Origin of the sequence: Halomarina oriensis (assembly GCF_009791395.1) — an archaeon.
Classification (GTDB): domain Archaea; phylum Halobacteriota; class Halobacteria; order Halobacteriales; family Haloarculaceae; genus Halomarina; species Halomarina oriensis.
Genome location: NZ_WSZK01000034.1, coordinates 115,344 through 167,050 on the forward strand (window position 1 = coordinate 115,344; position 51,707 = coordinate 167,050).

54 protein-coding genes and 1 pseudogene (1 of these 55 only partly in view) are annotated in these 51,707 nt (G+C 68.0%); 33 read left to right on the forward strand and 22 right to left on the reverse strand.

Annotated elements, in window-relative coordinates; translation table 11 throughout:
- Positions 1 to 353 carry the beginning of an MFS transporter gene (locus GQS65_RS17945; RefSeq protein WP_368280315.1) on the reverse strand. 931 nt of this gene lie to the left of the window's left edge, so 353 of the gene's 1,284 nt are visible here — the first part of the coding sequence; it begins with the start codon at positions 351 to 353; the stop codon falls past the left edge of the window.
- Between the two features lie 280 nt (positions 354 to 633).
- Between GQS65_RS17945 and GQS65_RS17950 the strand changes: the two genes are divergently transcribed.
- The 3 genes from GQS65_RS17950 (at position 634) to GQS65_RS17960 (ending at position 2,939) form a co-directional block, all read left to right on the forward strand.
- Positions 634 to 2,109, forward strand: coding sequence for an ABC transporter substrate-binding protein (locus GQS65_RS17950; protein WP_199268500.1), 1,476 nt, complete (start codon positions 634 to 636; stop codon positions 2,107 to 2,109).
- 4 nt (positions 2,110 to 2,113) lie between these two features.
- Complete coding sequence (locus tag GQS65_RS17955; protein ID WP_158206002.1) at positions 2,114 to 2,656, forward strand: RDD family protein; 543 nt, start codon at positions 2,114 to 2,116, stop codon at positions 2,654 to 2,656.
- Between the two features lie 142 nt (positions 2,657 to 2,798).
- Positions 2,799 to 2,939 (forward strand): hypothetical protein, encoded by a 141-nt coding sequence (locus GQS65_RS17960; protein ID WP_158206003.1) that lies wholly within the window; start codon positions 2,799 to 2,801, stop codon positions 2,937 to 2,939.
- 107 nt (positions 2,940 to 3,046) lie between these two features.
- On the opposite strand, the gene GQS65_RS17965 is transcribed toward GQS65_RS17960, so the two are convergent.
- Genes GQS65_RS17965 through GQS65_RS17975 form a run of 3 tightly spaced genes read right to left on the reverse strand, consistent with a single transcriptional unit; the run spans position 3,047 to position 5,912 of the window.
- On the reverse strand, positions 3,047 to 4,123 hold the full coding sequence (locus GQS65_RS17965) for an ABC transporter ATP-binding protein (RefSeq protein WP_158206004.1): 1,077 nt from the start codon (positions 4,121 to 4,123) through the stop codon (positions 3,047 to 3,049).
- 2 nt (positions 4,124 to 4,125) lie between these two features.
- The gene (locus tag GQS65_RS17970; RefSeq protein ID WP_199268501.1) at positions 4,126 to 5,040 is read right to left on the reverse strand and encodes a carbohydrate ABC transporter permease; all 915 of its coding nucleotides are present in this window, start codon (positions 5,038 to 5,040) and stop codon (positions 4,126 to 4,128) included.
- Positions 5,037 to 5,912 (reverse strand): carbohydrate ABC transporter permease, encoded by an 876-nt coding sequence (locus GQS65_RS17975; protein WP_158206005.1) that lies wholly within the window; start codon positions 5,910 to 5,912, stop codon positions 5,037 to 5,039. Before GQS65_RS17975 ends, GQS65_RS17970 begins: the two co-directional genes overlap by 4 nt.
- A gap of 246 nt (positions 5,913 to 6,158) precedes the next feature.
- Here GQS65_RS17975 and GQS65_RS17980 point away from each other — a divergent pair, with 246 nt between their 5' ends.
- The 4 genes from GQS65_RS17980 (at position 6,159) to GQS65_RS17995 (ending at position 9,985) form a co-directional block, all read left to right on the forward strand.
- Entirely contained in the window at positions 6,159 to 7,367 is a 1,209-nt protein-coding gene (locus tag GQS65_RS17980) for an acyl-CoA dehydrogenase family protein (protein WP_158206006.1), read from the forward strand.
- Positions 7,368 to 7,475: 108 nt separating this feature from the next.
- A complete protein-coding gene (locus GQS65_RS17985) occupies positions 7,476 to 8,252 on the forward strand; it encodes a nucleoside phosphorylase (protein ID WP_158206007.1) in 777 nt (258 codons plus the stop codon).
- Between the two features lie 61 nt (positions 8,253 to 8,313).
- Positions 8,314 to 8,925 (forward strand): cupin domain-containing protein, encoded by a 612-nt coding sequence (locus GQS65_RS17990; protein WP_158206008.1) that lies wholly within the window; start codon positions 8,314 to 8,316, stop codon positions 8,923 to 8,925.
- 52 nt (positions 8,926 to 8,977) lie between these two features.
- Positions 8,978 to 9,985 carry an MBL fold metallo-hydrolase gene (locus GQS65_RS17995; protein ID WP_158206009.1) on the forward strand — a complete coding sequence of 336 codons (1,008 nt, stop codon included), beginning with the start codon at positions 8,978 to 8,980 and terminating at the stop codon, positions 9,983 to 9,985.
- Positions 9,986 to 10,012: 27 nt separating this feature from the next.
- Here GQS65_RS17995 and GQS65_RS18000 read toward each other — a convergent pair whose 3' ends face one another.
- Positions 10,013 to 11,641: a class I adenylate-forming enzyme family protein gene (locus tag GQS65_RS18000; protein WP_158206010.1), complete on the reverse strand. Its 1,629-nt coding sequence runs from the start codon at positions 11,639 to 11,641 to the stop codon at positions 10,013 to 10,015.
- Here GQS65_RS18000 and GQS65_RS18005 point away from each other — a divergent pair.
- Together GQS65_RS18005 and GQS65_RS18010 are read left to right on the forward strand one after the other, a co-directional pair.
- Positions 11,636 to 12,835: an FAS1-like dehydratase domain-containing protein gene (locus GQS65_RS18005; protein WP_158206011.1), complete on the forward strand. Its 1,200-nt coding sequence runs from the start codon at positions 11,636 to 11,638 to the stop codon at positions 12,833 to 12,835. The two genes, GQS65_RS18000 and GQS65_RS18005, sit on opposite strands and share 6 nt — an antisense overlap.
- Positions 12,836 to 12,883: 48 nt before the next feature.
- Positions 12,884 to 13,858 (forward strand): ribonucleoside-diphosphate reductase, encoded by a 975-nt coding sequence (locus GQS65_RS18010; RefSeq protein ID WP_158206012.1) that lies wholly within the window; start codon positions 12,884 to 12,886, stop codon positions 13,856 to 13,858.
- Between the two features lie 184 nt (positions 13,859 to 14,042).
- On the opposite strand, the gene GQS65_RS18015 is transcribed toward GQS65_RS18010, so the two are convergent.
- A complete protein-coding gene (locus tag GQS65_RS18015; RefSeq protein ID WP_158206013.1) occupies positions 14,043 to 15,029 on the reverse strand; it encodes an NAD-dependent epimerase/dehydratase family protein in 987 nt (328 codons plus the stop codon).
- Between the two features lie 353 nt (positions 15,030 to 15,382).
- Here GQS65_RS18015 and GQS65_RS18020 point away from each other — a divergent pair, with 353 nt between their 5' ends.
- Positions 15,383 to 15,535 (forward strand): hypothetical protein, encoded by a 153-nt coding sequence (locus GQS65_RS18020; protein WP_158206014.1) that lies wholly within the window; start codon positions 15,383 to 15,385, stop codon positions 15,533 to 15,535.
- 14 nt (positions 15,536 to 15,549) lie between these two features.
- On the opposite strand, the gene GQS65_RS18025 is transcribed toward GQS65_RS18020, so the two are convergent.
- From GQS65_RS18025 to GQS65_RS18040, 4 genes are all read right to left on the reverse strand, one after another.
- Complete coding sequence (locus tag GQS65_RS18025) at positions 15,550 to 15,858, reverse strand: hypothetical protein (RefSeq protein WP_368280312.1); 309 nt, start codon at positions 15,856 to 15,858, stop codon at positions 15,550 to 15,552.
- 190 nt (positions 15,859 to 16,048) lie between these two features.
- Complete coding sequence (locus GQS65_RS18030) at positions 16,049 to 16,720, reverse strand: bifunctional 4-hydroxy-2-oxoglutarate aldolase/2-dehydro-3-deoxy-phosphogluconate aldolase (RefSeq protein ID WP_158206015.1); 672 nt, start codon at positions 16,718 to 16,720, stop codon at positions 16,049 to 16,051.
- A 91-nt stretch (positions 16,721 to 16,811) separates the two neighbouring features.
- Complete coding sequence (gene kdgK1 / locus GQS65_RS18035; RefSeq protein ID WP_158206016.1) at positions 16,812 to 17,780, reverse strand: bifunctional 2-dehydro-3-deoxygluconokinase/2-dehydro-3-deoxygalactonokinase; 969 nt, start codon at positions 17,778 to 17,780, stop codon at positions 16,812 to 16,814.
- A gap of 72 nt (positions 17,781 to 17,852) precedes the next feature.
- The gene (locus tag GQS65_RS18040) at positions 17,853 to 18,932 is read right to left on the reverse strand and encodes a M24 family metallopeptidase (RefSeq protein WP_158206017.1); all 1,080 of its coding nucleotides are present in this window, start codon (positions 18,930 to 18,932) and stop codon (positions 17,853 to 17,855) included.
- Positions 18,933 to 19,056: 124 nt separating this feature from the next.
- Between GQS65_RS18040 and GQS65_RS18045 the strand changes: the two genes are divergently transcribed.
- The 8 genes and pseudogenes from GQS65_RS18045 (at position 19,057) to GQS65_RS18075 (ending at position 27,146) form a co-directional block, all read left to right on the forward strand.
- Positions 19,057 to 19,563: an LUD domain-containing protein gene (locus GQS65_RS18045; RefSeq protein ID WP_158206018.1), complete on the forward strand. Its 507-nt coding sequence runs from the start codon at positions 19,057 to 19,059 to the stop codon at positions 19,561 to 19,563.
- Positions 19,563 to 21,827, forward strand: coding sequence for an LUD domain-containing protein (locus tag GQS65_RS18050; protein WP_158206019.1), 2,265 nt, complete (start codon positions 19,563 to 19,565; stop codon positions 21,825 to 21,827). The genes GQS65_RS18045 and GQS65_RS18050 overlap by 1 nt, the downstream gene beginning before the upstream one ends.
- A 540-nt stretch (positions 21,828 to 22,367) precedes the next feature.
- Positions 22,368 to 23,261, forward strand: coding sequence for a ParA family protein (locus tag GQS65_RS18055; protein ID WP_158206020.1), 894 nt, complete (start codon positions 22,368 to 22,370; stop codon positions 23,259 to 23,261).
- Complete coding sequence (locus tag GQS65_RS18060; RefSeq protein ID WP_158206021.1) at positions 23,254 to 23,796, forward strand: hypothetical protein; 543 nt, start codon at positions 23,254 to 23,256, stop codon at positions 23,794 to 23,796. Before GQS65_RS18055 ends, GQS65_RS18060 begins: the two co-directional genes overlap by 8 nt.
- Positions 23,797 to 24,452: 656 nt before the next feature.
- Entirely contained in the window at positions 24,453 to 25,424 is a 972-nt protein-coding gene (locus tag GQS65_RS18065; protein WP_199268502.1) for an orotate phosphoribosyltransferase, read from the forward strand.
- Positions 25,425 to 25,647: 223 nt separating this feature from the next.
- Complete coding sequence (locus GQS65_RS18070) at positions 25,648 to 25,926, forward strand: twin-arginine translocase TatA/TatE family subunit (protein ID WP_158206023.1); 279 nt, start codon at positions 25,648 to 25,650, stop codon at positions 25,924 to 25,926.
- Between the two features lie 290 nt (positions 25,927 to 26,216).
- A pseudogene (locus GQS65_RS22185) lies at positions 26,217 to 26,312 on the forward strand (hypothetical protein); the annotation flags it as partial.
- A gap of 57 nt (positions 26,313 to 26,369) precedes the next feature.
- Positions 26,370 to 27,146 (forward strand): SMP-30/gluconolactonase/LRE family protein, encoded by a 777-nt coding sequence (locus GQS65_RS18075; RefSeq protein WP_368280316.1) that lies wholly within the window; start codon positions 26,370 to 26,372, stop codon positions 27,144 to 27,146.
- 18 nt (positions 27,147 to 27,164) lie between these two features.
- Here GQS65_RS18075 and GQS65_RS18080 read toward each other — a convergent pair whose 3' ends face one another.
- The gene (locus GQS65_RS18080; protein ID WP_158206025.1) at positions 27,165 to 27,623 is read right to left on the reverse strand and encodes a hypothetical protein; all 459 of its coding nucleotides are present in this window, start codon (positions 27,621 to 27,623) and stop codon (positions 27,165 to 27,167) included.
- 202 nt (positions 27,624 to 27,825) lie between these two features.
- Here GQS65_RS18080 and GQS65_RS18085 point away from each other — a divergent pair, with 202 nt between their 5' ends.
- The gene (locus GQS65_RS18085) at positions 27,826 to 29,016 is read left to right on the forward strand and encodes an MBL fold metallo-hydrolase (protein WP_158206026.1); all 1,191 of its coding nucleotides are present in this window, start codon (positions 27,826 to 27,828) and stop codon (positions 29,014 to 29,016) included.
- A gap of 38 nt (positions 29,017 to 29,054) precedes the next feature.
- On the opposite strand, the gene GQS65_RS18090 is transcribed toward GQS65_RS18085, so the two are convergent.
- Positions 29,055 to 29,624 (reverse strand): DsrE/DsrF/DrsH-like family protein, encoded by a 570-nt coding sequence (locus GQS65_RS18090; protein WP_158206027.1) that lies wholly within the window; start codon positions 29,622 to 29,624, stop codon positions 29,055 to 29,057.
- An 8-nt stretch (positions 29,625 to 29,632) separates the two neighbouring features.
- Positions 29,633 to 29,878 (reverse strand): sulfurtransferase TusA family protein, encoded by a 246-nt coding sequence (locus GQS65_RS18095; RefSeq protein WP_158206028.1) that lies wholly within the window; start codon positions 29,876 to 29,878, stop codon positions 29,633 to 29,635.
- 302 nt (positions 29,879 to 30,180) lie between these two features.
- Between GQS65_RS18095 and GQS65_RS18100 the strand changes: the two genes are divergently transcribed.
- From GQS65_RS18100 to GQS65_RS18115, 4 genes are all read left to right on the forward strand, one after another.
- Complete coding sequence (locus tag GQS65_RS18100) at positions 30,181 to 30,660, forward strand: YeeE/YedE family protein (protein ID WP_158206050.1); 480 nt, start codon at positions 30,181 to 30,183, stop codon at positions 30,658 to 30,660.
- Positions 30,657 to 31,121 (forward strand): DUF6691 family protein, encoded by a 465-nt coding sequence (locus GQS65_RS18105; protein WP_368280313.1) that lies wholly within the window; start codon positions 30,657 to 30,659, stop codon positions 31,119 to 31,121. Before GQS65_RS18100 ends, GQS65_RS18105 begins: the two co-directional genes overlap by 4 nt.
- A 75-nt stretch (positions 31,122 to 31,196) precedes the next feature.
- Positions 31,197 to 31,904 (forward strand): DUF2270 domain-containing protein, encoded by a 708-nt coding sequence (locus tag GQS65_RS18110; RefSeq protein ID WP_158206029.1) that lies wholly within the window; start codon positions 31,197 to 31,199, stop codon positions 31,902 to 31,904.
- A 65-nt stretch (positions 31,905 to 31,969) separates the two neighbouring features.
- Positions 31,970 to 32,374 carry a helix-turn-helix domain-containing protein gene (locus tag GQS65_RS18115; protein ID WP_158206030.1) on the forward strand — a complete coding sequence of 135 codons (405 nt, stop codon included), beginning with the start codon at positions 31,970 to 31,972 and terminating at the stop codon, positions 32,372 to 32,374.
- Positions 32,375 to 32,434: 60 nt separating this feature from the next.
- Here the strand turns inward: GQS65_RS18115 and arcD are convergent, their stop codons facing one another.
- On the reverse strand, positions 32,435 to 33,889 hold the full coding sequence (arcD, locus tag GQS65_RS18120) for an arginine/ornithine antiporter ArcD (protein ID WP_158206031.1): 1,455 nt from the start codon (positions 33,887 to 33,889) through the stop codon (positions 32,435 to 32,437).
- A 133-nt stretch (positions 33,890 to 34,022) separates the two neighbouring features.
- On the opposite strand from arcD, the gene GQS65_RS18125 reads away from it, so the two are divergent.
- From GQS65_RS18125 to GQS65_RS18155, 7 genes are all read left to right on the forward strand, one after another.
- Positions 34,023 to 34,271, forward strand: coding sequence for a TOBE domain-containing protein (locus tag GQS65_RS18125; RefSeq protein ID WP_158206032.1), 249 nt, complete (start codon positions 34,023 to 34,025; stop codon positions 34,269 to 34,271).
- A 150-nt stretch (positions 34,272 to 34,421) separates the two neighbouring features.
- Positions 34,422 to 35,573, forward strand: coding sequence for a BMP family lipoprotein (locus GQS65_RS18130; RefSeq protein ID WP_158206033.1), 1,152 nt, complete (start codon positions 34,422 to 34,424; stop codon positions 35,571 to 35,573).
- A 39-nt stretch (positions 35,574 to 35,612) separates the two neighbouring features.
- Positions 35,613 to 37,199 (forward strand): ABC transporter ATP-binding protein, encoded by a 1,587-nt coding sequence (locus GQS65_RS18135; RefSeq protein ID WP_158206034.1) that lies wholly within the window; start codon positions 35,613 to 35,615, stop codon positions 37,197 to 37,199.
- Positions 37,196 to 38,329: an ABC transporter permease gene (locus GQS65_RS18140; RefSeq protein ID WP_394351461.1), complete on the forward strand. Its 1,134-nt coding sequence runs from the start codon at positions 37,196 to 37,198 to the stop codon at positions 38,327 to 38,329. The genes GQS65_RS18135 and GQS65_RS18140 overlap by 4 nt, the downstream gene beginning before the upstream one ends.
- On the forward strand, positions 38,326 to 39,381 hold the full coding sequence (locus GQS65_RS18145; protein WP_158206035.1) for an ABC transporter permease: 1,056 nt from the start codon (positions 38,326 to 38,328) through the stop codon (positions 39,379 to 39,381). The genes GQS65_RS18140 and GQS65_RS18145 overlap by 4 nt, the downstream gene beginning before the upstream one ends.
- A gap of 297 nt (positions 39,382 to 39,678) precedes the next feature.
- Positions 39,679 to 43,413, forward strand: coding sequence for a PAS domain S-box protein (locus GQS65_RS18150; RefSeq protein ID WP_158206036.1), 3,735 nt, complete (start codon positions 39,679 to 39,681; stop codon positions 43,411 to 43,413).
- 295 nt (positions 43,414 to 43,708) lie between these two features.
- On the forward strand, positions 43,709 to 43,873 hold the full coding sequence (locus GQS65_RS18155) for a hypothetical protein (protein ID WP_158206037.1): 165 nt from the start codon (positions 43,709 to 43,711) through the stop codon (positions 43,871 to 43,873).
- Between the two features lie 285 nt (positions 43,874 to 44,158).
- Here the strand turns inward: GQS65_RS18155 and GQS65_RS18160 are convergent, their stop codons facing one another.
- The 4 genes from GQS65_RS18160 to GQS65_RS21985 all read right to left on the reverse strand — a co-directional run bounded on the left by GQS65_RS18160 (position 44,159) and on the right by GQS65_RS21985 (position 45,550).
- Positions 44,159 to 44,428 carry a hypothetical protein gene (locus GQS65_RS18160; RefSeq protein ID WP_158206038.1) on the reverse strand — a complete coding sequence of 90 codons (270 nt, stop codon included), beginning with the start codon at positions 44,426 to 44,428 and terminating at the stop codon, positions 44,159 to 44,161.
- Between the two features lie 98 nt (positions 44,429 to 44,526).
- Positions 44,527 to 44,694 carry a hypothetical protein gene (locus GQS65_RS21470; RefSeq protein WP_199268503.1) on the reverse strand — a complete coding sequence of 56 codons (168 nt, stop codon included), beginning with the start codon at positions 44,692 to 44,694 and terminating at the stop codon, positions 44,527 to 44,529.
- Positions 44,695 to 44,806: 112 nt separating this feature from the next.
- Positions 44,807 to 45,091: a HalOD1 output domain-containing protein gene (locus GQS65_RS18165; RefSeq protein WP_158206039.1), complete on the reverse strand. Its 285-nt coding sequence runs from the start codon at positions 45,089 to 45,091 to the stop codon at positions 44,807 to 44,809.
- Between the two features lie 333 nt (positions 45,092 to 45,424).
- Positions 45,425 to 45,550, reverse strand: coding sequence for a hypothetical protein (locus GQS65_RS21985; RefSeq protein WP_267902939.1), 126 nt, complete (start codon positions 45,548 to 45,550; stop codon positions 45,425 to 45,427).
- Positions 45,551 to 46,073: 523 nt separating this feature from the next.
- Between GQS65_RS21985 and psmB the strand changes: the two genes are divergently transcribed.
- From psmB to GQS65_RS18180, 3 genes are all read left to right on the forward strand, one after another.
- Positions 46,074 to 46,799 carry an archaeal proteasome endopeptidase complex subunit beta gene (gene psmB, locus GQS65_RS18170; protein WP_158206040.1) on the forward strand — a complete coding sequence of 242 codons (726 nt, stop codon included), beginning with the start codon at positions 46,074 to 46,076 and terminating at the stop codon, positions 46,797 to 46,799.
- Positions 46,800 to 46,973: 174 nt separating this feature from the next.
- The gene (locus tag GQS65_RS18175) at positions 46,974 to 47,519 is read left to right on the forward strand and encodes a Rieske (2Fe-2S) protein (protein WP_158206041.1); all 546 of its coding nucleotides are present in this window, start codon (positions 46,974 to 46,976) and stop codon (positions 47,517 to 47,519) included.
- 60 nt (positions 47,520 to 47,579) lie between these two features.
- Positions 47,580 to 48,383 carry an aldo/keto reductase gene (locus tag GQS65_RS18180; RefSeq protein WP_158206042.1) on the forward strand — a complete coding sequence of 268 codons (804 nt, stop codon included), beginning with the start codon at positions 47,580 to 47,582 and terminating at the stop codon, positions 48,381 to 48,383.
- 14 nt (positions 48,384 to 48,397) lie between these two features.
- Here the strand turns inward: GQS65_RS18180 and GQS65_RS18185 are convergent, their stop codons facing one another.
- The 4 genes from GQS65_RS18185 to GQS65_RS18200 all read right to left on the reverse strand — a co-directional run.
- Positions 48,398 to 49,810, reverse strand: a complete 1,413-nt coding sequence (locus tag GQS65_RS18185; protein WP_158206043.1) for a glycosyltransferase family 2 protein — start codon at positions 49,808 to 49,810, stop codon at positions 48,398 to 48,400.
- Positions 49,807 to 50,925 carry a HEAT repeat domain-containing protein gene (locus tag GQS65_RS18190; protein ID WP_158206044.1) on the reverse strand — a complete coding sequence of 373 codons (1,119 nt, stop codon included), beginning with the start codon at positions 50,923 to 50,925 and terminating at the stop codon, positions 49,807 to 49,809. The genes GQS65_RS18185 and GQS65_RS18190 overlap by 4 nt, the downstream gene beginning before the upstream one ends.
- A complete protein-coding gene (locus GQS65_RS18195; RefSeq protein ID WP_368280314.1) occupies positions 50,922 to 51,308 on the reverse strand; it encodes a response regulator in 387 nt (128 codons plus the stop codon). Before GQS65_RS18195 ends, GQS65_RS18190 begins: the two co-directional genes overlap by 4 nt.
- The coding region (locus GQS65_RS18200) for a sensor histidine kinase (RefSeq protein ID WP_199268504.1) at positions 51,305 to 51,707 on the reverse strand (403 nt) is incomplete at its 5' end. The genes GQS65_RS18200 and GQS65_RS18195, both read right to left, overlap by 4 nt.

The following is a 51,707-nucleotide window of genomic DNA, read 5'->3' on the forward strand; positions in this document are numbered from 1 at the left end:
ACCGCCGCCGCGTTCGAGACGGGCCCGACACCCGGCAACGTGGCGAGCGTCCCCGCCGGAACCGAGAGCCCCGCGACGTAGCCGAACGGAGCGAGCCCCTGGACGAACAGGCCCGCTATCATCGGTCGGCGTGCACCGACGCTGTCGACGACCGTCCCGGCCGGCGCGTTCATGAACAGGCGGGCGATGCGGTTCGCCGAGAGGATGACACCGAGCACGACCGCGCTGATGCCGAGCAGGTCGTCGAGCAACGGGAGCGTCGGGTAGGCGACGCCCGTCGCAACGCCGCCGAAGAACACGCCCGCGACGACCGCGAGCGCGATGGTCCGGATCTCGCGTGGCTCAAACTGCACGTCGGCGTCCGACCGCCGAGTGCCGTCGCCGTCGTCCTCCCGGACGCCGCTGGTCTCCGACCCGTCCGGTGTCACGGCCGCTCTCCCTCCACGACTCGACTCTTGGGGTGAGACGACGCCGTCACTGCACGGAGATACCGGTCGCGTCGGTTAACAGTTACTCGGGCCGAAGCGAGCGCTCTCGATAACACCGATGGTCGGACGAGGCTGCAGTATAGCAACCATCGTTGTCTCAGTCACCGGAATACTTGTATGTTGTTAACACGATACGACGTAGGAGATGGATTGGAAGCGAGTCAACCGACGGCGGGTGTTACAGGGAGTCGGGGCCGGCATCGTCGCGGCCACCGCGGGGTGTGCGGGCGACGGTGGCGGTGAGGGAACCGACGGGGAGACGACCGACGGAGGCGGCGGGGGCGGAGGTGGTGGCTCCAGTGGGACCGACAGCGACGGTGGGTCCTCCGGCGACGGACCGACCTCGAACGAGGTGCTCATGCTCACCGACTACGCCAGCGAGGCGTGGCAGGCGAAGTGGCAGGACGATATCATCCCCGGCTTCGAGGAGGAGGTGAGCCCCGACTACACCGTCACGGCGGAGTACGTCGGGTTGCAGGGGACCGGCGAGCAGCGGTTGACGACGCTGTTGCAGTCGGGGACGCCGCCGGAGATGTACTTCGGGACCATCACGCAGGTCGCGGACCTCGTCGCACAGGACCAGACCGCGCCGCTCGGCGACCTCGTGAGTCGCATCGAGGAGGCCAACGGCGAGATGTACTTCAAGAGTACCGTCACCGTGGCCGACAGCGTCCAGATGGTGCCCCACGGACTGTACCTCGGCGGGACGCTCAACTACCGTCAAGACATCTACGACATGCTCGGCCTGTCGGTCCCCGAGACGTGGGACCAGCTGCTGGAGAACGCACGGGCTATCTCGGAGTCCGACGAGACGCAGGCGCTCGGGTTCGCCACGGCGGCCCAACCCGCCGGCAAGGCTGGCTCGGACTTCGCCAACTTCCTCGCCAACTCCGGCGGCGGCGTCTTCCAGGCCACGGAGGACGGTGGCGCGGAGATTTGGTTCGACGAACAGCACGTCACGGAGTCGCTGACGGTGATGCAGGACCTCGCGGAGTTCTCGCCGGACCCCTCCAGCCTCAACTGGGGGTCGACCATCGAGAACTGGGTCGCGGGTCGCATCGGGCAGTGTATCATGAACAACGCGTGGCTTGCCGGGCCGGCGTACGCCGCCGGCGCGACCGACGTCGCGCTCAACACGAACATCGCACCCGTCCCGATGCAGAGCGACGCCGACCCCATCGACCGTGGGTGGGCGCTCATCGACGGGACGCCCGTTCTCAGCGGGTCGGACAACGTCGGTGGCGCGGAGGCGTTCCTGGAGTACATGTACGGCTCGCCGGAGGCACAGGCCGACAAGAACCTCGTCGAACCGATGCGGTTCCTGCCGCCGTACCAGGACATCCTGGAGACCGACGCCTACCAGAGCGCCGAGATATTCCAGGCCGAGGACGGCTACTTCCTCGACCTCAACCGGCGCTGTTTCGAGGAGATCGCCCCGAACCTCCAGAGCGACGAGCGTCCCTCGACGGTCGCCACGACCTACGAGAGCCGGTTCCAGTACGACTCGGAGATGGTCAACGCCGTCCTCGTACAGGGCAACTCCCCTCAGCAGGCCTACGAGGACGGCCTGGGACGCCTGGAGACCATCTTCCAGGAGGGACAGGAACTGGCGTCGAACTGAACCGGTGTTCGACTGGTTTCCGAGCAGTCGACCGCCGGAACCGGCGGTCGACTCGGCGTCGCCACGCCTGCTGGGTCGCCGGGCGGTCGCCGTCCTCGTCGACCTGCTGGTCTGTTACGTCGTCGTCGAGGGGGTCCCACTGGGAGTTCTCGTCTGGCTCCTCCCGAGCATCGCCGAGGCCAACACCACCCTGCTGTTCGCCGGCAGCCTCGTCGCACTCGCACCCGTCTCGGTCGTCTACGGCTTCTACTTCGAGTTGCGCTACGCCCGCACGCCGGGCAAGGTGCTGACGGGCCTCGTCGTGACCACCGCGACCGGGCACCCGCCGGGGCTGGTGGCCGCCGGCGTCCGGAACCTGCTCCGGTACGTCGACTTCCTGCCCGCCGGCTACCTGCTCGGCGCGGTCGTTGCGGGCGTGTCCGGCGACGGCCGGCGGGTCGGTGACCGCCTCGGTGGGACGCTCGTCGTGCGGCCCCGCGCGTCGGTTCGTAGTGAGCAGGTCGGGTCGTCGGCCGACGAAGAGTCGGTCGAGCGTACGCACACCTGAGCCCTCGACCGGTCGCCGTACGGAGTCTTCCCGACTGACGGGCCAGCGATGCAGAGCGTGGTCCGCTCGAGTTCGGATCGTCGTTCGGCGACGACAGTACGACGTCCCTGCCGGAGGGATGCGGTGGCGTCCGAGAGGACGGATGCACGCCTTCTGGAACGCGACCGACGAGCCGGTGTGTCTCCTAGATCTCTCGTTCGATCAGAACTTCGACGAGTACCTCGAAGCGCTGTTCGCCCTGCGCGAGGCGACGGGTCGAGACGGCCCGGCGTTCGACGCGTGAAAGACCGAACTCGACCACGAGTTCGGCATCACGTGGCACCCCAACCGACGGGAGCCGATTCTCGACCGATACGGGGTCGTGGAATGGTATCGGGTCCGCCGAGGGGTTCAGCGAATCCGGAGCCCGCTGTCGGGGTCGAACAGTCTGAGTTCCGACGAGGACGGTCGCAGGCCGTAGGCGCGGCCCTCGCCGCGGAAGCCCTTCGGCGTGACGACGGTCACCCGACCCTCCGGTGTGTCGAAGAAGCTGTTCGTCCGGTCGCCGAGCGGTTCGTCGAGGACGTGCTCGCCGGCCAGTCCGCCACTGGTGTCCTCGGTGACGCTGATGTCCTGTGGACGGACGCCGACGCGAATCGGCCGGTCGGTGTACTCCGCGAGACCGTTGCGCGTCGAGACGGGCCAGCGGTGCTCGCCGACCTCGACCGCGAGGCCGTCGCGCTCCTCGACGACGCGTCCCTGGAACGTCTGCATCGTCGGCTGACCGATGAACGTCCCGACGAACTCGCTGTCGGGGTCGTCGTACAGTTCCTCTGGGCCGCCGACCTGGGCGATGCGACCGTCGTCCATCACGACGATGCGGTCGGACATCGTCATCGCCTCCTCCTGGTCGTGGGTGACGTAGAGCGTCGGACAGCCGATTTCCTTCGTGACCTCCTCGAACAGCGGCCGGAGGTCGCGTTTCAGCTTCGCGTCGAGGTCGCTCATCGGTTCGTCGAACAGGAACAGCGCCGGGTCCCGGACCATCGACCGGCCGAGCGCGACGCGCTGCTGTTGCCCGCCCGAGAGGTCCGCCGGGCGGTTGTCGAGCAGGTCCGTTATCTGGAGGAGGTCGGCCGTCTCCTCGACGCGCTCGTAGCGGTCTGGTTTCGCGTAGCCCGCTATCTTCAGCCCGTAGGCCATGTTGTCCCGGACGCTCATGTGCGGGTAGAGCGCGATGTCCTGGAACAGCAGGGCGACGTCGCGTTCCTGGGGCGGGAGGTCGGTGACGTCCCGGTCGCCGAACAGCAGTCTCCCGGCCGTCGCCGTCTCCAGCCCCGCGAACATGCGGAGCGTCGTCGTCTTCCCACACCCCGAGGGGCCGACGAGCGTGACGAACTCGCCCTCGTCGATGGTGAGGTCGAACTCCTCTACGGCGACCAGCGAACCGAACTCCTTGCGGAGGCCTTGTGCGTGAACTTGAACCATGGTTAGAGTGCCCTGATTTCGAAGCCTTTCAGCAGGTACGACTGGAGGAAGAACGCGAACAGCAGCGGGGGGATGGTCATCAGCAGGCCGACGGCCATGAAGTCGCCGTAGCCCGTCTCGAACGAGGCGTTGACGAGTCGGAGGATGCCCGGCGGGAACGTCGTCGCGTCGTTCGACGGGAGCAGAATCTGGGCGAACGTGAAGTCGTTCCACGCGAGGCCGAACGCGAACAGCGCGTTGGCGATGATGGCCGGCGTCGTCTGGGGGAGGACGACGTCGACGAACCCCCGCCAGCGCGGTGCGCCAGCGATCCACGCCGACTCCTCCATCGCCTGAGGGATGGTCTGGATGTACTTCCACATCAGCCAGACCGCAAAGGGCATCGACACCGCCGAGAGCGCGAGGATGAGGCCGATGTGGGTGTTCAACAGGCCGGTCCAGTCCCAGATGAGATACAGTGGGAGCGCCAGCACGATGGGGCTGAACAGGTAGCCCAACAGCAGGAACCGGGCGAACGCGACCTTCCCGCGGAAGTCGTAGCGTGCCAGCCCGTACCCGGCGACGAGCGACACGGCGACCACCAGGAGGACGGTTCCGATGGTGACGATGATGCTGTTGGTGATGTAGGTGAGGACCGCGCCGTTGTTGACGATGCCGAAGCGTTCGAGCGTGAACGCGTCACCCGTCGGGAGCCACGAGACGCCCGCGTTGATGGCGAGACGCGTCTTGAACGCGTTCTGTGCCATCCAGTAGAGCGGGAACGCCATGAGGAAGCCGAGGAGGAGCGCGCTCCCGACCGTGCCCAGTCTGAGAACCGACCGCCGGACGGGGTACGACAGGCGACGGGTGAGACCGGGGCCGCGACGACGCTCCGTCGCCGTCCCGGTTCCCGACTCGTCGTCGTCGAGGGTGCTCACGTGTCCACCTCCTGACTCGGGTTGAACGCCACGAAGTACGCGACGGCCCCGACGGCGAGGAAGCAGAACATCACGACGGCGATGGCGTTCCCGAGGCCGTAGGCGCTCCCCTCGAACGTCTCGCGGTACGCGAGGATGGGCATCGTCGTCGTCTCGTAGCCCGGTCCGCCCTGGGTCAACTGCCAGATGATGTCGTACTTGTTGAACATGAACACCGAGCGCAGCAGGACGGCGACGAGAATCGCGCCCTTCAGCCGCGGCAGCGTGATGTCACGGAACATCTCCCAGGAGGTCGCGCCACAGATCTTGGCGGCCTCGTAGAACCGGTTGGGGATGGAGCGCAACTGCGCGAGCGCGAAGATGGTGATGAACACCGAGAACTTCCACGACCCGATGAGGACGACGGCGGGGAGCGCGAGACTCACCTCGCCGATACCCGGCAGGTTCCACGTCGCCGCACCGAGCACGTACCCCTCCCACAGTCCCAGCGACGCGCCGAACTGGTGGAGGACGCCGACGAACGGGTCGAGCATGAACAGCGCGATGAGCGTCACGATGATCGTCGGGATGAGATACGAGGTAAACACCAGCGTGCTCAGGAGGCGCTGACCGCGCTCCATCCGGTTGATGACCAGCGCCATCCAGAGACCGACGGCCAGTTGGACCAGCGTCGACCCGACCATGAACAGCGTCCCGCGCCACATCGACCCCCAGAACCGGTCGAGTTCGAACACCTGCGCGTAGTTCTCCAGACCGACGAACGTCCACTGGGGCTGGGTCAGGGGGATACGGTGCAGCGACGCCCAGAGGGCGAACCCGACGGGTAGGATGGCGATGAGCGTGTAGAGGAACAGCACCGGGAGTATCGTCAAGCCCCCCCCAGAACCCGTCCTCGGAGATGCTGAGTCGCCCGACGGTCACTCCGCCACGGGCCAACCCGCCCTCTTCGCCGACGCGTTCGTCGACGCCCATCTACACCCCCCACCGCCCGCGTCCCGCGTGAACGTTTATCATTGTAAGCGGTATCGCCGGTTTCGACTGACAGCTATTAACTCTTGGCCGCGAATCGCTACCGTCGGTACGCTTATACGAACTCCTGTCAGGTGGTAGTACACGACATGGACTTCAGCGAACCGGAAGAGGCCGTCCAGATCACGAAGGCGCTGGACGACTTCATCGAACAGGAGGTCACGCCACTGGAGAACGAACACCCCGAGTTCCTCGGTGAGGACTACGAACGGCACATCGTCGACGAGGACCACTACCAGGTCCCGGAGTACCGCGAGATTCGAGAGACCATCCGGAAGCGGTCCGTCGAGGCCGGGTTCTACGGGATGGGGATGCCCGAGGAGGTGGGCGGCGGTGGCGTCGACGTCCTCACACGGGGTATCGTCACCGAACACCTCGCCAACCGACCGCCGGGCTTCCACAGCGCCATCATGGGCGGTGCGGGCGGGCCGACGCCCGTCCTGCTCGCCGCCGACGAGGACCAGCGCGAGGAGTACCTCGCCCCGCTGATGGCCGGGGAGATAACGACCTGCTTCGCGCTGACCGAACCCGCACACGGCAGCGACCCCCACTACATGGACGCCCGTGCCGAGCGGGTCGGCGGACCCGCGGGCGACGAGTGGGTCATCGACGCCAACAAGTACTGGATCACCAACGGCCCGTACGCCGACTTCGCCATGGTGTTCGCCCGGACGAGCGGCGAGGCCGGCGACTACGGCGGCATCACCTGCTTCCTCGTCGACGCCGACGCGGAGGGGTACAGCGTCGAGAAGGTCCACCGGACGATGGGCCTGACGCCCGGCGGCCAGTGTGAACTTCGGTTCGACGGCGTCCGCGTCGGTGAGGACGCCGTGCTCGGCGAGGTCGACCAGGGGTTCCAGACGGCGATGAACTGGATCGGCGGCGGGCGCATCGCCATCGCGGCGAACGCCGTCGGCAGTTCGCAGTACCTCCTCGACCTCGCGGTCGACTACGCCCGCGACCGGGAGACGTTCGGGAAGCCCATCGGCCACCGACAGGGCATCTCGTTCCAGCTGGCCGAACTCGCCACCGACATCGAGCAGACCCGACAGCTCTACCGCTACGCCGCCTGGAAGCTCGACAACGACGAGCGCGCCCGCAAGGAGGAGTCGATGGCGAAGCTCCGGGGGGCACAGCTCAACAACCGCGCCGCGGACGTGGCGATGCAGGTCCACGGCGGGTCGGGGTTCATGAAGGACCTCCCCATCGAACGCCAGTACCGGAGCGCACGCGTCCTGCGAATCTTCGAGGGGACCGACGAGATTCAGAAACGGACCATCGCCCGCGAACTCGTCTGAGTCCCGTGCCCCGGCCCCGCGTCGACCCCGTCGACCGACGCGAGTGCCGCGGTAACACGTCCCGGGTCCCCGTCAGACTCTTCGACTCGGGGCTGGTCCGTGAGACGGATGCCGTTCCCGAACCACCCGGACAAACATCGTGGCGAGGCCATCGCCACGCCCGAACACGCCAGCGCGGACCGTCAGGAACGATACGACGGCAACCCCGCCGACCTGCCGTCGGCCGTCGTCGTCTGCTACAGTCGCAGTCTGATGACGTCGCTGATGGAGCGCCACGCCGGCGAGACGGTCGGTCACTACTACGGCGACCTCTACGCCTTCGACGAGACGGACGGCCGTGTCGGCGTCCTCGGGAACTTCGGTATCGGTGCCCCGACGACGGCGATGCTGATCGACGAACTCGTCGCCGACGGCGTCGGGACGTTCCTCTCGGTCGGTATCGCGGGCGGTCTCGACCACGACGTCGAGATGGCCGAGTTCGTCGTCTGTGACCGGGCCATCCGCGACGAGGGTACCTCCCACCACTACGTCGCGCCCGGCCGGTGGGCGACGCCCGACGAGACGCTCACGACCCACCTGACCGAGTTCCTCGACGAACGGGACGACCCGTACCACGTCGGCCCCTCGTGGACCACCGACGCCATCTACCGGGAGACGGTGGCCGAGGTCGAACGCTACGCCGCCGAGGGCGTGCTCACCGTCGAGATGGAGGCGTCGGCCGTCTTCGCCGTCGCCGAGGCCCGCGGCGTCGACGCCGCCTCGATGTTCGTCGTCAGCGACTACCTCGGCACCGAAGAGTGGGACCGACGATTCCACCTGACCGACGACCACCTGCGTCGACTCGGCGACACCGCGAAGGACGTGCTCGCCGCCACGCTCGACTGAGTCGAGGGACGCGCCCCCACGACGGCGCAACTGACTGGACCCTGCGGCCGGAACTGACCGCATGGAACGTGTCGCTCTCGACGACGTCGCGCCGGCCACCCCCGCGCCCGGCGTCGTCCGTCGACGGCTGTCGGCCGTGCTCGGCACGGCCGGTGTCGCACTCGTCCACTACCGCGTCGCTCCCGGCGACGAACTCCCGGCGGGCCTCCACGCGCACGCCGACCAGGAGGAGGTGTTCGTCGTCCTCGACGGGACGGCGAGGTTCGAGACGCTCGTGCCGACCGACGACTCGGCCGCTCCGGCGCTGTCACCGGGAGGGGTCACCGTCGAGGCGGGCGAGGCCGTCGGGTTCGCGTCCGGCGAGTTCCAGTCGGGTCACAACGCCGGCGACACCGACCTCCTCGTCCTGGCGGTCGGTGCGCCGCTCGATAGCGGCGACCTGCGTGTCCCCGTGTCGTGTCCCGACTGCGACCGCTACGCGATGGGTCTGACGACCGACGGCGGCCCCCGGTTCGCCTGTCCGGACTGCGGGTGTGCTCGCCGCCCGACATCCTGTCCCGAGTGCGCTGGCGACGACCTGCGGGTCCGCCTCGGCGAGACACGCCCCACCGTCGTCGAGTGCGTCGACTGCGGGGAACGGTACCCGACGCCGCCCGTCGACGGGGCGTGGTGACGAGTACCGTGAGTACTGGTAGCGTTAAGTGAGCCGCCCCGTTCGGTGGGGTATGGACCGGTCGTGTGAACACGAAGGGGCGGACGGACGAGCAGACGGGCGCGGGAGCGTCGCGGTCCACCGCATCGAGTTCAGTATCGAGTGGCCGCCGTGGACCGCCGCGGCGTACCTCGTCGCCGGGGCGGAACCGACGCTCGTCGACGCGGGCGTCCCCGGCGAGAGCGGTCGGGAGGAACTCGCCGACGGCCTCGCCGCCCACGGCTACGCACTCGGCGACGTCGAGCACGTCCTGCTCACCCACCCCCACAGCGACCACCTCGGGCAGGTCCCGGCGCTCCGCGACGCGGACGCGACCGTCTACGCCGCCGACCGCACGCTCGACCGACTCCGCCGGTCGGAAGCCGACCTCGAAGCCGGCGTCCGCGAGACGGCCCACGCCGTCGGCCTCGACGAGGAGCGGGTCGACAGCGAGGTCGACCGTGCGCTCGACTCGCTCCGCCGCAACCGACGGCTACTCCCGCCCGAGGAGGTAGACGTGGGGTTCGCCTTCGGCGAGCAGTTCGCGGCGGGTGGCCGCTCGGTCACGCCGCTCCACACGCCGGGTCACCAGGCCGACCACGCGGCGTTCGCACTCGACCTGGGCGACGACCGCGTGCTGTTCTCCGGGGACGTGCTGGTCGAACCGTTCCGCGCCGCCGCCCTCAACGTCGGCCTCGACCGAGGGGCCGAGGACGCGGTCGACGACTTCTACCGAGCGTACGACCGCCTCGCCGACCACGCGTTCGACCGCGTCCACCCCGGCCACGGACCGGTGTTCGAGACCTACGACGCCGTCCTCGCCGCCTCCCTGGAGCGCCTCGGCGAGATGGTCGACGACGTGTTCGACGCCGTCCCGACCGACGATGCCGCCTCGCCAGTCGCCGTGACCGAAGCCCGCGGCAAGCGACTCGACCCGCCGGCGGCGATGCTCGACACCGTCGGCGCGCTGGGGTCTCTGGACGGGCAGGGTCGAATCACCCGCGAGACGGTGGACGGACTTCGCCGCTATCGGCGTGACTGAGTCGCGTGTCCCGAGGTGGCCCCGTACTCAGTCCTCGGCGTACTCACCGTCGGCGAGTCTGAACTTCTGTATCTTCCCGCTGGCCGTCCGCGGGAGGTCGTCGATGAACTCGACCGCCCGGGGGTGTTTGTACTCCGCGACGCGCTCCAGACAGTACCGCGTCAGTTCCTCGCTCGTCACGTCGACACCCGCCTCGACGCCCGACTTGACGACGACGAACGCCTTCGGCACCTCGTTGCGTCGCTCGTCGGGGACGCCGACGACGGCCGCCTCCGCGACGGCGTCGTGTTCGTGGAGCAGTTCCTCGACCTCGCTCGGGTAGACGTTGTAGCCCGCCGTGACGATCACGTGCTTCTTCCGGTCGACGATCTCGAAGTAGTTGTCCGGGTCACGACGGGCGACGTCGCCGGTCCGGAAGAACCCCGCCTCGGTGAACGCCGCGTCGGTCGCCTCGGGCATCCCGTGGTAGCCCGCCATCACCTGCGGGCCCCGGACCAGCAGTTCGCCGGACTCGCCGATGGACACCTCCTCGCCGCCCTCGTCGACGATGCGACAGTCGACCATTCGGAGTGGCTGACCGATGGTGCCGTGACGAGGGCCGAACGTCGAACGCTGCTGGGAGTGGGTCGCGCCGTTCGTCTCGGTCAGTCCGTAGCCCTCGGTCATCTCGATGCCGGCGGTCGCCTCGAACTCGCGCTGGACGGCGACCGACATCTTCGCGCCGCCCTCGGCGGCCTGGACGAGCGAGGAGAGGTCGTGGTCGCCGAACGACTCGGCGTCGACCATGTCGACGTACATCGCGGTCACGCCGACGAAGTGGGTGATACCCGCCTCCTCGACGGTCGCCATCGCCTCGTCGGCGTCCCAGTCGGTCGGGTTCCGGAGGTAGAGTGCGCCGCCGCCGACGAGCGGCTGCATCGCGGTGTGGGTGAACCCGGTGATGTGGTACAGCGGGAGGTAGAGCAGGCTCCTGACCTCCTCACCGGGTATCTCGCCGTGGTTGGCGAGCGTCGTGAGCAGTTGAGCGCGGAAGTTCCGGTGGGTCAGTCGGACGCCCTTCGGCTTCCCCGTCGTCCCCGAAGTGTAGGGCAACAGCGCCACGTCGTCGTCCTCGCGGTCGACGGTCACCGGGTCGCCCCGGACCGCCTCGAACGCCACCTCGTCGCTCGGTAGCGCGTTCGCTCCGTCCGTCTCGGTCGCCTCCTCGTCGCCGCTCCGGTCGCCGTCGCCTGCTCCGACCGTGATGACCACCGGGTCCGCGTCCGCCTGCTCGATACCGCCGACGAGGTGTTCGCGGAGGGCCGCGTGGGTGACGACGGCGTCGACGTTCGCGTCGTCCAACTGGTAGGAGAGTTCCCGCGCCTTGTACTGCGGGTTGGCCGGCGAGACGACGACGCCCGCACGGAACGCGCCGAGCGCCGCGACGAGGTACTGCGGGCAGTTCGGGAGGTACAGCAGCAGCGTGTCGTCGGGTGCCAGCCCCAGGTCGTGGAGGCCCCCCGCGAACGCCCCCGTCGCGCCCCGCAACTCCGCGTGGCTCGTCCGGTCGCCGCCGGCTTCGATGGCGAGGGACTCGCCGTGACAGCGTGCCGTCTCGTCGAACAGGTTCGCGGCGTTGCCCGACCGCCCCGCCTCGGTCGTGTCAGCGATATGCATGACAATCGTTACCCGCAACCGGTAATTAATCTGTTTCCCGACTCGTCGTTCGGCTACTGTGCTGTCACACTTACCACTGGAAACGAGACGCTCGATGACGGGGTCGTCGTGACCGACCGGTCCGTCACCGACCTCGACGCCCTCGTCGGCACGACGAAGCGGACCGTCGAGGGGTTCCGCGTCGAGGCGGGGAAGGTCGACGAGTTCGCCCGTGCGGTCGGCGACGACGACCCCGCCCACCGGTCGGCCGCGGCCGCCGAACGGCGTGGGTTCCCGGCGGTTCCCGCCCCGCTCACGTTCCCGCGAGTGAGTTCGTTCGCCCGTTATCGGGTCGACGCGTTCGACCTCGGCTTCGACCCGCAGTTCGTCCTCCACGGCGAGCACCGCTACGCGTACGACCGCCCCCTGTACGCCGGCGACGACCTCCACGGCGACACGACGCTCACCGACGGCTACCGCCGCGAGGGCCGCCGCGGCGGGACGATGACGTTCGCCGAGTTCACCACCGAGTACCGGACGGCCGACGGCGAACGTGTCCTGACGGAGGCCGCGACGACCATCGAGACGGAGGGTGCGGCGGCCGACGACGAGTCGGACGACGACCGGACAGAACACACCGACGCGACGGCGGCCGACGAACCGTCCGGGGCGGAGTCGGCCACTCGGCCCGGTTCGGGGGCCCCGCCGACCGACGAGACGGCCGCCGACCTGGTGGGACTGCCGGTCCGGTCGGGTGTCGACGACGGAACGACCGCTCCGGCACCGACTCCCCCCGGCACGCTCGCCGTCGGTGACGAGGGTCCCGCGGTGTCGGTCGGTCCGCTCGCACGACAGGACTTCGTCCGGTACGCCGGCGCGAGCGGCGACTTCAACCCGATACACTACGACGAACCGTACGCGACAAACGCCGGTCACCCGAGCGTGTTCGGACAGGGGATGCTCACGGCGGGCGTGGCGGCCCACGCGGTCACCGAGTTCGTCGGCCTCCGAGCGGTGCGGTCGTTCGGCGTCCGGTTCCGGTCGCGGGTCTGGCCCGGCGACGTGCTCACCGCCACCACCCGCGTCGTGGCTCCCGACGACCACGACGGGCCGGTTCCGACCGACGGCGTCGGCCTCGCCGTCACCGTCGACCGCGAGACCGGCGGGACCGTCCTGACCGGGACGGCGACCGCAGGTCCCCCGGACACTCGCTGAACACCGCGTCGTGGCGGCACACCGGTGCCACCCCCCGACGACAGACCTATGTGTCGATATTCCTCACGAACGAACGTGACCCGCTACACCGACGCGACCCGGACCCACCGACTCGACCCCGACTCCTTCGCCGGTGGCTACTTCCGGAACGCCGTCTACCGTCACTGGGACCCCTACGAGGACATCTCGCAGTCGTTGCTGGAGCAAGACCGGGAGCGACTGATCGCCCGTGACCAGACCGAAGCGGAGTTCGACGGCCTTCGCCGGACACTCGCGCTGTTCGGAGCGGGCGAGGAGGCGGTGACACAGGACCTCGCCCCGATGGCGTACGTCCTCGACGACGTCGACGAGCAGATGTTCCTCACGACACAGCTCTACGAGGAGGCCAAACACACCGCCTTCTTCGACCGGTACTGGCGCGAGGTGGTCGACCCCGTCGCCGAGGCCTGCGGCTTCGAGGTGACCGCACCGACCGACGAGCGCTACTTCGACGAGGAGTACGTCGAACTGTTCGACCGGACGGAGGCGGCGATGGAACGACTCCTCACCGACGAGCGCCCCGAAGCGCTCGCGCGGGCGTTCTGTCACTACCACCTCGTCGTCGAGAGCGTGCTCGCACAGACCGGTTACTACGGCATCCAGTCGGCGTGGAGTCCGAGCGGTCCGGACGTCGCAGTCGAGGGCGAACCGGTCCACCTCGAAGGCCTCATCGAGGGTATCACGCGCGTTCGCTCGGACGAGGGACGGCACGTCGGCTTCGGGATGCGAGCGGTCCAGCGACTCATCGCCGAGGAGGGCGTCGACCCCGACGTCGTCCAGGAGACGCTTCAGGACCTGCTCCCGCTGGTGACCGGGACGGTCCAGAACCCGGACTCCGACGTCGACTCGGCGGACCTCGTGGCCTACGCGAGCGAGAAACTGGCGAGGCGCGTCGAGATAATCACCGACAGCGAGGCCGAACTCCCGCCGGTCGAGGAACTGGTCCACGTCGAGGGGGGCCGGGACGTCTCCGCCGACGACTGAGCGCCACTCTCGGCGGTGTCGTCGGTGGCCTCGTCGGTTTCGTCGCCGTCGAGTGGTTCGTTCCGGACGTCGCGTACCACCTCCTGCCGCTCGCTGCGGGTCTCCTCGTCGGTGCCGTGTTAGCCTGGCGCGACTGGACGCGGTCGAGAGAAGAGCGTGTGAATCCCCGGACGGTGTCTCCGTCTCAGCCGGACGCGACCAGGGGTTCGTACCACTCGCGGTTCCGCCTGTACCACTCGATGAACCGTTCGACGCCGTCCTCGATGGTCGTCGACGGTTCGTAGCCGATGAGGTCGCGGGCCTTCGAGACGTCGGCGTGGGTGTGGTCGGCGTCGCCCTTCTGGGCGTCGACGAACTCCACCGACTGGTCGGGCGCGAGCTGGTCGCGGACGAGTTCGGCGAGTCGCCGAATCTCGATGGTGTCCGTACTGCCGACGTTGAGCACCTCGCCGTCTGCGACGTCGGTGGTCAGGAGGGTCCGGTTGGCGTCGACCACGTCGTCGACGAACGTGAAGTCCCGCGTCTGTCGACCGTCGCCGTAGACGACCGGTGGCTGGCCGTTGTAACACCGCGAGACGAAGTTCGAGATGGCCATGTTCGGGCGCATCCGTGGGCCGTACACCGTGAAGTACCGCAGGGAGACCACCGGCAGGCCGTGGAGTTCGTGGTAGACTCGGGCGTAGTGCTCCCCGGCGAGTTTCGAGACGCCGTAGGGGCTGATGGGCGCTTTCGGGTGGTCCTCGTGGTACGGGAGCGCGACGGGTTTGCCGTAGACCGACGAGGAACTGGCGAGCACGAGGCGCTCTACGTCGCCGTCGAGCGCGGACTGGAGGACGTTGACCGTCCCGTTGACGTTGATGGCCGTCACCGTCCGTGGCCGCTCGACGCTCGTCCGAACCCCGGCCTGTGCGGCCTGGTGGAAGACGACGTCGGCGTCGGCGACGAGTCCGGTGACCGTCTCGGCGTCACGGACGTCGCCCTCGACCACCGAGAGCGTCGCCCCGTTCGAGCGTGCGACCGTTCGACACTGGTCGACGGTCCGGTGTTTGATGCCGATGCCGTAGAACGGGTCGAAGTTGTCCAGTACGACGACGTCGTGACCGTCTCGGAGGAACGCCTCGGTGAGATGCCCACCGATGAAGCCCGCACCCCCCGTGACAAGGATGTTCATCTCGTGATATGTACGAGTATGGAGAGAAAAGCTCTTAGTCAGGTTACTTGAACGACACGTTTGCCGGTCGTTCAATCCTTCGGTTCGGTTCTCGGCGGGGAGAAGTCGGAACCGGGCAGCACCGCTACGTGGGGTGACGTCGTCGAGGGAGCGGGTTCGATAACTCACCTCAGCTGACTCAGCTGACTCAGCTGAGGTACTCACGGTCGCCGAGGGCGGGCGGTTCGGTGTCGTCGGTGAGCACGGGCGTCGGCGGGTACTCGCCGGGTGGACCGGCCGGTCGGCCGCCGGGAGCGGTCGACGCTCCCCGTGCGTCGGAACGGTTTATCCGTCCGCGGCCGAAGCACTACCGTATGCCCACGAACGGCTGGCGGTTGTCGTGTACGGACTGCTCGTTCGAGAGCGCCACGTCCGGCCGCGACCTCGCGGAGTCGATGGCGTCGACACACAGGTCGTCGACCGGTCACGACGTCGAGATCAGCGAACAGACTCCGGACACCGACTGACCGCGACGGCCACGTCAGGGTCGTCCGTCGCCGTCGGTGCGGTTGAGGTCGTCTTCGAGCGCGTCCAGTCTGGCCTCCAGCGTGTCGAGTCGTTTCTCCTGTTCGAGATCGACGGCCGCGAACAGCGGGACGACCGGCGACCGGTGGGTGAGTCGCTCGATGGCGGCGGCGTGTCCCTCGCCGTACTCGAACAGTCGGTCGAACACGTACTGGTCGTCACGACGCAGCGCACGTCGATACGGCGTCCAGCGGTCCTCGACTGCTCGCACCGCGTCGGTACCGTCACTCGTTCGTTCCGTGGGGTCGTCGTTCTCCGGTGTCACACCACCGCTTGGAGCGAGCGACTCATAGGCCGTGCCGGGTCGGTTCCGATAGTTCCGATACCGACGAACCGGCCCCGTCAGTCGCCACGCGGGCCCGAACCGACGGTTCCGTGCGTTCCGATTCTCGCTTCCGATACTCGGTCGTGCCGACCACACGGTCACGTCGTCTACCGTCGCTATCGGGTCGCGGTCACTGCTCGTCCGCTCGCGCCTCGTCGATCGCGGTCCGGAACGCGCGGGCGTTCTCGGTCAGCACCTCGTACTGGCCGGCCGCGACGGCCTCGCTGTCGACGAGCGACCCGCCGACACCGACGCCGAGCGCACCCGCGTCGATGAAGTCGGCCACGTTCTCCAGCGAGACGCCGCCGGTCGGGACGATGGGGACGTGTCCGAGCGGCCCTTTGATGGCCTTCAGGTGGCCGGGGCCGCCCGTCGACGCGGGGAACAGTTTGAGTAGGTCGGCGCCGGCCTCGTAGGCGCGGACGGCCTCCGTCGGTGTGTAGACCCCCGGTGCGACGGGGGTGCCGTAGCGGTTTGCGACCGTCACGACCTCCGGGTCGAAACTCGGCGTCACGACGAACTCCGCACCCGCGAGGAGCGCCTGCCGGGCGGTCGGAGCGTCGAGGACGGTCCCGACCCCGAGCGAGACGTCCTCGGAGAGCGTCGAGGAGACATCACGGAGCATCCCCATCGCGTCCTCCGAGTCGGCGGTGAGTTCGACGGCCCGGACACCCCCCTCGACGAGGGCGTCGACGACGTTCACGACCCGGTCGGCGTCCGCGCCGCGGACGACGGCCACCAGTCCGGTGTCGACGAGGCGTTCGAGAGCGGCGGGTCGCGTCGAGTCGGCGGCGTGTGTCATGGGCGAGAACTCACCCGACGACGAGTAAACTCTTGTGTCGCGTGGTGGCGGGCGTCGGGTCCATCGGGTCGGTCCCGTCCGCTGTGTCGACTCAGCGTTCGATAGCCGACGTGTCGCTGTCGAGGACGCGTTCGACCTCGTCGGGGGTGACCGTCGCCACGTCGCCGCCGATGGTTCGCTTGAGCGCCGCCGTCGCCGCGCCGTACGCCATCGAGTCGCGGACGCTCTCGCCGTCCAGCCACCGCGCGAGGTAGCCGCCGACGAACGCGTCGCCGGTTCCGATGGGGTCGAACGTGTCCGCGTCGAACGCTCCCTGTTCGACCGTCTCGCCGTCGTGGACCGCCAGTGCACCCTCCGCGCCGCGGGTGACCAGCACCGTCTCGCAGTCGTGGTCGGCCGCGAGTTCGGCACCGATATCGGCGGCCGACCCCTCGCGGCTCAGGACCGTTCGGGCGTCGCGTTCGGCGACGACGAGCGTATCGACGGCGTCGAACAGCGGTTCGCAGGTCGCCCGGCACTCCTCGTGTGACCAGAGTTTCGCGCGGTAGTTGAGGTCGAAGACGGTGTGGGTGTCCGCGGCCGCCGCCCGGTCGAGGAGCGTGCGCGTCGTGTCCGCGAGCGTCGTCGAGAGCGCGGGGGTGATGCCGCTGGTGTAGAACGCCTCCGCACGCTCGACGTGTTCGGTCGCCAGTTCCTCGGGCGTCGCGGTCCGGACCGCCGCGCTCTCGCGGTCGTAGACGACGTTCGTCCCGCGTGGTGCGCCGGCCGGTTCGAGGTAGTAGACGCCGACGCGGCCCTCCTCGCTCGGCGCGACGAGCGGGGTGACGCCGTGGGTACGCAGCGACGCCTCGACGTGGCGGGCGAGCGGCGAGTCGGGGAGCTTCGACAGCCACGCCGTCTCCCCGCCGAGTCGACCGACCGTGACGGCGACGTTGCTCTCGGCTCCTGCCGCCCGCATCTCCGTCCCGTGGGCCGTCTCCAGTCGTTCGCCGGGCGCGACGGAGTGGCGAATCATCGTCTCCCCGAAGGTGACTACGTCGAACGTGTCGCCGGTCGTCATTGGTGGTCACTCACGCAGTGGCGTGTTAGGCCCTTCGCCATCGGACCGACCCTCGCTGCGCCCTCGCCACCGCTACTGCTGGAGGACCGCCGGTCGGTCCAGCGTCAGGCCGTCGTCGACGCTCGTCGTCTCACGGGTCGGCCAGTCGCCGGTCGCAGTCAACCTCTCGACACCCTCGTCGGTCACGAGGTGCGTGTCCTCGCTCTTGGTCCCCTGGACGGTCGGATTCCAGGCGTAGGCCATCGGTAGCGTCACGTTGGCCGTCGAGTCCGGTGTCGCTATCCACTCCCGGCCGGCGAACCCGGCGGCCCCACCCTGGTGGTGCTCTCGCCACTCGCCTTCGAACCCCACCGTCGTGTAGGCGGCCCGAATCGCGTCGAAGACGTCCCCGGCGACACCGTCGTCGCGGGCGACTCGACGCGTCGCGGCGAGCGCCGAGGTCTCGACGCGCCGGGCGGCGGCGTGGCGGTCGGTGAGCCAGTCGGGTGGGTCGAACGCCACCGTCCGCGTCAGACTCGCGTACAGACCGCCGCGTTCGGTCGTCGCCGAGACGAGCGCGTACGCCCCCAACCGGCGGTCGGTCGGCGTGAGGTGGCGGTACCGCTGGGCACGCTTCGCGCCACCGACGAGCGCGACCGGTGTCTCGCAGTCGCGTTCCCCGAGCGCCTCGCGGAGCGCGACGGCGGCCTCGCGTTCGGTCGTCCGCGGTGTCAACCCCCGACAGACCGCTTCGAACGCCTCGGCGGCGTCCCGTCCCAGGTCGCGGTAAGTGTCGACGTCGGCGGTGGACAGTGGCTGTCGGAGCGCTGACGCGTCCACCCGCACCGCGCCCGGCACGTCGAAGTCGGCGGCGAACGCGCCGGCGGTCCGTTCGGCGACGGCGTCTGCCAGCGACCCGTCGTACCAGTCGAACGCTTCGACCGCCACCCCCTCGGCCAGTTCCTCGTCGCGCAGGCGCGGCGCTTCGATGGAGTCGGTGACGACGACCACGCGCCGGCCGTCGTAGCCGGCGGCGGCGACGCCGACGTCCCCGGTCCGGTCGACGACGTTGTCGCCACCGGTGAGCCAGGCGAAACTGTTCGGGCGAGCGAACCAGACCGCGTCGAGGTCGTTCGCGTCGAGATACGCGTCCAGTCGGGCGCGCCGGTGCATACTCGCAGGCCGACGGGGTCGTGCTTGTAGCTTCTGGCGGTCGGCCCCGCCGGCGTCCCGGCCGCCCCGACGAGTGTGGTGGGTCGTGCCAAACGCTATGCGTCCCGCGGCGCACTGTTCGCTCATGTCTTCCGTGGGTTCGTTCACCGCCTCGCTCTCCGAACTCGACGTCCCGTGGACGCGGTCGACGGTCGACGCCCTCGATGGCGTCCTCGACGACGTGCTCGCCCCACCGACCGTCGCCGCGCCGCTCGGTCTCGACGGCTACTCGCTGACCGACCGCTCGGACGTGACCCTCGACCCGACGCCCGGTGACCTCGACGGTGCGACGACGGGCCTCACCGCCGCCGGCCCGGCCATCGCCGACTACGGCAGCGTCGTCGTCCGGGCCGACGCGGCCGGGAGCGAACCGGTCAGCCTCTACTGTGAGCGCCACGTCGCCGTCGTCGCCGAATCCGCCGTGCTCCCGTCGATGCGTGCGGCCATCGGCGAACTGGGTGACGCGATTCGGGACGGCCTGACGGGCGCGGTGGTCGCCACCGGCCCCTCCGCCACCGCCGACATGGGGGAACTGGTCTACGGCGCACACGGTCCGACCGAGGTCCACGTCGTCGTCGTGGAGGGTCGCTGATGGCGAGCGACCCCGCTCACGAGCGTCAGGGCCACGACGCCCCCCACGACGACTCACACGAGGACCGCGCCGCTCGCATCCGCCGCCTGCTGGCGACGGAGGGACCGGCCGTCCACGAGAACACCGTCGGGTTCAACGAGGGACGGTACGAGTCGGTCGCTCGCCTCGACGACTACGAGGCGCTGAAAGAGGAGGCACGGACCATCAAGGAGGACGCCATCGAGCGACTCCCGGCACTCGTCGAAGCGGTCACCGAGGCCGTCGAAGCCCGTGGTGGCCACGTCCACCTCGCTGCGGACGCCGCGGACGCGAACCGCTACATCGCCGAGGTGTGTACCGACGCGGACGCCGACCACGTCGTCAAGTCGAAGTCGATGACGAGCGAGGAGATAGCGGTCAACGACGCGCTGGCCGACGCGGGCCTGCGCGTGACCGAGACGGACCTCGGCGAGTGGGTCCTGCAGTTGGCCGACGACGCGCCCAGCCACCTCGTCGCCCCGGCCATCCACAAGTCCCGCGAGGAGATCGCCCGTCTGTTCGAACACACGTTCGACCTCGAGGACCCTCCCGAGACGGCCACGGAACTCACTCGCTTCGCCCGCGAGCGACTAGGCGAGCACCTGGCCGACGCCGACGTCGGTCTCACGGGGGCGAACTTCGTCACCGCCGACACCGGGACGATCACGCTGGTCACCAGCGAGGGCAACGCCCGCAAGACCGTCGCGGCGACGGACACCCACGTCGCCGTCGCGGGCGTCGAGAAACTGGTTCCCACCGTCGAGGACCTCGCACCGTTCGTCGAACTCATCGGCCGTTCGGGGACCGGACAGGACATCACTAGCTACGTCTCGCTGTTGACGCCACCGGTCGACACGCCGACGCTCGACTTCGACGCCGACGAGACAGGCGACCCCGAAACCCGCGAGTTCCACCTCGTGTTGCTCGACAACGGGCGTCTCGACATGCGCGAGGACGACGACCTGCGCGAGACGCTCTACTGTATCCGCTGTTCGGCGTGTGCGAACACCTGCGCGAACTTCCAGCAGGTCGGCGGCCACGCCTTCGGCGGCGAGACCTACACCGGTGGTATCGCCACGGGCTGGGAGGCCGGCGTCCACGGGCTCGACGCGGCCGCCGCGTTCAACGACCTCTGTACGGGGTGTTCGCGCTGTGTCGAGGCGTGTCCGGTCGGCATCGACATCCCGTGGATAAACACCGTCGTCAGGGACCGCCTCAACCGGTCGGGCGAGACCGACCGGTTCGACTTCCTCGTCGACGGCCTGACACCGGACGCCGAGAGCGGCGGGCCACCGCTGCAGAAACGCTTCTTCGGGAACTTCGAGCGGGTCGCTCGGCTGGCGAGTGCGACCGCGCCGCTCTCGAATCGCCTCGCGGCTACCGACGTGGTACGGGCGGCGATGGAGCGAACGCTCGGGGTCGACCGCCGCCGTGCGCTCCCCCAGTTCCGCCGGGAGACGCTCGTCGAGTGGTTCGCCGGCCGGCCCGACCCGCTCGTGACCGACGCCTTCGACGACGTCACCCGCGAGGTGGTGCTCTACCCCGACCTCTACACGAACCACGTCCACGTCGAACGGGGGAAGGCGGCGGTTCGTGTCCTCGAAGCGCTCGGGGTGCGGGTCGTGGTGCCTCCGGTCGGGTCGAGCGGTCGTGCCCCGTTCTCACAGGGGATGGTCTCGACCGCCCGTGCCCACGCCGAGGCCGTCACCGACACGCTCCTCACCCACGTCGAGGTGGGGCGGGACGTCGTCACCGTCGAACCGAGCGACCTCGCCATGTTCCGGTCGGACTATCACCACCTCCTCGACGACGACCGGTTCGAGCGACTCGCCGCGGCGAGTTTCGGCTGTCTGGAGTACTGTTACGGACTGTTCGAACACGACGAGCGTCGAACCGAGCAGTTCGACGTTCCGCCCGCCGACCGCCGGGTCGCGTTCCACGGTCACTGCCAGCAGCGGACACTCGGCCTCGACGGCTACACGGAGGGCGTGCTGGAACGCCTCGGCTGTGACGTCGCCACCTCGACGGTAGAGTGCTGTGGGATGGCCGGGAGCTTCGGCTACAAGGACGACTACTACGAGTTGAGCGTGGCCGTCGGCGAGGACCTGCGCGACCAGTTCACCGTCGAGGGCTGTGCCGACCGGACCGTCGTCGCCGGTGGAACCTCGTGTGTCGAACAGCTCGACGCGCTCCTCGACCGCCCGGCGACCCACCCCGTCGAACTCCTCGCTCGGGCACTGGTGTGAGCGCCGGGGACGCTCCGTCCCTCAGCCCACCTTCGACTGTGAGAAGGTTGAGACCGGTGACCGGCCCACCTGCGTAGGGGGGTGGGACTCCCGCAACTGCGGACCCACCTACTCTCTTTGGCAGGTTCGACCGACCGGCACGAGCAGTCGGACCGCCTGGTCCACACCGTACCTCAGGTGACTACGTCAGCTACGCCGCCTGTGGCGGCTTGCCTGCCGCCGCCCGTCGCCCGTTCCGGTAGTCCACCGTGTCGTCACCTGCCCGACGCCGGCCCGTCTCGCCGAACTGCGTCACCTCAGCCGACTGCGTCGGCTACGTTAGCTACGCGTGCGCCAGCGGTGAGAACGGGGACGCCCGAGTCCGGCAACTCACCGTAGCGAGTCGGCGTAGCGGCCGTCGGCGAACCAGCCGCCTCGCCTCACGTCGTCACACTACCTGAGTTAGCTAAGGTGACTGACTCAGCTGCGTTACCGAAGCTACCGACGGTGGCTCACTCACCGAACGTTTAAAGTATCCCTTCCCGATGGATGGACCAGAGTATGTCAGCTGTGGCCCCCAGCATCGAACCTCGGGCGGTGACCTCGGCCGTCCTGAAAGGCGGTGTCGGAAAGTCGATGCTCACCACGAACACGGCGCGTGCGCTCGCCGACCGCGGGCACCGCGTCCTCGAGATCGACATGGACCCGAACGGGCACGCGACCACCGGTCTGGGATTCGAGAACGAGTACCAGACGGCCGACCAGCACATCGGCGACGTGATGCTCGGTGACCGCGCGGCCGACCCCGAGGACGTCATCGTCGACACGGGCTACGGCTTCGACCTGCTGCCCGCCCACCGCACGCTGGAGAACCTCAATGTCGAGTTGGCGAACGCCGACTTCGGGACGGTCAGACTGCGACGGTTCGTCGTCGAACCGCTGCTTGAAACCACATACGACTATATCGTTATCGACGCGGCCAACGAGCGCAACAAGATTTCGGACAACGCCCTCACGGCGTCGCTCAACATGCTGATTCCGCTCACGCCCGGTAGCGGACTGCGTGGCTTCCGGCGGACGATGGAGCGACAGATCAAACCCCTCCGCGAGTTCCGTGACCTGGAGATCCTGGCGCTCGTCCCGAACCGCATCAAGCGACGCATCGACCACCGGACCACCGACCGGGAACTCATCGAGGGACTGTGTACGACCGAGAACCTCTCGAAGAAGGTCCCGAACTTCGGGTACGTCTCGCCGGAGACGTTCGAGCGAATCGACGCCGGCGAGTGGGACGGCCCGTTTCCGAAACCCGGCCTCCGAGAGGACACCGACATCGAACGCGCGAACAAGGACGCCGAAGTCCCACTGGCCGAGTACAACCCGGAGAACGACCAGTTGGGTTCGTTCGACGAACTCGCCGCCATCGTCGAGCACGGGGGTGTCGTCCGTGAGTGACAACCCCTTCGCGGACCTCGACGACGAGTTCGGCGACACGGCGGACGGCGACGGCACGGACGACGTCGACGAGTCCGCCGAGAGCGGTCGGCCCGCGACCCCCGCGGCGACCCCCGCCGCCGAGGAGGCCGGGGACGACTCGGGGCCGACCGGGGACTCGACCGACCCGCTACCGACCGACCGATCGGAGGCCGTCGATCCCACCGGACCGGCCGAGTCGAGGCCACCGGAGTCGACGGCGTCTCCCCCCGCCTCCGAGTCCAACCGGACGGTCGACCCGACGACGACCGCGGCGTTCGAGTACTCACCGGCGATGCAGCAGGCGGTCTACCCGCGCCCCGAGACGTGGCAGGCCTTCGAGGACGCCATGGAACTCGACATGGAACGGGTGTTCCGCGCCCACGACGTCCGGAACATGTCGAAACGCGAGATTCACGACGCGCTGTTCTCGTTCGTCGTCGACAACGCCGACGAGATCGCGCGGCGAGCGCTCTCGGCACGCGGGATCGACACCGACGACGAGACGGACCACTGAGCCGCGACCGGAGGTCGTCTCCGAGGACGACGGTCGGCGGCGACCGGTCGGTGGTCACCGAGCGCCGCCACGGGACTGGTCGACCGTCGGGTCGGTTCCTCACGCCACCGGTACCACCACGAGCAATTATCAATTAACCGTGATGTATTCGCCCGGACGACTCGTCCGTGGCGAGCACTCGATGGGCGACCCGTCCGCGTGGCCGGCCACGGTGGTCGAGCGCCGACCCGGTCAATTCCGTCGCCCGACAGGGGCAGTAATCACGTCTTAACCGCCGGTAAGCACCGACAAACCCGGTGGGGCGGGTCGTCCGCAGCGAGTTCCACACGGGTGGGCCGAACGTCCAACCGACTCGTCCACTCGAATTAACACTCCACGAGGACCGCCTCGGTGGACCGCTCGTCCGACGTTCCGACCACACGGACTGTCCCGACTGGAGGTTAGTCGGTGCGGTCGGGCCCCCGAACCGTCCCGAACGGGCGACTGTCGGGTGGGGCTGTCGTACGATTCGACAGACACGTATCGGGGTAGAATCACGAGTGTTTCTGGTCCGTTATCCGATGTATCTGTACAGTCGCGTTTCACGTAACGACTCCTTATTAATGGGGTCCCAGAGTGAATAACGGAGCATCATGAACTACAGGAGCGTCTCCGATATGGGGACATCCGCGCGACAGTTGGCACAGTCGCTCCCGGTCGACGTCGATCTCATCGTCGGTATCCCACGGAGCGGACTCCTCGCGGCCAACCTGCTCTGTCTCTCACTCGACCGTCCGATGACCGACGTGGACGGACTCTGCGAGGGACGACTGTTGCAGACGGGCCACCGATACGACGGGGACGTCTCCTCGTTCGAGGACCTCGACCGGGTGCTGGTCATCGACGATTCGGTCAAGTCGGGCAAACAGATGACCGAGACACGGGAGCGACTCGACGCGATGGACTTCCCCTTCGAGATCGAGTACGCGGCCATCTACGTCTCACAGAAGGGCCACCAGTTCGTCGACCACTGGGCGGAGGTCGTCGACACGCCACGCGTGTTCGAGTGGAACCTGATGCATCATCCGATGCTGAAGCGGTCGTGTTTCGACCTCGACGGCGTGTTGTGTCGAGACGCGACACCGACCGAAAGCGACGACGGCCCACGGTATCGTGAGTTCCTCAGCACGGTCAAGCCACAGATCGTCCCCTCCGAGCGCATCGGCTGGCTGGTGACGAGTCGGCCCGAGAAGTACCGCCCGGAGACCGAGCAGTGGCTGGCGGACCACCACGTCGAGTACGAGAACCTCGTGATGCTGGAGGAGACGGCCGGTGGCCGACAGGGCCGGGACAGCCACGCCGAGTTCAAGGCCGACCTGTACGACTCGACGGACAGCGTCCTGTTCGTCGAGAGCGACTGCGCGCTCGCAACGACCATCTCCGAGCGGACCGGGAAACCGGTCTACTGCTACGACAGGAACCAGATGATTCGGCCGGGCTTCGTCGCCGAGACCCGAACCAAGAGCAGTCGGTATCTCTCGGAACTGACGACCAACCCGGCCGCGTTCCTCGCTACGGCGAGTGGCTACGTGGCGTCACAGGGCTACAACCGACTGGCGATGGCCGCACATCGGTACCGCAACGGCTGACCGACCGAAAGCGGAGTACGATGGCCGACACGGCCGTCTCACGTGTGTGCCACGCGGTGGGTTGACCGACTTCTCCCGACTGGTGGACGCATCGACCGGCCGAACGGTCGGTTCGGCGCTACAGACCGGTCGGAACGGCGATACGTTCGGTGTGCCGGTGGCTCAACCTATGGGGGTAAGACCTACAAGTGGGAAGCCGAATGGTCAGGTAGCGATTCACACCATGCCAACCGTACCACTGTTCCCCGGCATCCCTGGGGGCATCGAAGTGTTCGTCGTGCTGCTCATCATCGTCCTGTTGTTCGGGGCGAACAAACTCCCGAAGCTGGCGCGTTCGTCGGGGCAGGCGATGGGCGAGTTCAAGAAGGGCCGTGAGGAGATGGAGGCCGAACTCTCGGAGATGAAAGGCGACGCGATGGGCACGAACGAGGAGTCCGAGACGGCCACCTCGACGGCCGACGCCGACTCCGAGACGACGAACAACTCCACCGAAACCGCGTAACGCCGTTCTTCTCTCCGTTTTCGACGCCTCCGAGCGGACGTACCGCCGGTCTCTCTCGGCCGACCCGCCCCACCGTCTCACGCCGGACCGACGGGAACAGCTTTCACCGGTCCGTGTGTGGCTTCCCGCCATGGTGTTCGGACCCCTCCGCAGGCATCCACTGTTGACCGCGGGACTCTTGGTCGGGAGCGTCGCAGCACTCGGCCGTTCGACGGAGTCACGACTCGACCCCGTCCGCTGGTCGGCACCCCCCCGCCCCGGCGCTCGCCGGCCGACTCGGCTCCAACGAGGAACTGACCGGTCTCGACACGGTGGTGCGTGTCGACGGCCCCGAGGACGTCGCGTTCGACGACGAGAACCGACTCTACACGGGCGCGGGCGACGGCAGAGTCTACCGGACCGTGGAACCAATCGACGAGTCGACGAGCGAGGCCACCGTCGAGGTGTACGCCGCCCTCGACGGCCGCCCGCTCGGACTGACGTTCGACGGCGACGACCTGCTGGTCGCGGCGACCGAAGCGGGACTCTGCTCGGTCGCTCCCCACGGCGAGGTGACGACGCTCGCCGACAGTGCGGACGGGCGACCCGTCGCCTACGCCGACGACATCTTCGTGGCCGACGACGGGACGGTCTACTTCACCGACGCGACGGCCCACGAGCGCTTCGAAGACGAGTTGTGGGAGCTGGGCGATACGGGGCGACTGCTCGCGTACCACCCCGACTCCGGCGAGACGACGGTCGAACTCGACGGACTGGGGTTCGCCAACGGCCTCGCGCTCGGCCCCGACGACGAGTCGCTGCTCGTCACCGAGACGTCCCGGTATCGCGTCACGCAGTACTGGTTCGAGGGCGACCGTGAGGGCGAGGACGCGCCGTTCGTCGAGACCCTGCCGGGCTTCCCCGACAACGTCGACCGGGGAGCGGACGGCCGGTACTGGCTGGCGATTCCGAGCCTCAGAGCCGACGTCCTCGACACGCTCCACCGGTACCCGTGGGTGATTCGACAGCTCGGGAAGCTCCCCGAGTCGGCGACCGAAATCGACATCGAACCCTACGGGCTGGTCGTCGAACTCGACGCGGACGGGAACGTCGTCGACAGCCTCCACGCCCCCGACGGGGACGTCTTCGGCATCACCTCGGCGACCCCACACGACGACGCGCTCTACCTCGGGTCGCTGTTCGGGTCGTCGGTGGCGCGCTACCCGTTCGACTCGGAGTGAGGCGACCCGGTCGGGCTGTCACTCCTCCGCCGGGAGCGGTTCGACACGGCCGTCGGCGTGGACGATGCGAGCGGTCGCCATCGCGTCGGCGACGACCGTCGACGGTGACTCCGTGTCCGCGTCGGCGGCTTCGTCACTCGCCGCGTCGGACGCGGCGGCGAACCGCTCGGCGACGGCCGCCGACACCTCCCACTCCAGTGCGCCGTCCCGGCGATGACGGGGCGTGGTCGGGTCGTACGCCCGGACGACCAGTCCGTCGACGGTCGGCCACGCTTCCTCGTCGAGGGCGGCCGCGAACGCGGCGACGACCGGCCGTGCGGTCTCCTGCAACACCGCCCGTGCGTCGTCGGCGTGGCCGGCGTACCCGAGGAAGGCGGTGTCCTCGTCGACGGCGTCGTACCGTTCGACCCGGAGGTTGACGTCCTCGAGCAGTCTGGCCGTGTGCTCCGCGAGTCGCCCCGCCAGTTCCTCAGTCATCCGTCGCCTCCGTCCGCCCGACCGCCGGTACCGCTCGGTCGCCACCGGGAGGCCGTGCTCCGTCGCTGAACGAACTCATGGTCTCACTCGACGGCCACCGAGGTGAAAAGCCGGGTGGTCCCGACCGACGACGAACCACGACCTCTGTATTGTGAATATTGCACAATTCTTTTAGCGCTGTAGCGACGAGTTGCCGGTACCGATGGAACGAGCCGACTTTCCGACGCCGGAAGCAACGGTCGAGGCCGCCACACCGACCGACCTGTACCGCCGCATCGACGACGGGGCGGACGTGACGCTTCTCGACGTCCGGATGCCCACGGACTTCGAGGAGTGGCACGTCGACGGCGACACCGTCGAGGTCACGAACGTCCCGTACCACGAGTTCCTCGACGGCGTGGACGAGGACCTCCTCGAACGTGTCCCCGAAGGTGACCCGCTCGTCGTCCTCTGTGCGAAAGGTACGGCCAGCGAGTTCGTCGCCGGTAGTCTCGCCGACGCCGGCCGGCGCGTCGTACATCTTGACGGTGGGATGAACGGGTGGGCGCGCGTCCTCGACCGGGTCGAGGTGACCGACTACGACGGTCCCGGTACGGTCTACCAGTACCAGCGGCCGTCGTCGGGCTGTCTCTCGTATCTCGTCGTCTCCGACGGCGAGGCGGCCGTCGTCGACCCGTTGCGGGCGTTCGCCGACCGTTACCGCGAGGACGCGGCCGCACTCGAGGCGACACTGGTCGACGCGTTCGACACACACGTCCACGCCGACCACGTCAGCGGCGTTCGGACGCTCGAGGACGCCGACACCCGTGGCGTCGTCCCCGAGGCGGCCGCGGACCGGGGGGTCACCTACACGGACCGGGTCGACACCGTCGCGGACGGTGGAGAGTATGCCGTCGGCGACGCCACCGTCGAGGCGGTTTACACACCGGGACACACGACGGGTATGACCTCGTATCTCGTCGGCGACTCGCTGCTCGCAACGGGCGATGGCCTGTTCGTCGAGAGCGTCGCCCGTCCGGACCTCGAAGACGGTGCCGACCGTGCGGAAGACGCCGCTCGAACGCTCTACGAGACGCTCCACGACTGCGTTCGCTCGCTCTCCGACGACACCGTCGTCGCCCCCGCCCACTTCGGCGACGCGACGACCCCCGCCGCCGACGGCAGTTACACCGCTGCGCTCGGCGACGTCGTCGAGCGGATGCGTGCACTCTCACTTCCCGAAGACGAGTTCGTCGACCTCGTGCTGTCGGACATGCCGCCTCGCCCCGCCAACTACGAGGAGATCGTCGAGACGAACCTCGGCCGACGAACGATCGACGACGACGAAGCGTTCGAACTCGAACTCGGTCCGAACAACTGCGCGGCCAGTCGGGACTCGCTCGCCGACGACTGACCACTCCCGACCGTGAACTGCGTGCGGAGAAGCGGGTCTCAGACGAGGAGTTGGACGTCCGCTTCGACCATCTCCCGGAAGGCCGAGGCAGCCCCGACACCGGTCGTCACGCCGTCGAAGAAGTCGTCCTCGTCGTAGCCGAGCAGGTCGATGGTCATCTGACACGCCTGGAGGTCGACCCCGGTCTCGATGGAGAGGTCGACGAGTTCCTCGACGGTGGCGACGTCGTTCTCGGCAATGCGTTTTCGCATCAGTCGGGTCGTCACCTCGTCCATGCCGGGGAGTGCGGCGATGGCGTTCGGCACGGGCACGTTCGGATTGCCGACCGAACTGAGTTTCAGCGCCGACGAGCGCTCTTCGTGAAGAATGTCGAGGCCCCAGAACGTGTGGAAGACGGTCACGTCGTACCCGAACGCGGCCGCCGTCGAGGCCAGGATGAGCGGTGGGTACGCCATATCTAGTGTCCCCTTGGTTGCGACGACGACCATCTTCTGGCTGTCGTCAGGTGTCGCTTCGAGGTCGGCGAGCCGTGTTTCCAGGTCGTCGACGCGGGCCAGAAGGTCCTCGAGCGAGGCGTCCTCCGGCTCGGTCGTGGTGTCGGTACTCATCGGAGAACTCACTCGGTCTTGCGGACGTAGTGGATGTAGACGTCGCCGTCCTCGGCCTGCGCGACGAGTTCGACGCCGGCCGTCGCGTCGGTCCACCCGGCCAGGTCACTCACGCTCCCCGAGTCGGTCGCCAGCACTTCGAGCGTCTCGCCGACGGCGAGGTCGTCGATTGCCCGTCCGGTCTCGACGACCGGCATCGGGCAGCTCTGGCCTTTCACGTCGAGCGTCTCGGTAGCGTCGATGTTCGTACTCATTCGTGGTGTCCTCGCCACGCCGTACCGGGGTCTGGACCAAAAGACTATCGTTTGTATTGCTCAATACTTACAATCAAGACAGCTGCCACTCGCCGGTCTCACTGTGCCTGAAGTCGTCGAAACTACCGAAAGAAGTCGTGAGTGGTACATATGGTCGGCGTGTGCGGAGTCGGGCGGAGGGTATGTCCGAACTCTTTTTGCAGTAGGCTCACAATACAGCAGTGAATGACGACCCCGTGTTCCGAGTCGGACGGTGGGTGGCGACGAGTACACGTGCAGGGGTGTCGGCGGTGACGGGGGTGATGCTCCCGGTCCTCGCGGACCTCTTCCCGAACGGGGCGACCCGGTACGCCGTCGGTGGACTCTTCGTCGCAACCGGCATCGCCGTCGTCTACGTCGGGACCGCCATCATCCCCGGCAACAGCACGGTCCTCGAATCGACGCTGTCGTACGTCTCCGACCTCCCACGACTCGACCGGCCCGCCTACGTGACTTCACGCGACTGGCGTGTCGTCTTCGCGCTCAGTATCGTCGCGGGCGGCGCTCTCTGGGGTCTCGTGCTCGACCCCGGGACGTTCCACACGGACGTCCAGTGGTGGCGACTCCTCGGTGGCGGCGTCCTCGTCGGCATCGGGACGCGCGTCGGAAAGGGCTGTACCGCGGGCCACGGCGTCTGTGGGATCGGCTCGGTCTCTCGGACGTCCATCGTCAACGTCGCGCTGTTCGTGGGTGTCGCCATCCTCACCGCGATGGCCGTCGGTGCGGCGGGGGTGACGCCGTGAGCGACGGCCGCCACCCACTGTTCTACCCGCTCATCGTCGTCGGTGGGGTGATTCAGGGGTTCGGTCTGGCGTACAGCGGCATGGCTCGACCGGAGGTGGTCCTCGAGTTCCTCCAGTTCGAGGACTTCGGCCTCCTCCTCGTCATGGGTGGGGCGGCGGCCGTCTCCGGGGTGACGTTCGTCGTCGTCCCGCGCGTCCTCGACGGAGCGCCGCTGACCGGCGACCCCCACGGCCGCCGGATACGGTCGATGGACAGGGACGTCGTCGTCGGTGGTGTCGTCTTCGGTGTCGGCTGGGGGATCTCCGGAATCTGTCCGGGTGCGGCCTACGCGAGTCTCGGTGTCGGCAACGTCGAGATACTCTGGGCCGTCGCGGGGATGTTCCTCGGCGCGTACGTCCAGGCGTACTGGCGTGCCCACCGCTCGGCACCACGAACGGCGACACCGACGACGAGTGACTGACGTGTCGGGAGGGACGAGAACGATTATGAACCCACACGACGGAACTCTCGGAACCACACCAGGGAGGGTCGACTGATGGCCGACTCCGAGCGAAGCGAGTCGAGCGAGAACCCGCCCGTCGACCCCCGTGTCGGTGAGGGCCTCCTCGACGTCGATATGGGCCCGAGTTCGGCGCTCGCACACCTCTATCGCGGTGAGGTCCACCGGATGAAACTGTGGCGCGAGCGCCTCGATAAGACGACCAACTGGGCGGTCATCGTCCTCGCGGCACTGCTGACGTTCACGTTCACGAACCAGACGAACCCCCACTACGTGTTGCTCATCGGGAACGCTGCCGTCGCGCTGTTTCTCGTCGTCGAGTCGCGCCGGTATCGCGCCTACGACATCTGGCGCTCGCGGGTCCGTCACCTCCAGCAGAACGTCTGGGCACCGGGGCTGGACCCGCGGTGCGACGTGACCGATGAGTGGCGAACCGAACTGGCGGACGACTACGCCCACCCGACGATGAAGATAACCGCCGAGGAGGCCATCGCTCACCGTCTCAGACGGGTCTACCTCCCGTTGTTCGCCATCCTCAACGGTGCGTGGCTGTTGCGCGTCACGTCGTTCACCGAGACGAACTGGCCGGCGAGCGCTGCCGTCGGGATGATTCCCGGAGCCGTCGTCACCGCGGCGGTCCTCCTGGCGTTCGCGGCCGCCTGTGGTGTCGCCTTCCGTCCCCGCGTGTGGCACGCGACCGGCGAACTCAGAGACGAGCGCCTCCGGAAGGAGCGCGAGGACTGACCGGCGGTGTGCGGTCGTTCACGGACTGCGCAACGCTTTTTCGACCGAGGCTCCTCCTCTCATACATGCCCGACTCGATGAGCGACTACCTCCAGCAGGACATGGAGTGCGAGGGGTTGCTGGAGTGTTTTCACGGTCTCAAGGAACTCGACCGGACGGTCTTCGGCGTGCTCGTGGCGGCCGACGGGCCGTTGACCGTCGACGAGGTGGCCGAACGCGTCGACCGGGAGCGGACGACCGCCTACCGCGCCACCCAGCGCCTCCTCGATGCCGGTTTCCTCCGGAAGGAGCAGGTGAACTACGAGAACGGTGGCTACTACCACGTCTTCGAACCGCTCGCCGCCGACGAGGTGGCCGACGACATGCAACGACTGCTCAACGACTGGTACGCGAAGATGGGGCAACTCATCCAGGAGTTCCGCACGAAGTACGACGACCCCGAACCGTCGGCCGTCTCGGCCGAACGGTAACCGACACCTCCCCGCTCGCCTGCTGCTCCGTCCCCGGCCGCCGTACGCTCGTTCTCGCGTTCAGTCGTCGCCGGCGGCCACCGCCCCGTCCGGTTCGGCCCGCCGCTCGACGCCGAGTCCGGTCACGGTTGCGACGAAGAACACCAGCGGCGAGAAGAACGCGAACAGGTAGTACGGGGCGTAAGCGGGGTACGGGACGACCCCGAACTGCGCCGTCCCGACGCCGAAGACGCTCATCATGTAGACGCCGCCGGCGTGCCAGGGGAGCAGCGCGCCGGTCGGCGTCCCGACGGCTTCGACGGCCCGCGAGAGGTTCCGACTCTCGAGGCCGTACTCCTCGTAGAGGTCGCCGAGGGTCATCCCGGGGACGACGATGCTCATGTACTGCTGGGCCGAGAAGAAGTTCGTCACGAACGCGGCCACGCCGGTGCCGGCGACGAGACTCCGCTGGCCGGAGACGGCGGCCGTGAGGCCCCGCGCCAGCGCCCCGAGCACGCCGGTCGCCTGCAACAGTCCGCCCAGCGACAGCGCGAGGACGACCACCGAGACGGTCCACGCCGACCCCGAGAGGCCGCCGCTCGCCAGGAGGTCGTCGACGAGCGTGACGCCAGTCTCGGGACCGGTCCCGTTCAAGAAGACGTCCCACGTGGCGGTGAACCCGACACCCTGGACGAGCATCGTCGTCCCGACGCCGGCGAAGACGCCGGCCACCAGCGTCGGCAGCGCCGGCCGACCCCACAGGGCGAGGCCGAACGTGACGGCCAGCGGGAGGAAGACGAGCACCGAGAGGTCGTAGGTACCGGCGAGCGCGGTCCGAATCTCCTCCACCTGACCCGCCGGGATGGCTCCCGACGCGGCGAGTCCCAGCCACGCGTAGACGACCAGCGAGAGGCCGAACGCCACGAGCGTTCCCCAGCGCATCCCGCGGATGTGGTCGTAGAGGTCGGTGTCGGTCACCGCCGCGGCGAGGTTCGTCGTGTCCGAGAGCGGGGACTGTTTGTCGCCGGCGTAGGCTCCCGAGAGCACCGCCCCCGCCGTCATCGGCGTCGGGATGCCGAGTGCGGACCCGATACCGACGAACGCGATGCCGAGCGTCCCCGCCGTCGTCCACGACGACCCGATGGCGACGGCGACGACGAACGCGAGTATCGCCGCCGTGGGCAGGAACACCGCCGGCGTCAGCACGCCCAACCCGTAGTACATCAGTCCCGGTATCGTCCCGGCACTGACCCACGTTGCGACGAGGGCGTAGATGAGAAAGAGGATGAGTATCGCCTGGAGTCCCGTCTCCAGTGCGTTCTCGACACCCCCGGTCAGGTCCGACCACTCGACGCCGACCCAGAACCGACCGACCAGTCCGGTCAGAACGAGACTCCACAGCAACGGGCCGTGTGGGGGCAGTCCCAGCAGTCCCGACCCCACTCCCAGGAACACGACCATGCCGAGAACCGGAAGCAGTGTCTGTGCGATGCTCAGTCGCCGCTCGACGGCGTCGGCGGGGTGCTCTTCGGACATGTTTTCGGCCGGTTGTATTACAGTAGCGCATTTAGGACCGTCGACTTATCTCCGGTGGTAATTCGTGTGGGTTCGCCGGTCGACTCCTCCGGGCCGGGGCGATTGAAGACCGGACGGCCCCACGACTCCCGTGATGGCACACGACCGCATCCACGCCCGCGAACCGGACCACCACGTCGACCGCTGGACGCCGGGGACGGTCGAGGAAATCGAGGAGCGTGACGGCCACGCCGTCGTCACGGTGAGCGCGCCCGACGGGGAGTCCGTCGAGTTGACGGTCACGCTCGCGGTCCGTGACCTCTTCGTCGGTCGACTCGGCCTCGAACCGGGCGAGTCGCCGGCCGGAGAACGTGTCTGGTTCCGGAAACACGGTGGCCGGTGAGACGTGGCCGTCGGTCCCAGACCGTCCGGGCCACTCCTCGGCAGGGAGTCGCTCCCGGACCGAGAACAAAATACGGCGCAGTGCCGACGAAACGAACTGTCTCTCTGACATAACTATTTATATCGGCATGCGTTAGCACGAGCTATTGCCATGCCTTCCGAACGAAACGGACGACGTGACTCCGGCACCGAACACGAACACCGCCCGGTCGGTCGACGACGATTCCTCGCCGCCGGTGCGGCGGTCGGGACCACTGCTATCGCGGGCTGTCTCGGCGGCGACGGCGACGGTAACGGGACCGGCGACGGCAACGGTAGCGGTGGTGGCGGTGGCGAGACGACGGGCGTCGCCATCGTCTCCAGTCCGGCGGGGTTCGACGACAACGCCTTCAACGACCTCGCGCTGGAGGGACTGAACACGGCGGCCGAGGAGTACGACATCGAGATCAACCAGGTCGAGGAGACCGAGCAGGCCCAGTACCAGTCGACACAGGCGAACCTCGCCCAGAGCGGCGACTACGACCTCATCGTGCTGGTGTCGTACAACCACACGGAGGCACTGACCCAGAACGCCGCCGACTACTCCGACCAGAACTGGATGCTCATCAACGACTACGTCGACGAACCGAACGTCGCGGGCTACTCGTGGGCGAACCACCAGATGTCGTACCTCGCGGGCGTCCTCGGTGGCACGCTGACGACGGAGGAACTGTCGGGCGGTGGTGGGTCGACGACGCCCGACGACGCCCAGATCGGGTTCGTCGGCGGGGTCGACGGGTCGCTCATCAACGCCTTCGAGCGTGCCTACGTCGCCGGCGCGGAGTGGGTGAACTCGGACGTGCAGGTCAACGTCGGCTACATCGGCAACTACACCGACACGAGCACGGCCGCCGACATCGCGTCCTCGCAGTACGACGACGGCGCGGACATCGTCTACCACGCCGCCGCGGCGGCGGGCCGCGGCGTCTTCGAGGCCGCCCAGGAGAACGACCGTCTCGCCATCGGCGTCGACGCCGACCAGTCGGTGACGCTCTCGGACTTCCAGGACGTCATCGTCGGGTCGGCGGTGAAGTACATCAACGAGGGGACCCGCGAGGTGGCCGCCGCCGCCGCCGAGGGGAACTTCGAGAGCGTCGCCGGCCAGAACACGCTCGGTCTGGAGGACGAGGCGGTCGACTGCGTCATCGGGCAGGCCTACGAGGGCCAACTCCCCGACGTCGCGCTCCAGAACCTCGAAGACGCCAAGTCGGGCATCACGAACGGCGACATCAGCGTCCCGTGTACCGCCTCCGGCTGTAACTGACCCTCCCCTCGTTTCTATGGACGACCGCACCACCACGCCATGACAGGTACCACACAGCCCCCGGCAGTCCGGATGGAGGGCATCACCAAACGCTTCGGTGACGTCGTCGCCAACGACGCGGTGGACTTCACGCTCGAACGCGGGAGCGTCCACGCCCTGCTCGGCGAGAACGGCTCGGGGAAGACGACGCTGATGAGCGTCCTCTACGGGCTCTACGAGAAGGACGACGGCGACGTCTTCGTCGACGGCGAGCGTCGCGCGTTCGACTCCCCGCGGGACGCGATGGACGCCGGTATCGGGATGATCCACCAGCACTTCCAACTGGTCGAGCCGATGACGGTCCTCCAGAACGTCATCCTGGGCCACGAACCGACCGACGGCGGTCTCGTCGACGAGTCGTCGGCCCGCGAGCGCGTGGTCGACATCTGCCGCCGGTACGACTTCGACGTCGACCGGTACCTCGACACGCCGGTCCGTGACCTCGACCTCGGGGCCCGCCAGCGCGTCGAAATCGTCAAGAGCCTCTACCGCGGCGCGGACGTCCTCGTCTTCGACGAACCGACGGCCGTCCTCACCCCCCAGGAGGTCGACCGCCTCGTCGACGTGATGAACGAACTGACGGCCGCGGGCCGGTCGCTCGTGTTCATCACCCACAAACTCGACGAGGCGCTGGCGGTCGCCGACGAGGTGACCGTCCTCCGGGACGGCGAGGTCATCGGGACCGTCGACGCCGCGGACACGACCGAACAGCAACTCGCACGGATGATGGTCGGGCGCGAGGTGCTCACCGAGCGCCGGCCCCGCGAGCGGGACCCGGGGCCGCCTCGGCTGGTGGCCGAGGGACTGCACGTCGACGGCGACCGGTCCCGCGAGCAGGTGACCGACGTCGACCTGACGGTCCACGAGGGCGAGATTCTCGGTCTCGCCGGCGTCCAGGGTAACGGCCAGACGGAACTCGTCGAGGCCATCACGGGCCAGCGGTCGGTGTCGGCCGGTCGCATCCGCTTCGACGGCGAGGACATCACGGGAACGAGTCGTCGTCGCCGTATCCGGGCGGGTATCGCGTACGTCCCCGAGGACCGTCAGACCGAGGGGCTGGTCCAGGAGTACGACCTCGTCCGGAACGCGCTGCTCGGTAACCAGACCGTCGGGCAGTTCGTCACCCGACGGTTCGTCGACTGGCCGGCCGTCCGCGACCACGCCGAGGCCATCGTCACCGAGTACGACGTCCAGCCGCCCACCCCCGACGCTCGGGCGGGGTCGCTCTCGGGTGGCAACCAGCAGAAGTTCATCGTCGGGCGCGAGATCGAACACGACCCGGACGTGATGGTGGCCGCCCACCCGACCCGTGGGGTCGACATCGGCTCCATCGAGTTCATCCACGACCGACTGGTCGCGCTCCGCGAGACGGGGCTGGCGGTCCTGCTCGTCTCCTCGAAACTGGAGGAGATACGGGCGCTCTCGGACCGCATCGCCGTCATGTACGAGGGGGAGTTCATCGACGTGGTCGACCCCGACGACGTGACCGACGAGGACCTCGGCCTGCTGATGGCGGGGCGGCGTCTCGACGCCGAGTCGCGTGCTGGTTCGGAGACCGACGCCGCCGAGGACGAGGTGGAGTCGTGAGCGCCGACGACTCGGGGGGTATCCGTGACCTGCTCGACCGGGCGGCCGCACGCGCCCTCGACCTGACGGTCCTCGAACGCCTCGCGCTCGCGGCGGCCTCGACGGTGCTCGCGCTGTGTATCGGGCTCGTCGTCGTCGCGGCGGCGGGCTACGACCCCGTCGCGTTCCTCGCCAACGTGTTCGAGGGGTCGTTCGGCGACGCCAGCGCGACCGCACGGACGCTGAAGTTCACGACCGTCCTCGTACTGACGGGGGTCGCCGTCGCCATCGCCTTCCGCGCCGGCGTGTTCAACATCGGTGTCCAGGGGCAGTTCGTCGTCGGCGGGTTCGTCACCGTCGTCACCATCCTCTGGCTCGCGCCGATGCTCCCGGCGAGTCCGGCGGCGGGGGTCGTCTTGATGGTGCTCGGGACGTTCGCGGCGGTCGTCGCGGCCGGACTCTACGCCGCACTTCCGGGCGTGTTGAAGGCCTACGCCGGGGCGAACGAGATAATCACGACCATCATGCTGAACTTCGTCGCCACCGGCGTCGTCGGCTATCTCGTCGAAGGGCCGTTCCGCGGCGAGGGGAACCGAGCGCCGAACACGGCCCGCCTGCCCGAGTACGTCTCGCTCCCGCGAGTCGTCTTCGAGAACCCCGACTTCTCGGTCGTCGGGTTCGCGGTGGCCCTGCTCGTCGTCGCCCTCGTCGCCGTCCTCATGGTCCGGACCACGGTCGGCTACGACATGGTGACCAGCGGCTACCAGCAGGCCGCCGCGACGTACTCCGGGGTCGACGCCAAGCGGACCATCGTCACGACGATGACGCTCTCGGGGATGGTCGCCGGCGTCGCCGGTGCGGTGTTCGCCATCATGATTCAGGGCTACTACAGCGACCCCGCCGGTATCGGAACCTACGGGTTCGACGCCATCGCGGTCAGCCTGCTCGCGGCGAACAACCCGCTGGGCGTCGTCCCCGCGAGCCTGCTGTTCGGCGGCCTCGACTCCGCCGGGTCGTACATCAGCATCAACAGCGACGTACCGGTTCAGCTCATCGACGGTATCGTCGGGCTCGTCGTCCTGTTCGTCGCCGCGCCCGAACTGTTCCGGATGGCCGCCAGACGGACCGGGCTCGGAGGTGAGGAGCGATGAGCGGCGCGACGCTGGAGACCGGCGAACGGACCCGACTGCTCGTCGGTGGCGTGCTGGTCGTCGTGGCTATCGCCGTCCTCTCGACGACGGTGTTCGACCTGCCGGTGGCGGACATCCTGACCGTCGGCTTCGTCGAGCGACTGTTGCAGGCGGCCTCGCCCATCGCGCTCGCGGCCATCGGCGGTCTCTACGCCGAGAAGAGCGGCGTCTTCAACATCGGGCTGGAGGGGTTCATGATATTCGGCGCGGTGACCGCCGCGTCGGTCACGTTCCTGCTCGGTGGAGAGGGGCCGAATCAGGCGGACCTCTGGGTGGGTATCCTCGGCGCGACGGTCGTCTGTACGCTGTTCGCGTTCGCGTTCGCCGTGTTGCTCGTGCGCTACCAGGCGAACCAGATCGTCGCGGGCCTCGCCGTCTGGTTCGTCGGCCTCGGGTTCGGCCCGTTCCTCGCCGTCCTCCTGTGGGGCAACCGCAACAGCCCCGGCCTGACGAGCATGAACGACCTGACCGTCCCGGTGCTCTCGGAGCTACCGGTCGTCGGTCCCCTGCTGTTCGACACCTCGCCACTGGTCTGGCTCGCCGCCCTCGTCGCCGTCGCCGCCTGGGTCGTCCTCTTCCGGACGAAGTACGGCTACTGGATACAGGCGGCCGGCGAGAACCCCGAAGCGCTCGACACGGCGGGTATCGACGTCGCTCGTGTCCGCTACGCGGCGGTCGTCTTCTCCGGGGCGATGGCCGGCCTCGGCGGGGCCGTCCTGATGGCCCACGCCGGGTCGTTCACCGGTACCGGCGACACGATGGTCAACGGCCGGGGCTGGATAGCCATCGTCGCGTACCTGTTCGGCAACTACAACCCCATCGGCGCGGCCGCCGCGGCGCTCCTGTTCGGTGGTCTGGATATGCTCCAGATACAGTTCCAGACGGCGGGTATCGAACTCCCGAACCGCCTCGTCAACCTCTTCCCGTACGTCGCGGTCGTCGTCGTGCTCACGGTCTGGGGGTCGACGCGGATGCCCTCGGCCGTCGGCGAGCACTACGAGAGCGAGGAGTGAGGTCGGCCGTGTCGACCCCGCAGGTGCCGGGGCGGGGGAGGGCGGCACCCTCCGTGTTACGGTGGTGGTCGACCGTGACGCCCGGTCGCCGAATCCGCGACTCCGTCAGGGCGACCTTTATCAGAGCGCCTCGGTCGGACCGCTGTTCGTGGTCGGTGCCCGCTCCCGGCGTCCGTCTTCCCCCGGTTCCGGTCGGTCACACACGTGAACCGTCCTGACGTGGTGAATTGTTTCGAGACGAGAGAAGGTGATTAGAAAGCACGTCCGGTTTGTGCGCGGACGACGAAGCGACAGGCAATGAGTGACCCGTCTCATCAGCCACGACAGTGCCTCTACGTCGGTCCGTCTTCCGACCGCTTCGAGCAGGTTCGGACCCTCTTCCGGAGTCTCGGTGTGATCGACACGTACCTGCACGCCGAGTCGGCCGAGAAAGCGCGTGAACTCGTCGACGACGCGGTCCCTCGCGTCGTCGTCACGGAGTTCGACCTCCCGGAACGCACCGGTATCGAGGCCATCACCGATGCCGTCGACCCGCCTCCCGACGCCGTCGTCGTCCTGCTCGCCGACCGTTGTGATACGGCCCTCGTCGAACGCGCCTACGACGCGGGCGTCGACGAGTTCGTCCACTACACCGGTGCGGAGAAGCTACCCGTACTCGAGCGACGTCTCGAGACGCGGTTCGAGGCACGGCGAGATGCCGACGAGTACCCGCACACGCCGGCGCACCTCGACGCCGTCGTGAACACGGCGTCCGACGCCATCGTGTCGGTGGACGAGGCGAGCGTCGTTCGGTACGCCAACCCCGCGGTCGAAGACGTGTTCGGCTACCGGCCCTCGGAGGTGCTCGGTGAACCGCTGACCGTGCTCATGCCGGACGAGTACGGCGACCGACACCGGAGGCGGTTCGAGCAGTACCTGCGAACCGGTGAGCGGACACTGGACTGGGACGAGGTCGAACTCCCCGGAGCGCACAGCGACGGCCATCGGTTCCCACTGAGCGTCTCGTTCACGGAGTTCACCGTGGACGGGACGCGGTACTTCACCGGCATCATGCGGGACGTCACCGACCGGAAGCGGCTACAGGCCGAACGCGACCTCTACCACGACGCGACACAGCGGATTCTCGGTTCGGACTCGTTCGAGGATGGTCTCGACACGGCGCTCGACGTCGTCGGGTCGGCGATGGACTGGCAGTACGGCGAGGCGTGGATACGGTCCGAGAGCGACCCGATAGAGCGATTCGGCGGGGAGTACGTCGCGGGCGACGCTCCCGCTCGATTCGACCCGTTGGGTACTCCCAGCACGTTCGACCCCGGTGAAGGACTGGTCGGCCGAGTGTGGGCGTCGGGAGAGCCGGAGTGGATCGCGGACGTCGCGGCCGACGAGCGGTTCGTCAGACGGGACGCCGCACGGACGGCGGGGATGCACGCCGCGCTCGGCGTCCCGGTCGTCGCGGACGGAACGGTCGTCGCCGTACTGGTGTTTTACCTCGCCGAGGCCAGTGGTATCGACGACGGGATGGTCGAGGCGACGACGAGCATCGCCGCCGACCTCGGCCAGTTGATGCTCCGCCTGAAAGCCGAGAGCGCACTCCGAGCGGAGCGGAGTCTCAAAGACCGCGTCGTCGAGACGAGTCCGGTCGCCATCGCCATCACCGACACGGAGGGCAACTTCGAGTATCTCAACGGCTACGCGCGACGGCTCCTGTTCGGGTCCGACGCCGCCGGCGACGGACCGGACGACGTCGACGTCACCGTGGTTCGCTTCGACGGTTCGCTGGTCCCCGGGGAAGTCGAGCCGTTTCGTCGGGTCGCCGAGGACGCCGAGACGATAGAAGGCGAAGCGGAGGTAGAGATACGTGGTGTGACCCACTGGCTCACCGTCAGCGGAGCGCCGCTCCGAGACGACGACGGAGCCGTCTCGGGGGGCGTCTTCTCGTTCGACGACGTCACCGAGCGCAAACAGCGAGAGCAGCGGCTGGAGCTCCACGACGCGGTGATGGACACCGTGAGCGATGGGGTGTACGCCCTCGACGGTGACGGACGGTTCATCGCCGTCAACGACGCCTACACGGACCTCGTCGGCTACGACCGAGAGGAGCTGTTGGGCCGCCCCGCGAGCGACGTCGTCGGCTCCGACGTCACCGACGAAGCGCGGGCGCTCCAGTCGGAGATCCGAGAGGACGGCCGCGAGGAGGCGGCGCTCGAAACCGTGTTGACGACGAAAGCCGGGGAACAGATCCCGATAGAGGCGCGAATCTCCCTGTTCGACCTGAACGACGAACCGGGCCGTGCCGGGGTCGTCCGCGATATCTCCGAGCGAAGACGCCGCGAGGAACGTCTCGCACAACTGAACGAGGTCGGACAGGCACTCACCGGTGCCGAGACCGCGGACGAGGTCGGGAGTATCGTCGTCGAGGGGGCGGCGGAGATACTCGACCTCCCGCTGGCGCGAGTGGAGTACTACGACGACGAGCGGGGACAGCTCGTCTCGGGGCCACAGACCCCCGAGATCCGGTCTCTCGTGGGGACCGACCCGCTGTTCGACTCGCAGTGGAACCTCCCGTGGCGGGTGTACGCCGAGAGTGACGGGCGGGTCGTGAACGACCTTCGAGCGACGGACGACGTCAGCACGACCGACGGCCGTCTCGGGAGTGTGATTCTCGTCCCGCTGGGCACTCACGGCGTGTTCGTCGCCGGGACGGACGAAGCGAGTGAGTTCTCCGAAGACACGGTGACGACCGCCGAAATCCTCGCTGCGAACGCGGTCGCGGCACTCGACCGGGTCGACCGCGAGCGACAGCTCCGGGATAAGTCGGCGCAACTCGAGGAGCACAACGAGTCACTCCAGCGAGTGAACCGCCTGAACGACACCATCAGGGGCCTCACACGAGAACTCACGGACGCCTCGACGCGTGACGAGATCGAGGCCGCCGTCTGTGCGGAACTCCTCGACAGTGAGACGTACGACATGGTGTGGATCGGCGAGCAGCAGGCGGGTGCGGACGGTGTGGTCGCCCGGACGGCAGCGGGAGACGAGACCGGCTATCTCGACGCGGTCACCGACGAGACGGGTGGAGTGGCTGACGCGCTCGCAGCGGAGGCGCTCACGACGGGCGAACCCAGCGTGCTGAACAACTTCCACGTCGACCCGCCGTTCGAGTCGTGGCAGACCCAGGCACTCCAGCGGGGGTACCGGGCAGGAATCGCCGTCCCGATTCGGTACCGGGAGACGGTCTACGGGACGCTCAACATGTACACCGACGAGCCGGGTGTGTTCGACGAGATGGAGACGGCGGTGTTCTCGGAACTCGGCGAGATGATCGGGTACGCCGTCAACGCACTCGAACGGAAGAAAGCGCTCGTCAGCGAGGAGGCCGTCGAAATCGTCTTCGGCATCAGCGATTCGTCGATACCCGCACTCGAGTTCACCACCGACACGGGAAGCACGTTCGAGTTCGAGTCGCTCATCGAGCAGAGCAGCGGCGGTTATCGGGTGTTCTTCTCCATCGACGGGGCCGACCCACAGCGAGTGTACGAGTTCGTCGACCGTGCCCCCGAGATCCGTGAGGTGACGCTACTGTCCGAGCGAGACGCCGGACACTACTACGAAGCGCACATCACCGAATCGAGCTTCCTCGCCCGACTCGTCGACTACGGCGCACACCCGACGGCGATGACCGCCGAAGACGGAAGCGGACGCCTCACCGTCGAACTCCCCCAGAGTGGCGAGGTTCGGTCGTTCACCAGGATGGTCGTCGACACCTACGACGGCGCGGAGTTGCTGTCCCGGACGTACCGTGACCGCCCGGTGCGAACGCTCGCCGAGTTCGAGGCGAACTACCGCGACCGCCTCACCGAACGCCAGAACGAGGTGCTCGAGACGGCGTACTTCAGTGGGTTCTTCGAGTGGCCGCGTGAGACGAGCGGTCAGGAACTCGCGGCGATGCTCGGCGTCTCGCAACCCACGGTCAGCCGGCACGTTCGGACCGGGGAGCGAAAGCTGCTGTCGCTGCTCTACGACGACTCCTGACGGAGCGTCACTATACTGTTACGGTCGGGGGTCGGTGAGGGCTAAGTGGCTACCGACAACGGCCTTGGCGACGCTCCTGCTCTCTCCGAACAGATGGTGCGACTGGGGACGTCACGGGGCCGGTGGTCGAGTACTCGAGAGAGCGGTGGTACGGTCGGTGTCGGTGGGGACCGCCCGTGGTGACACACGGCGGTGTCTCCGCCCCGGCGGGACCGGGCGGTGAAACCACCGGGAGAGCCGCCGGCGAGCCCCGACCGAACGGCTACGTGGTAGCTACTCACCGCCACAGCCCTCGATGACGAACCGCTACACATTGACGTGCATCGAGTGTGCGTACGGACGAACCAGTGAGGGTGTCGAACGGGCGCTCGACCACGCCGAAGCACATCGAACCGAGACCGGCCCCCGACACTTCGTCGACATAGAGATACTCGAACGGGACGGTCGTCCGGAGGACTGACCGACCGGCCACGGGGGCAGGCAGTCGCCCGGTCGCTCGAACGCGACCCGCTCGCCACGGTTCCACCCGCCGACGGGCTACGTCGGTGGAGTGGCGGCGCTGTACGCTTCGGCCGCCGAACCCAGCGGTGTTCGACTGCTGCTGTCGGTCACCCAGCGTAGTCCCGCGGGGTCGATTCCACCGGCCGTCACGGTTCGTGCCGGGGAGGGGTCGCCTCGGCGTAGTCTCGTGTCACAGCAACCGGACGGCGGTTCGGCGTGTGGGTAGTGCGTGTCGGTCGCTGGCTCAGTCGTCGGTTCCTGCGGCTTCCGAGTCCGCCCCCGTGCTTCCCACCGGGTCCGGCGAGGGTCCGTTGTCCGTCGTCTCTATCGAGGGCATGAACTCGGGGGCGTCGTCGCCGAGTTCGGCGAGGTAGCTCCTCGACCAGACCTGCGTCGGGTGGGGTTCACTCTCCATCCCCCTGTGCACGTCGAATATCTCTAGCGCCGTGTTGAGGTCGGCGACGGTTCGTTGGAAATCGCAGGCTTTGCAGCCGACGACGAAGGTGTCTGTCATTGGTGTGGGTCGCGTGGTGCTGTGTTCGTCGATCGTGTCGGTGCGTTCTCGGTAGCGGTTCTCGGGTCGGTCGTGGCCGCCGGGTCGGGGGTGCTCATCTACCGTTCCACCTCGACGGCGACGGTCGATTCGAGCCACCGGGCTTCGTTCTCGCTGTCGTGGATGACCGTCACTGGCCCGTCGTCGCTCTCGTACTGGACGACCCGGTATCGGTGGGGACGGTGGTCCGAGACGGGGTCGACCGCCTGCCGGTCGGTCTCGGTCATGGGGTCACCGACGCTGTGGCGGTGGCGCTCCGAGACGGTACACCGGCGGCAGTCGACCCGACGGCTCTCCGACGATTCGGGGCCACGCGCACCGTGGGCGGTCCGTGCATCGTCAATCCGAGGCACTCCGGTGTAGTCGGGGGGTCGACTCGGTATCGTGCGGGTTCACCGCGACCGACCCGTCGGAGGCGACTCGAACCTCGTCCGAACCGACGCTGAACGTCGCTTCACTGAACAGTTCGGTCGGACCGTCTCTGGACGTCTCCAGCAGGGTCGTGAGGGCGTCGACGTCGACGGAGTCACCCAGTGGCGGAATCGAGAGCGGGTCGACACCTCGTGCGTCGGCGAGTTCGTACACGATGTCGACGACGAGCGACTCGGTCGGTCCGGCGGACACACCGTCCCGGTTCGCTGTGGATGAGTGCTGCATTCGACTGCACTCTGGCGCGTGATCCCCTTGTGTCGATTCCGTTGTCCTATACGGGTCGCCGCGAATCGGGGGCTAAGAGTCTAGCAGGTGGGGTGGCTCGGACTCCGGCGGTAGCCGACCGGTACGCACAAGTTGTGACTGGGGCGCTCAGCGCACGAGCGTGAGCTAATCGAACCCCTTGTCGCAATTTTTGCCGGTATTGTTGGACAGAGAGCGTGGGTGTATCAGACAGCCACTGGAGAAGGAAGCTGGGTAAGCTACAGTCACCGGGCCGAACCGCTCTCCCCCGACCTTGGATTCCTATGATTCCATCTCGACGGTTGCAAAGAGCATCTCGCCCAGTTCTCGGTCACTGAGTTCTCCGCTCGCAATCTTCTCAACCATCTCGTCGTCAACGTAGTACGTAGCTGTGAGGTCGTCGTCCATGGAGAGTACACGCACGTCTAGCCGCGTCACGTCCCATCCCTCGTAGTCGTAACGAGCATACGCTCCAACGACGGTCTCAATCCCCGTGATTTTGTACTTCTCTGTCTCCTCGGAGTAGTACTCTAGCGAGACGATTCCGTCATCGACCGCCAGCCGTGAAATCTCAACCTCACCGGAACGAATTCAGTATAGCGACTGATGGTTTGTGGAGCCGCCACCTCGGCTCGTTCCGGGCTTCCGGAGCCTCTCCCGGTCCGCTGGAGCGTGTTCGGCTCCGTCCGAACGTACTCTGTTGTAGAGCAACACAGCAAAGTAGTTTCGTCCGGGGTGTCGCCGTCCGGTCGTCCGCTAATGTGACGACATCGGAGACCGGCTACAGCAGCACCTCGCGGCGGACGATAGTCGGACTGGGTCGTCGAGGGTCGTCAGGTCGGCCGTACTCCCCGATGCGGCGCAGGAATCGATAGACTGCAGGGCGACCGTGAGAGAAGCACTTATACGGGCATCGGCCCTACGCCGCCGTATGAGGAACATCAGCGACTCCGATGTCGGGTCACTGAGGACGGGTCGACCGGACGTCACCGAGTCCGAGTTGGTCGAACAGCAGCGCACCGAGACACACGATCAGGAGGATCTCGAGGCACTGAAGACCGGGACGACGACTATCGGTGTCCGCACCGAGGACGGCGTCGTGCTGGTCACCGACCGCCGGGCGAGTCTCGGTCGGATGGTGTCGAGCAAGACCGTCCAGAAGGTCGAGAACATCACCGACTTCTCGGCGATCACCATCTCCGGGTCGGTCTCGGCGGCGCAGAACCTCATCCGGACGCTCCGTGCGGAGACGAGTCTGTACGAGACGCGCCGCGGGCAGGACATCTCGATGACCGGCCTCTCGACGCTTTTGAGCAACTTCCTCCGGAGTGGCGCGTACTTCATCGTCGTCCCGCTACTCGGCGGCTACGACGACGAGGGGCCACACCTGTTCAGCTACGACGCGCTGGGCGGCGTCACCGAAGAGGAGTACGCGGTCAGCGGGTCCGGGTCCCAGTTCGCCCTCGGTGTCCTCGAACAGCAGTACGAGGAGGGGATGAGTCTCGACGACGCCGAGTCCGCCGCCATCGCCGCGGTGCTCTCCGCGGTCGAACGTGACACCGCCAGCGGGAACGGCGTCCACGTCGCCCGAATCACGGAGGAGGGGACCGACATCACCGAGTTCGACTCCATCGACGCCGTCCGACAGTACCAGTAACGTCACTCACCGTCTTCCACCGCCCGAACCACCCTCCGAGAGCGGCGCGTGACGTCCCCACGCCCGGTCGCTCGTCCGCGAAACGTCGGTCGTCACTCACACGCCGTCCCGGCGACCGGTCGGCCGCCGTGCGCAAGCAGTGGTTATGCCCACCGGGGCCGATAGCCTCACACGATGAGTGACCCGGTTCGAGTCACGGTCGAGACCGACGACGACCACGAGACGGTCCGGTTCCACGGGACCGACGGGCGCGTCAGCGTCGACGGCGCCACGTTCAGCTTCGACGTCGACGACGTCCGTCCACCGCAGACGGGGAGTGACACAGAGACCGACGGCGACGGCGGCGAGGTGGCCGACGGTACGTACCTCACGACGCTCGACGACGTACCGAGCGAGACGACGATGCGGTTCGAGGCGCTGACGGGTCGCCGCGGCGTCGAGGGTATCGTCCAGCGGCAGGGCGAGTCCGTCGTCGCGTGGGAGAACAGCTGTGCGCACGAACCGGACGTCCGCATCGACAAGGGGATGGGCGCGTTCGTCGCCGACGGACAGTTGATCTGTGAGAACCACGGCGCACGCTTCGACGTCGACGACGGCTTCTGTACGCACGGCCCGTGTCAGGGCCAGTCCCTCCGACCTATCGACGTCGTGGTCCGCGACGGGGACGTGTACGTCACCGACGACCGGTTCGACTCCTGTCGGACACTCGGGATGTTCTGAGCCGGCGGGACGAACCGGTATCCACTGGTTTCGAGTATCGGCGGCGCGTCGGCCGTGTGTATGGACGACGTACCACGACTCGGCCTCGGAACGTACCAGAACGACGACCACGACCAGTGTGCTGAGAGCGTGCGGACGGCCCTCGACGCGGGCTACCGGAACCTCGACACCGCCCAGGGCTACGAGAACGAGAGAGCGGTCGGCGAGGGTCTCGCCGACTCCGCCGTCGCCCGCGAGGACGTCTTCCTCGCCTCGAAGGTCCAGACGGACAGCCTGAGCTACGAGGACACGCTCTCTTCGACGCGCGAGTCCGCCGAGAACCTCGGCGTCGACACCATCGACCTGCAGTACGTCCACTGGCCGCTGAACACCTACGACCCCGAGGCGACCCTGCCGGCACTCGACGAACTACGCGAGGAGGGGACCATCGAGCACGTCGGTCTCTCGAACTTCCGGCCCGACCAGCTCGACGAGGCGAACGACCACCTCGACGCCCCCATCTTCGCCCACCAGGTCGAGATGCACCCGCTGCTCCAGCAAGAGGAGCTCCACGAGTACGCGCTCGAAGACGACCACCTGCTCGTGGCGTACTGCCCCATCGCCCGCGGGAAGGTGAACGACGTCGACGTGATTCGGGACGTCGCCGAGCGACACGACGTGACGCCGGTCCAGGTGAGTCTCGCGTGGCTGCTGGGCAAGGAGAACGTCGTCGCCATCCCGAAGGCGACCGGTGAGGACCACATCCGAGAGAACTACGCGGCGCTCGACGTCGAACTCGACGACGAGGACGTCGCGGCCATCGAGTCCATCGAACGCGAGGAGCGCCTCGTCGAGTTCGACGACGCCCCCTGGAACCAGGTGTAGACCGGAGAGGACGGTCAGTCGTCGAACCCGCTGCGGGTCATCTCGCCCCACGACTCGACGCCACGGAGGTACTCGAACAGGCCGCGCCAGGCGACGTAGGTCTTCCACTGGCGATAGCCGAAGTTCTCCAGGACGCCCAGCCAGAGCAGTTCGAGCACCTGTCGGGGGTGTTCGTAGCGCCGGTAGCTCCAGACCTCGCTGTAGACGCCGCCCCACGAGAGGACGAGTCCCACGCCCGCCGTGACGGCGAAGTACGCCAGCGTGAACCGCGGGTCGACCAGACCGAGCGCGAACCCGACGAGGACGACGACGTAGCCGAACCCCTCGACGAGCGGTCCGACCGCCTCGGCGAGGACGAACGCGGGGAGGACGAACCACCCCAGCGGCCCGTAGCGCCGCCGGCCGACCATCGGACGGTACTGTCGCAGCGTCGCCAGCAGGCCGCGATACCACCGGGTGCGCTGGCGTCGCAACGCCTCCCGGTCTCCGGGGACCTCGGTCCAGACGACGGGACCGGGGACGAACTCGACGCGGTAGTCCCGGTCCCACGCCGTCAACCGCTGGTGGAGGCGCATCACGAGTTCGAAGTCCTCGGTGACGTTGTCGGTGTCGTAGCCCCCGACCTGTCTGACGACCTCCGTCCGGAAGACGCCGAACGCTCCCGAGATGAGCAACAGCCCCTGCAGTCGGTCGAGACCGAGTCGGCCCGAGTAGAACGCCCGCAGGTACTCCGAGACCTGCAGTCGCGGGAGCAGTCGGTTGGGGAGACCGACCGTCGTCATCTGTCCGTCCTCGACGGTACAGCCGTTGGCGACGCCGATGGTCCCACCGGTGGCGACGGTCTCTTCGGGGTGGTTGAGAAACGGCTGGACCACCGCCAGCAGGCCGTCGCGGTCGATGATGGAGTCCGCGTCGACCGCACAGAACAGCGGCTGGTCGGTGAGCCAGATGCCGGCGTTGAGTGCGTCGGCGCGGCCGCCGTTGTCCTTGTCGACGACGGTCAGGGAGAGCGCGTCCGTCGAGCGGTAGACGGCGTGGACGGGCTCGCTCGGGGTGTCGATGGGGACCGTCGCGTCGACGGCCACGAGGTCGAACGCCTCGACGAGTCGCTCGAGCGTGTCGTCGGTCGAGCCGTCGTTGACGACGACCACCTCCACGTCGGGGTAGTTCGTGTCGAGCATCGACTGGACGCTCTCGACGATGACCGGAGCCTCGTCGTACGCGGGGACGACGATGGCGACGCCGGGGAGAAACGGGGAGTCGAAGGGGCTGAACAACGGCCCCCAGTCGTCCTCGCGCATCTCGTCGCGCAACTCGAACAGGGCGGCGAAGTGGACGAGCAGGTACGAACCGTTGACGAACAGGTAGTAGACGAGGACGACCAGCGCCGTCGACTCTAGGAGCGTCGCGGCCAACTCCCGAATCATCCGTCGACCCCCGCAGTGGCGTCGACCCAGGCGACGACGTGGTCGGTTCCGGACGCCCCGTCGGTCGGGGCTCGCTCGCCCGTTCCGACCGTCGAGAGGCAGTCCGCACGCTGGAGCGCGCGAGCGGCCTCGACGCGGGCGCGGTCGTCCGGGTCGCGCCACACCGCCTCGGCCAGTCGGTCGAGCGCGTCCGGGGTCGCCCACTCGCCGTAGAGTCGGTAGGCGGTGCGGCGCACCAGCGGTTCCCGCTCTTCGCGGTGGGAGAACGGGGCTTCGCGTTCGCCGACGACGGCCGTCCTGACCGACTCCCGCCAGCCGTAGCCGGTGAGGGCCTCGAGTGCCGCTGCGCGGACGCGCGGTGACGCCGCGTCGAGGCCGGCCAGCACCCACTCCAGCGAGACGCCGGGACCGACCGTCGAGCACTCGCCGAACACGTCGAGTACCTGGATGAACAGCGACTCGTCCCACCGTTCGCGCTCCCGTGTCGCCCACGCCACCAGTTCCGCGGCGTCGTGTTTGTAGAGCTGGTACAGCGTGTCGACACCGAGCACGGAGAGGGGGCGACCGGGAGCGAGCAGCAGTTCGGTGCCGACCGGACGGGCCTCGGAGTGGTCGGTGTCGGCGAGCAGTCGTGCGCCGGCCGCTCGGGTGTCCGGGTGGTCGCGGCAGCGGTCGAGGACCGTCTCGGCGTCGACCGGGCGGCCGAGCAGGGCGAGCCACGTCAGGCCCTGGAGCCGCTCGTAGCGTCGTTCGGAGGCGAACAGCCGTTCGGCCCGTGCGTCGAGGCCGAGCACCGAAGCGAGGTCACGGAGCCGTTCGCGCTCGGTCCCCCGCACCCATCGAAGCTGTGTGTAGACCAGCGACCGAACGACCGTACGGTCGGCCGCGTCCAGCCCGTCGACCCAGGAGGTCCAGTCGGGGTCGGGTCCGTAGAGTCTGGTCAACAGTTCCGACCGGCGATCGTCGCGTCGGGCCGCGCACCGTCGGTCGTCGCGGGCCAGCCAGTAGCTCCGACCGAGCGTGAACGCGAACAGGACGACGAGCAGCGACCCGACCACGATGGTCACGAGGGCGAGAGCGTCACCGGAGGGGGTGACCGGGTCGTACTGGGTCATCCGCGGGCCCGTCTGATTCGGGCGAGGAGTTCGTCCGGCGAGAACGGCTTGTTCATGTAGTCGGTCGCGCCGGTCTCCAGCGCCTCGACGACCTGGTCGCTCCGGCCGATGGAGGTGAGGACGACGACGGCCATCGCGTCGAACGCCTCGTCGTCGCGCACCCGTTCGAGCACCTGTCGCCCGTTCATCCGTGGCATCATCACGTCGAGGACGAGCACGCTCGGCGGGTCCTCCCGGTGGGACTGGAGGTACTCCCAGCACTCGTGGCCGTCGGCGGCGGTGACGACCGAGGCCTCCGACTGGAGTTTGAACCGGATGACCTCCCGAATCTCCTCGTCGTCGTCGGCGACGAGAATGGTCTCGTCGGTCTCGGGGGCGGTCACGACGGACGCACCTCGAAGCGAGCGCCGCCGGCGCGGCCCGTTGTCGCGTCGACCGTCCAGTCGTGGGCCGCCGCGATGTCGGCGACGATGGTGAGACCGAAGCCGATGCCGCCGTTCGCGGAGCGATGCCCCTTCTCGAAGAGGTCGTCCGTCGTGGCGTCGAACCCGCCTCCGTCGTCCTCGACGGCGAACCCGCCGTCATCGAACCGTTCGACGGTGAGCGTGTCGGCGTGGCCGTGTTCGACGGCGTTGCGGAACAGGTTCTCGAACAGGCGGCCGAGCTGGTCGGGGTCGCACTCGACGGGGCCGAGCGACCCGGCGGTGAGCGCCGTCCCGTTGGTCTCGACGTAGGACCACGCCTCCGCGACCACGTCGTCCAGCGGGACCACTCGCGTGTCG

Excerpts from the sequence above, each read along its gene's own strand:
- GQS65_RS17950 (WP_199268500.1), top strand. The coding sequence starts at position 634 with ATGGATTGGAAGCGAGTCAACCGACGGCGGGTGTTACAGGGAGTCGGG.
- GQS65_RS17960 (WP_158206003.1), top strand. The coding sequence starts at position 2,799 with ATGCACGCCTTCTGGAACGCGACCGACGAGCCGGTGTGTCTCCTAGAT.
- GQS65_RS17965 (WP_158206004.1), bottom strand. The coding sequence starts at position 4,123 with ATGGTTCAAGTTCACGCACAAGGCCTCCGCAAGGAGTTCGGTTCGCTG.
- GQS65_RS17980 (WP_158206006.1), top strand. The coding sequence starts at position 6,159 with ATGGACTTCAGCGAACCGGAAGAGGCCGTCCAGATCACGAAGGCGCTG.
- GQS65_RS17985 (WP_158206007.1), top strand. The coding sequence starts at position 7,476 with ATGCCGTTCCCGAACCACCCGGACAAACATCGTGGCGAGGCCATCGCC.
- GQS65_RS17990 (WP_158206008.1), top strand. The coding sequence starts at position 8,314 with ATGGAACGTGTCGCTCTCGACGACGTCGCGCCGGCCACCCCCGCGCCC.
- GQS65_RS17995 (WP_158206009.1), top strand. The coding sequence starts at position 8,978 with ATGGACCGGTCGTGTGAACACGAAGGGGCGGACGGACGAGCAGACGGG.
- GQS65_RS18005 (WP_158206011.1), top strand. The coding sequence starts at position 11,636 with ATGCATGACAATCGTTACCCGCAACCGGTAATTAATCTGTTTCCCGAC.
- GQS65_RS18000 (WP_158206010.1), bottom strand. The coding sequence starts at position 11,641 with ATGCATATCGCTGACACGACCGAGGCGGGGCGGTCGGGCAACGCCGCG.
- GQS65_RS18010 (WP_158206012.1), top strand. The coding sequence starts at position 12,884 with ATGTGTCGATATTCCTCACGAACGAACGTGACCCGCTACACCGACGCG.
- GQS65_RS18015 (WP_158206013.1), bottom strand. The coding sequence starts at position 15,029 with ATGAACATCCTTGTCACGGGGGGTGCGGGCTTCATCGGTGGGCATCTC.
- GQS65_RS18020 (WP_158206014.1), top strand. The coding sequence starts at position 15,383 with ATGCCCACGAACGGCTGGCGGTTGTCGTGTACGGACTGCTCGTTCGAG.
- GQS65_RS18030 (WP_158206015.1), bottom strand. The coding sequence starts at position 16,720 with ATGACACACGCCGCCGACTCGACGCGACCCGCCGCTCTCGAACGCCTC.
- kdgK1 (WP_158206016.1), bottom strand. The coding sequence starts at position 17,780 with ATGACGACCGGCGACACGTTCGACGTAGTCACCTTCGGGGAGACGATG.
- GQS65_RS18040 (WP_158206017.1), bottom strand. The coding sequence starts at position 18,932 with ATGCACCGGCGCGCCCGACTGGACGCGTATCTCGACGCGAACGACCTC.
- GQS65_RS18045 (WP_158206018.1), top strand. The coding sequence starts at position 19,057 with ATGTCTTCCGTGGGTTCGTTCACCGCCTCGCTCTCCGAACTCGACGTC.
- GQS65_RS18050 (WP_158206019.1), top strand. The coding sequence starts at position 19,563 with ATGGCGAGCGACCCCGCTCACGAGCGTCAGGGCCACGACGCCCCCCAC.
- GQS65_RS18055 (WP_158206020.1), top strand. The coding sequence starts at position 22,368 with ATGTCAGCTGTGGCCCCCAGCATCGAACCTCGGGCGGTGACCTCGGCC.
- GQS65_RS18065 (WP_199268502.1), top strand. The coding sequence starts at position 24,453 with ATGGGGACATCCGCGCGACAGTTGGCACAGTCGCTCCCGGTCGACGTC.
- GQS65_RS18070 (WP_158206023.1), top strand. The coding sequence starts at position 25,648 with ATGCCAACCGTACCACTGTTCCCCGGCATCCCTGGGGGCATCGAAGTG.
- GQS65_RS18080 (WP_158206025.1), bottom strand. The coding sequence starts at position 27,623 with ATGACTGAGGAACTGGCGGGGCGACTCGCGGAGCACACGGCCAGACTG.
- GQS65_RS18085 (WP_158206026.1), top strand. The coding sequence starts at position 27,826 with ATGGAACGAGCCGACTTTCCGACGCCGGAAGCAACGGTCGAGGCCGCC.
- GQS65_RS18090 (WP_158206027.1), bottom strand. The coding sequence starts at position 29,624 with ATGAGTACCGACACCACGACCGAGCCGGAGGACGCCTCGCTCGAGGAC.
- GQS65_RS18095 (WP_158206028.1), bottom strand. The coding sequence starts at position 29,878 with ATGAGTACGAACATCGACGCTACCGAGACGCTCGACGTGAAAGGCCAG.
- GQS65_RS18100 (WP_158206050.1), top strand. The coding sequence starts at position 30,181 with ATGCTCCCGGTCCTCGCGGACCTCTTCCCGAACGGGGCGACCCGGTAC.
- GQS65_RS18110 (WP_158206029.1), top strand. The coding sequence starts at position 31,197 with ATGGCCGACTCCGAGCGAAGCGAGTCGAGCGAGAACCCGCCCGTCGAC.
- GQS65_RS18115 (WP_158206030.1), top strand. The coding sequence starts at position 31,970 with ATGCCCGACTCGATGAGCGACTACCTCCAGCAGGACATGGAGTGCGAG.
- arcD (WP_158206031.1), bottom strand. The coding sequence starts at position 33,889 with ATGTCCGAAGAGCACCCCGCCGACGCCGTCGAGCGGCGACTGAGCATC.
- GQS65_RS18125 (WP_158206032.1), top strand. The coding sequence starts at position 34,023 with ATGGCACACGACCGCATCCACGCCCGCGAACCGGACCACCACGTCGAC.
- GQS65_RS18130 (WP_158206033.1), top strand. The coding sequence starts at position 34,422 with ATGCCTTCCGAACGAAACGGACGACGTGACTCCGGCACCGAACACGAA.
- GQS65_RS18135 (WP_158206034.1), top strand. The coding sequence starts at position 35,613 with ATGACAGGTACCACACAGCCCCCGGCAGTCCGGATGGAGGGCATCACC.
- GQS65_RS18145 (WP_158206035.1), top strand. The coding sequence starts at position 38,326 with ATGAGCGGCGCGACGCTGGAGACCGGCGAACGGACCCGACTGCTCGTC.
- GQS65_RS18150 (WP_158206036.1), top strand. The coding sequence starts at position 39,679 with ATGAGTGACCCGTCTCATCAGCCACGACAGTGCCTCTACGTCGGTCCG.
- GQS65_RS18155 (WP_158206037.1), top strand. The coding sequence starts at position 43,709 with ATGACGAACCGCTACACATTGACGTGCATCGAGTGTGCGTACGGACGA.
- GQS65_RS18160 (WP_158206038.1), bottom strand. The coding sequence starts at position 44,428 with ATGACAGACACCTTCGTCGTCGGCTGCAAAGCCTGCGATTTCCAACGA.
- GQS65_RS21470 (WP_199268503.1), bottom strand. The coding sequence starts at position 44,694 with ATGACCGAGACCGACCGGCAGGCGGTCGACCCCGTCTCGGACCACCGT.
- GQS65_RS21985 (WP_267902939.1), bottom strand. The coding sequence starts at position 45,550 with ATGGACGACGACCTCACAGCTACGTACTACGTTGACGACGAGATGGTT.
- psmB (WP_158206040.1), top strand. The coding sequence starts at position 46,074 with ATGAGGAACATCAGCGACTCCGATGTCGGGTCACTGAGGACGGGTCGA.
- GQS65_RS18175 (WP_158206041.1), top strand. The coding sequence starts at position 46,974 with ATGAGTGACCCGGTTCGAGTCACGGTCGAGACCGACGACGACCACGAG.
- GQS65_RS18180 (WP_158206042.1), top strand. The coding sequence starts at position 47,580 with ATGGACGACGTACCACGACTCGGCCTCGGAACGTACCAGAACGACGAC.
- GQS65_RS18185 (WP_158206043.1), bottom strand. The coding sequence starts at position 49,810 with ATGATTCGGGAGTTGGCCGCGACGCTCCTAGAGTCGACGGCGCTGGTC.
- GQS65_RS18190 (WP_158206044.1), bottom strand. The coding sequence starts at position 50,925 with ATGACCCAGTACGACCCGGTCACCCCCTCCGGTGACGCTCTCGCCCTC.